This window comes from Maribacter thermophilus (assembly GCF_001020565.1).
Classification (GTDB): domain Bacteria; phylum Bacteroidota; class Bacteroidia; order Flavobacteriales; family Flavobacteriaceae; genus Maribacter; species Maribacter thermophilus.
The window spans coordinates 215745-273415 of the sequence record NZ_LDAS01000001.1 but is presented as its reverse complement, the minus strand read 5'-3'; the positions used below and the strand labels follow the sequence as shown (position 1 = coordinate 273415).

54 protein-coding genes and 1 other RNA gene (2 of these 55 cut by a window edge) are annotated in these 57671 nt (G+C 38.5%); 22 read left to right on the top strand and 33 right to left on the bottom strand.

All coding sequences use genetic code 11. From position 1 onward, the window contains the following. Window positions 1-623 carry the 5' end (the start) of a tetratricopeptide repeat protein gene (locus tag AB657_RS01245; protein ID WP_047244846.1) on the bottom strand. The gene continues 640 nt to the left of window position 1, outside the view, so only the first 623 of its 1263 coding nucleotides appear in the window; it begins with the start codon at window positions 621-623; its stop codon lies beyond the left edge, outside the window. A 24-nt stretch (window positions 624-647) separates the two neighbouring features. Further along, the gene (gene gyrA, locus AB657_RS01240; protein ID WP_047244845.1) at window positions 648-3188 is read right to left on the bottom strand and encodes a DNA gyrase subunit A; all 2541 of its coding nucleotides are present in this window, start codon (window positions 3186-3188) and stop codon (window positions 648-650) included. Between the two features lie 258 nt (window positions 3189-3446). Here gyrA and AB657_RS01235 point away from each other — a divergent pair, with 258 nt between their 5' ends. Next, complete coding sequence (locus tag AB657_RS01235) at window positions 3447-5999, top strand: ATP-dependent Clp protease ATP-binding subunit (protein WP_047244844.1); 2553 nt, start codon at window positions 3447-3449, stop codon at window positions 5997-5999. Window positions 6000-6203: 204 nt separating this feature from the next. Further along, window positions 6204-6605 carry a hypothetical protein gene (locus AB657_RS01230; protein WP_047244843.1) on the top strand — a complete coding sequence of 134 codons (402 nt, stop codon included), beginning with the start codon at window positions 6204-6206 and terminating at the stop codon, window positions 6603-6605. A 41-nt stretch (window positions 6606-6646) separates the two neighbouring features. Here the strand turns inward: AB657_RS01230 and AB657_RS01225 are convergent, their stop codons facing one another. Continuing rightward, a complete protein-coding gene (locus AB657_RS01225; protein ID WP_047244842.1) occupies window positions 6647-8197 on the bottom strand; it encodes a bifunctional ADP-dependent NAD(P)H-hydrate dehydratase/NAD(P)H-hydrate epimerase in 1551 nt (516 codons plus the stop codon). A gap of 269 nt (window positions 8198-8466) precedes the next feature. Between AB657_RS01225 and thrA the strand changes: the two genes are divergently transcribed. From thrA to thrC, 3 genes are read left to right on the top strand one after another with little or no spacing between them, the layout of a single operon-like run. Next, complete coding sequence (gene thrA / locus AB657_RS01220; RefSeq protein WP_047244841.1) at window positions 8467-10908, top strand: bifunctional aspartate kinase/homoserine dehydrogenase I; 2442 nt, start codon at window positions 8467-8469, stop codon at window positions 10906-10908. Window positions 10909-10910: 2 nt separating this feature from the next. After that, entirely contained in the window at window positions 10911-11831 is a 921-nt protein-coding gene (locus AB657_RS01215) for a homoserine kinase (protein WP_047244840.1), read from the top strand. A gap of 47 nt (window positions 11832-11878) precedes the next feature. Then, a complete protein-coding gene (gene thrC / locus AB657_RS01210; RefSeq protein WP_047244839.1) occupies window positions 11879-13174 on the top strand; it encodes a threonine synthase in 1296 nt (431 codons plus the stop codon). On the opposite strand, the gene AB657_RS01205 is transcribed toward thrC, so the two are convergent. Further along, window positions 13171-14781, bottom strand: a complete 1611-nt coding sequence (locus AB657_RS01205) for an aminopeptidase P family protein (protein ID WP_047244838.1) — start codon at window positions 14779-14781, stop codon at window positions 13171-13173. The genes thrC and AB657_RS01205 overlap by 4 nt on opposite strands. 133 nt (window positions 14782-14914) lie before the next feature. Between AB657_RS01205 and gcvT the strand changes: the two genes are divergently transcribed. The 5 genes from gcvT to AB657_RS01180 all read left to right on the top strand — a co-directional run bounded on the left by gcvT (window position 14915) and on the right by AB657_RS01180 (window position 18836). Then, entirely contained in the window at window positions 14915-16000 is a 1086-nt protein-coding gene (gene gcvT, locus AB657_RS01200; RefSeq protein WP_047244837.1) for a glycine cleavage system aminomethyltransferase GcvT, read from the top strand. Continuing rightward, window positions 16001-16915, top strand: coding sequence for a glutaminase (locus AB657_RS01195; protein ID WP_047244836.1), 915 nt, complete (start codon window positions 16001-16003; stop codon window positions 16913-16915). It abuts the gene before it with no gap. A 1-nt stretch (window position 16916) separates the two neighbouring features. Further along, window positions 16917-17738, top strand: coding sequence for a sugar nucleotide-binding protein (locus AB657_RS01190; protein WP_047244835.1), 822 nt, complete (start codon window positions 16917-16919; stop codon window positions 17736-17738). A gap of 21 nt (window positions 17739-17759) precedes the next feature. After that, window positions 17760-18047, top strand: coding sequence for a 4a-hydroxytetrahydrobiopterin dehydratase (locus AB657_RS01185; RefSeq protein ID WP_047244834.1), 288 nt, complete (start codon window positions 17760-17762; stop codon window positions 18045-18047). A 78-nt stretch (window positions 18048-18125) separates the two neighbouring features. Continuing rightward, the gene (locus AB657_RS01180) at window positions 18126-18836 is read left to right on the top strand and encodes a YebC/PmpR family DNA-binding transcriptional regulator (RefSeq protein WP_047244833.1); all 711 of its coding nucleotides are present in this window, start codon (window positions 18126-18128) and stop codon (window positions 18834-18836) included. Between the two features lie 101 nt (window positions 18837-18937). On the opposite strand, the gene AB657_RS01175 is transcribed toward AB657_RS01180, so the two are convergent. The 6 genes from AB657_RS01175 to AB657_RS01150 all read right to left on the bottom strand — a co-directional run bounded on the left by AB657_RS01175 (window position 18938) and on the right by AB657_RS01150 (window position 24189). Next, window positions 18938-19477, bottom strand: coding sequence for a 1-acyl-sn-glycerol-3-phosphate acyltransferase (locus tag AB657_RS01175; protein WP_047244832.1), 540 nt, complete (start codon window positions 19475-19477; stop codon window positions 18938-18940). Window positions 19478-19534: 57 nt separating this feature from the next. Continuing rightward, the gene (locus AB657_RS01170) at window positions 19535-20662 is read right to left on the bottom strand and encodes an iron-containing alcohol dehydrogenase family protein (RefSeq protein ID WP_047244831.1); all 1128 of its coding nucleotides are present in this window, start codon (window positions 20660-20662) and stop codon (window positions 19535-19537) included. 8 nt (window positions 20663-20670) lie between these two features. Then, on the bottom strand, window positions 20671-21369 hold the full coding sequence (locus AB657_RS01165) for an HAD family hydrolase (protein ID WP_047244830.1): 699 nt from the start codon (window positions 21367-21369) through the stop codon (window positions 20671-20673). Next, complete coding sequence (kdsB, locus tag AB657_RS01160) at window positions 21360-22073, bottom strand: 3-deoxy-manno-octulosonate cytidylyltransferase (RefSeq protein WP_198146917.1); 714 nt, start codon at window positions 22071-22073, stop codon at window positions 21360-21362. Before kdsB ends, AB657_RS01165 begins: the two co-directional genes overlap by 10 nt. A 25-nt stretch (window positions 22074-22098) precedes the next feature. Next, window positions 22099-22668, bottom strand: a complete 570-nt coding sequence (locus tag AB657_RS01155; protein WP_047244828.1) for a DUF4126 domain-containing protein — start codon at window positions 22666-22668, stop codon at window positions 22099-22101. A gap of 87 nt (window positions 22669-22755) precedes the next feature. After that, complete coding sequence (locus tag AB657_RS01150) at window positions 22756-24189, bottom strand: ATP-dependent DNA helicase (RefSeq protein WP_047244827.1); 1434 nt, start codon at window positions 24187-24189, stop codon at window positions 22756-22758. A 101-nt stretch (window positions 24190-24290) separates the two neighbouring features. Here AB657_RS01150 and AB657_RS01145 point away from each other — a divergent pair, with 101 nt between their 5' ends. Genes AB657_RS01145 through AB657_RS01135 form a run of 3 tightly spaced genes read left to right on the top strand, consistent with a single transcriptional unit; the run spans window position 24291 to window position 26291 of the window. Beyond that, a complete protein-coding gene (locus AB657_RS01145) occupies window positions 24291-24941 on the top strand; it encodes a hypothetical protein (protein ID WP_047244826.1) in 651 nt (216 codons plus the stop codon). Further along, window positions 24919-25755 (top strand): DUF3822 family protein, encoded by an 837-nt coding sequence (locus tag AB657_RS01140; protein WP_047244825.1) that lies wholly within the window; start codon window positions 24919-24921, stop codon window positions 25753-25755. The genes AB657_RS01145 and AB657_RS01140 overlap by 23 nt, the downstream gene beginning before the upstream one ends. Further along, complete coding sequence (locus tag AB657_RS01135; RefSeq protein WP_047244824.1) at window positions 25755-26291, top strand: RsmD family RNA methyltransferase; 537 nt, start codon at window positions 25755-25757, stop codon at window positions 26289-26291. Before AB657_RS01140 ends, AB657_RS01135 begins: the two co-directional genes overlap by 1 nt. Here the strand turns inward: AB657_RS01135 and rnpB are convergent. Continuing rightward, window positions 26288-26601, bottom strand: an RNA gene (rnpB, locus tag AB657_RS17765) — RNase P RNA component class A. The two genes, AB657_RS01135 and rnpB, sit on opposite strands and share 4 nt — an antisense overlap. 110 nt (window positions 26602-26711) lie before the next feature. Here rnpB and AB657_RS01130 point away from each other — a divergent pair. Then, the gene (locus AB657_RS01130) at window positions 26712-28574 is read left to right on the top strand and encodes a DNA polymerase III subunit gamma/tau (RefSeq protein WP_047244823.1); all 1863 of its coding nucleotides are present in this window, start codon (window positions 26712-26714) and stop codon (window positions 28572-28574) included. Here the strand turns inward: AB657_RS01130 and AB657_RS01125 are convergent. From AB657_RS01125 to AB657_RS01095, 7 genes are read right to left on the bottom strand one after another with little or no spacing between them, the layout of a single operon-like run. Continuing rightward, window positions 28563-28916, bottom strand: a complete 354-nt coding sequence (locus tag AB657_RS01125; protein ID WP_047244822.1) for a transmembrane 220 family protein — start codon at window positions 28914-28916, stop codon at window positions 28563-28565. The genes AB657_RS01130 and AB657_RS01125 overlap by 12 nt on opposite strands. A 6-nt stretch (window positions 28917-28922) precedes the next feature. Beyond that, window positions 28923-30296, bottom strand: coding sequence for an alkaline phosphatase family protein (locus tag AB657_RS01120; protein WP_047244821.1), 1374 nt, complete (start codon window positions 30294-30296; stop codon window positions 28923-28925). A 1-nt stretch (window position 30297) separates the two neighbouring features. After that, window positions 30298-31488, bottom strand: a complete 1191-nt coding sequence (gene eboE, locus AB657_RS01115; RefSeq protein ID WP_047244820.1) for a metabolite traffic protein EboE — start codon at window positions 31486-31488, stop codon at window positions 30298-30300. Between the two features lie 7 nt (window positions 31489-31495). Beyond that, complete coding sequence (locus AB657_RS01110; protein ID WP_047244819.1) at window positions 31496-32656, bottom strand: 3-dehydroquinate synthase; 1161 nt, start codon at window positions 32654-32656, stop codon at window positions 31496-31498. Window positions 32657-32660: 4 nt separating this feature from the next. Next, a complete protein-coding gene (gene eboC, locus AB657_RS01105) occupies window positions 32661-33560 on the bottom strand; it encodes a UbiA-like protein EboC (protein WP_047244818.1) in 900 nt (299 codons plus the stop codon). 4 nt (window positions 33561-33564) lie between these two features. After that, the gene (locus tag AB657_RS01100) at window positions 33565-34473 is read right to left on the bottom strand and encodes a TatD family hydrolase (protein ID WP_084696356.1); all 909 of its coding nucleotides are present in this window, start codon (window positions 34471-34473) and stop codon (window positions 33565-33567) included. Between the two features lie 3 nt (window positions 34474-34476). Continuing rightward, on the bottom strand, window positions 34477-35376 hold the full coding sequence (locus AB657_RS01095; protein ID WP_232304823.1) for an EboA domain-containing protein: 900 nt from the start codon (window positions 35374-35376) through the stop codon (window positions 34477-34479). 56 nt (window positions 35377-35432) lie between these two features. On the opposite strand from AB657_RS01095, the gene miaE reads away from it, so the two are divergent. Further along, complete coding sequence (gene miaE / locus AB657_RS01090; RefSeq protein WP_047247711.1) at window positions 35433-36014, top strand: tRNA-(ms[2]io[6]A)-hydroxylase; 582 nt, start codon at window positions 35433-35435, stop codon at window positions 36012-36014. Window positions 36015-36132: 118 nt separating this feature from the next. Here miaE and ppk1 read toward each other — a convergent pair whose 3' ends face one another. From ppk1 to AB657_RS01035, 11 genes are all read right to left on the bottom strand, one after another. After that, window positions 36133-38199, bottom strand: a complete 2067-nt coding sequence (gene ppk1 / locus AB657_RS01085; protein ID WP_047244817.1) for a polyphosphate kinase 1 — start codon at window positions 38197-38199, stop codon at window positions 36133-36135. 3 nt (window positions 38200-38202) lie between these two features. Then, window positions 38203-38688 carry a SixA phosphatase family protein gene (locus tag AB657_RS01080; RefSeq protein WP_047244816.1) on the bottom strand — a complete coding sequence of 162 codons (486 nt, stop codon included), beginning with the start codon at window positions 38686-38688 and terminating at the stop codon, window positions 38203-38205. A gap of 12 nt (window positions 38689-38700) precedes the next feature. Further along, window positions 38701-39348, bottom strand: coding sequence for a pyridoxamine 5'-phosphate oxidase (gene pdxH / locus AB657_RS01075; protein WP_047247710.1), 648 nt, complete (start codon window positions 39346-39348; stop codon window positions 38701-38703). A gap of 121 nt (window positions 39349-39469) precedes the next feature. Beyond that, window positions 39470-40375, bottom strand: a complete 906-nt coding sequence (locus tag AB657_RS01070; RefSeq protein WP_047244815.1) for a ribonuclease Z — start codon at window positions 40373-40375, stop codon at window positions 39470-39472. Further along, window positions 40372-40704, bottom strand: a complete 333-nt coding sequence (locus tag AB657_RS01065) for a hypothetical protein (RefSeq protein WP_047244814.1) — start codon at window positions 40702-40704, stop codon at window positions 40372-40374. Before AB657_RS01065 ends, AB657_RS01070 begins: the two co-directional genes overlap by 4 nt. A 4-nt stretch (window positions 40705-40708) precedes the next feature. Beyond that, the gene (locus tag AB657_RS01060; protein ID WP_047244813.1) at window positions 40709-41638 is read right to left on the bottom strand and encodes an aspartate carbamoyltransferase catalytic subunit; all 930 of its coding nucleotides are present in this window, start codon (window positions 41636-41638) and stop codon (window positions 40709-40711) included. Window positions 41639-41641: 3 nt separating this feature from the next. Beyond that, complete coding sequence (gene pyrR / locus AB657_RS01055) at window positions 41642-42181, bottom strand: bifunctional pyr operon transcriptional regulator/uracil phosphoribosyltransferase PyrR (RefSeq protein ID WP_047244812.1); 540 nt, start codon at window positions 42179-42181, stop codon at window positions 41642-41644. Window positions 42182-42288: 107 nt separating this feature from the next. Beyond that, window positions 42289-43017, bottom strand: coding sequence for a LytR/AlgR family response regulator transcription factor (locus tag AB657_RS01050; RefSeq protein ID WP_316933200.1), 729 nt, complete (start codon window positions 43015-43017; stop codon window positions 42289-42291). Continuing rightward, window positions 43014-43847, bottom strand: coding sequence for a sensor histidine kinase (locus AB657_RS01045; RefSeq protein ID WP_232304822.1), 834 nt, complete (start codon window positions 43845-43847; stop codon window positions 43014-43016). Before AB657_RS01045 ends, AB657_RS01050 begins: the two co-directional genes overlap by 4 nt. A gap of 253 nt (window positions 43848-44100) precedes the next feature. Beyond that, the gene (locus AB657_RS01040; protein ID WP_047244809.1) at window positions 44101-44463 is read right to left on the bottom strand and encodes a DUF4907 domain-containing protein; all 363 of its coding nucleotides are present in this window, start codon (window positions 44461-44463) and stop codon (window positions 44101-44103) included. Between the two features lie 84 nt (window positions 44464-44547). Continuing rightward, entirely contained in the window at window positions 44548-45537 is a 990-nt protein-coding gene (locus tag AB657_RS01035) for a Kelch repeat-containing protein (protein ID WP_047244808.1), read from the bottom strand. A 242-nt stretch (window positions 45538-45779) separates the two neighbouring features. Between AB657_RS01035 and AB657_RS01030 the strand changes: the two genes are divergently transcribed. Continuing rightward, window positions 45780-47132, top strand: coding sequence for a DUF4270 family protein (locus AB657_RS01030; protein ID WP_232304821.1), 1353 nt, complete (start codon window positions 45780-45782; stop codon window positions 47130-47132). Further along, window positions 47119-48372, top strand: a complete 1254-nt coding sequence (locus tag AB657_RS01025; protein ID WP_047244806.1) for an OmpP1/FadL family transporter — start codon at window positions 47119-47121, stop codon at window positions 48370-48372. Before AB657_RS01030 ends, AB657_RS01025 begins: the two co-directional genes overlap by 14 nt. 110 nt (window positions 48373-48482) lie before the next feature. Here the strand turns inward: AB657_RS01025 and rpsA are convergent, their stop codons facing one another. Beyond that, the gene (rpsA, locus tag AB657_RS01020; RefSeq protein ID WP_047244805.1) at window positions 48483-50324 is read right to left on the bottom strand and encodes a 30S ribosomal protein S1; all 1842 of its coding nucleotides are present in this window, start codon (window positions 50322-50324) and stop codon (window positions 48483-48485) included. A gap of 267 nt (window positions 50325-50591) precedes the next feature. Here rpsA and AB657_RS01015 point away from each other — a divergent pair, with 267 nt between their 5' ends. Next, window positions 50592-50972: a LysM peptidoglycan-binding domain-containing protein gene (locus AB657_RS01015; RefSeq protein WP_047244804.1), complete on the top strand. Its 381-nt coding sequence runs from the start codon at window positions 50592-50594 to the stop codon at window positions 50970-50972. Window positions 50973-51025: 53 nt separating this feature from the next. On the opposite strand, the gene cmk is transcribed toward AB657_RS01015, so the two are convergent. The 3 genes from cmk to AB657_RS01000 all read right to left on the bottom strand — a co-directional run bounded on the left by cmk (window position 51026) and on the right by AB657_RS01000 (window position 54996). Beyond that, entirely contained in the window at window positions 51026-51715 is a 690-nt protein-coding gene (cmk, locus tag AB657_RS01010; RefSeq protein ID WP_047244803.1) for a (d)CMP kinase, read from the bottom strand. Between the two features lie 27 nt (window positions 51716-51742). After that, window positions 51743-54193 carry an endopeptidase La gene (gene lon / locus AB657_RS01005; RefSeq protein WP_047247709.1) on the bottom strand — a complete coding sequence of 817 codons (2451 nt, stop codon included), beginning with the start codon at window positions 54191-54193 and terminating at the stop codon, window positions 51743-51745. 230 nt (window positions 54194-54423) lie between these two features. After that, window positions 54424-54996, bottom strand: a complete 573-nt coding sequence (locus tag AB657_RS01000; protein ID WP_047244802.1) for a sugar O-acetyltransferase — start codon at window positions 54994-54996, stop codon at window positions 54424-54426. 124 nt (window positions 54997-55120) lie between these two features. On the opposite strand from AB657_RS01000, the gene AB657_RS00995 reads away from it, so the two are divergent. The 4 genes in view from AB657_RS00995 to AB657_RS00980 are tightly spaced (at most 45 nt apart) and all read left to right on the top strand, a layout consistent with a single transcriptional unit that may run on beyond the window. Beyond that, window positions 55121-55675, top strand: a complete 555-nt coding sequence (locus AB657_RS00995) for an RNA polymerase sigma factor (RefSeq protein ID WP_047244801.1) — start codon at window positions 55121-55123, stop codon at window positions 55673-55675. Then, entirely contained in the window at window positions 55675-56238 is a 564-nt protein-coding gene (locus AB657_RS00990; RefSeq protein WP_047244800.1) for a hypothetical protein, read from the top strand. The genes AB657_RS00995 and AB657_RS00990 overlap by 1 nt, the downstream gene beginning before the upstream one ends. Beyond that, window positions 56219-57310, top strand: coding sequence for a DUF4097 family beta strand repeat-containing protein (locus AB657_RS00985; protein ID WP_047244799.1), 1092 nt, complete (start codon window positions 56219-56221; stop codon window positions 57308-57310). The genes AB657_RS00990 and AB657_RS00985 overlap by 20 nt, the downstream gene beginning before the upstream one ends. A gap of 45 nt (window positions 57311-57355) precedes the next feature. Further along, window positions 57356-57671, top strand: the beginning of a protein-coding gene (locus tag AB657_RS00980; RefSeq protein ID WP_047244798.1) for a head GIN domain-containing protein. The gene runs 410 nt beyond the window's last position; the window shows 316 of its 726 coding nt (coding positions 1-316); the start codon lies at window positions 57356-57358; the stop codon falls past the right edge of the window.

Genomic DNA, 57671 nt, shown 5'->3' with positions numbered 1-57671 from the left:
ATCAAATCTCTTTGTACCTTATCCATTGTTTCAACCTCTCCGGTAGCCACATTGGTCGCTTTATAGACAACCCCACTTCCATCATAACCGACCTCTTGAAGTTCGTTATAATACTTTAGGGCGTCTTCATAATGCCCACCGTTAACTGCACTACTTGCAGCGTAATAAAGGTAAGAAGTGTCTTTTGGGCTTATCTTATAGCTCATATACAACTTCTCAGAAGCTTCTTTAAAGTTCTTCTTTTCATTGTCCGCTACGGCAGAGTTTACCAAATCGGCAGTTAAACTGGCTATATATTCATTGGTCTCGCTAGAATACTTTTTCTTGCCCGTTTTTTCTTCAATATCCAAAACTTTTTTAAAAGAGGATACCGCCTCTTCAAAAGCACTATCATCTCCTTTTTTGGCCAAGTCGTTATATATTTTACCTCTTGTAAAATAGTATTGAGCCTGTAACTTTTCATCGGCACTTGATATTAAACCCGAAGCAGCTTCTAATGAGGTTTTTGCCGATGAGGCATCTCCTCCTTTTAGCGCCTTTTCCGCAGCCTTTATCTCATTTTTCTGCGAAAACCCCATCACAGTGAATGACAGCGCCGCTATTATCGAAATCTTAGTTTTCATTTTTTCTTGTTTATTTATTAGTGTTTATGATTCTGTTTCTTCTTCGTTGCTTCCATTATCAATACCCGTGCCATTATCTTCTGGCGTAACCTCAATATCGTTTATATCGGCCCCGTCCAAATTATCCTCATCTTTCATAACCTTGGCAACTGCGGCTATAGAGTCATTGCCCTTAATATTGATAAGTTTAACGCCTTGTGTAGCCCTTCCCATCACTCTAAGGTCCTCTACACTCATCCTAATAGCAATGCCCGATTTATTTATTATCATCAGGTCATCCGAATCGGTTACATTTTTAATGGCTACCAAATTCCCGGTCTTCTCGGTAATACTAATGGTCTTGACACCTTTACCGCCCCTATTGGTAATTCTGTAGTCATCTATACTAGATCTTTTACCATAACCATTTTCGGATACCACTAATAGTTCATCCTCAAAATTATGTACCGAAACCATTCCTATTACCTCATCTTCTTCATGTGCCAGAGTAATACCTCGCACACCAGAAGCGTTTCTACCCATAGGCCTTGTCTTACTTTCTTCGAACCTAATGGCTTTACCGGATTTTAGACCTAAGAAAATTTGACTTGTACCTGTGGTTAGTTTAGCCTCTAACAGCTCATCCCCTTCTTTGATCGTAATCGCATTTATACCATTCTGACGTGGTCTGGAATATTGTTCCAAAGAAGTCTTTTTAACTGTACCTTTTTTAGTGGCCATAATTACATAATGACTATTTACATAGTCCTCGTCCTTAAGATCCTGGGTACATATAAAGGCCTTGACCATATCATCTTGCTCTATATTGATAAGGTTTTGAATAGCCCTACCCTTAGAAGTTCTACTGCCTTCGGGTATTTCGTATACGCGCATCCAAAAACATTTTCCCTTTTGGGTAAAGAACAACATATATTGGTGGTTGGTACCTACGAACAAGTGCTCTAAGAAGTCCTCGTTACGGGTAGAAGATGCCTTTTGACCAACACCACCCCTATTTTGGGTCTTGTACTCGCTCAAAGGTGTTCTTTTGATATATCCGGCACGAGATATGGTTATGACCACCTGCTCATTAGGTATCATATCTTCCATACTTAAATCACCACCGGCAAAATTGATCTCTGATCGGCGCTCATCACCATACTTTTCTTTTACCTCAAGAAGCTCATCCTTAATAATTTCCATTCTACGCTCCTTTCTAGCAAGAATATCTTTAAGGTCGGCAATGGTCTTTATTACCTCATCGTACTCTGTACGTAATTTGTCTTGCTCCAGTCCGGTAAGCTGACGCAATCGCATTTCTACGATGGCCTTCGCCTGTATTTCGGTCAACTTAAACCGCTCCATTAAATTCTCACGTGCTTCATCTGCGTTTGAAGAAGCCCTTATTATAGCTATTACCTCATCAATATTATCGGAGGCAATTATAAGACCTTCAAGAATATGGGCTCGATCTTCTGCTTTTTTCAGCTCAAATTTCGTTCTTCTTACAACAACATCATGCCTATGCTCCACAAAATGATGAATCATTTCCTTTATGTTCAGCAACTCTGGCCTACCGTTTACCAAGGCGATATTGTTTACACTAAAAGAGGTCTGCAATGCCGTGTACTTGAACAAGGTGTTCAATACAATATTTGGAATAGCATCTCTTTTTAAGATGTATACGATACGCATACCATTACGGTCAGACTCGTCACGTATCGTAGAAATACCCTCTATCTTTTTATCGTTGATCAAGTCGGCCGTTTTCTTGATCATATCGGCCTTGTTCACTTGATAAGGAATTTCGGTAACAATAATACACTCGCGACCTTGAACTTCTTCAAAAGTAGCTTTTGCGCGCATTACTATTCTGCCTCTTCCAGTATGGAAAGCCTCTTTTACACCATCATAGCCGTATATGATTCCCCCGGTAGGAAAATCCGGCGCTTTGATGTGCGTCATCAGCTCATCTATCTCTATATCGTGGTTGTCTATATAAGCGACCGTACCATCGACCACCTCCGAAAGGTTATGTGGAGGCATATTGGTCGCCATACCCACCGCAATACCCGATGCCCCGTTCACCAAAAGATTGGGGATTCTTGTAGGCAATACGGTCGGTTCTTTCAAAGAATCATCAAAATTCAACTGATGATCTACGGTATCCTTTTCTATATCTGCCAACATATCGTCCGCAATCTTGCGCATACGCGCCTCGGTATAACGCATAGCCGCCGGGCTATCGCCATCTACAGAACCAAAGTTACCCTGACCATCTATAAGCATATACCGTAAACTCCACTCTTGAGCCATTCTTACCATGGTATCATAAACAGATGTATCTCCATGAGGGTGGTATTTACCCAAAACCTCACCCACGATACGGGCAGATTTCTTATGGGCACTATTGCTTCTAACCCCAAGTTCGTGCATTCCGTAGAGTACACGCCTATGCACAGGTTTTAATCCGTCGCGCACATCTGGCAGTGCTCGTGACACTATGACCGACATTGAATAATCAATGTAGGCAGATTTCATTTCTTCTTCTATGTTAATAGGAATCAATTTTTCACCTTCCGCCATTGTAAAATCTTAATTGTTTTTTATTAGTAAAAAAGCATGCCAATATACGCAAAATCGATGCCTTCAAAGAAAGATAAAACGTATTTATTCAATATTTTATTAACATACCCACAGGGTAAAATGGTTAACAATTATTCTTTCATTCTCTTTGATTTAGGCTACTTTTTTCGTCATTTAGAATAACTTTAACGAATATAGGTACGGTATTTGCCCATGATTGAAGGAGATTTAGTAATTTTATAGTTGATAATAGAGTATATGGATGATAATTTTTCACCTAGAGTAAAAGATGTAATTGCCTACAGCAAGGAGGAAGCATTAAGGCTTGGCCATGATTTTATTGGCACTGAGCACCTAATGCTTGGTCTTCTCAGGGATGGTAGTGGCAAAGCTATAAGTATTTTAGATGCCTTGGACGTAGATTTAGATCATTTACGAAGAAAGGTAGAAATTCTTAGTCCTTCCAACCCAAATGCAGGAGGCATACAAAAAGATAAGAAGAACCTACATTTGACGAGGCAAGCGGAAAGAGCGTTGAAAACTACATTTCTGGAAGCGAAGCTTTTTCAAAGTTCTTCTATAAACACAGCACATTTATTGTTGTGTATCTTACGAAACGAAAACGACCCTACTACTAAGTTGTTACATAAACTTAAAGTAGATTATGATGGCGTAAAGGAACAGTTTAAGTTTATGATCACTAGTGACGACGATATTGTAGATTCACCAACATCAGAATCTTTTCCTAGTGATTCTGACGATCCCAACGACGGAAAAGAAAGCACCTTCGGTTCTAGCCCAAGCCCAAAAGGAAATAAAAAATCAAAGACACCGGTCTTGGATAATTTTGGCAGGGACCTTACACAAATGGCAGAGGAAAACAAGTTGGACCCTGTTGTAGGCCGTGAAAAGGAAATTGAACGTGTGTCGCAGATATTAAGTAGAAGAAAAAAGAACAACCCCCTACTGATCGGGGAACCAGGTGTCGGCAAAAGTGCCATCGCCGAAGGTCTGGCACTACGTATCATCAACAAAAAAGTTTCCAGAATTCTTTATAACAAAAGAGTGGTTACCCTTGACTTGGCTTCATTGGTGGCAGGTACAAAATACCGAGGCCAGTTCGAAGAACGAATGAAAGCGGTAATGAACGAATTGGAAAAAAATGATGACGTTATCTTGTTCATCGATGAAATCCACACCATTGTCGGTGCAGGTGGAGCTACAGGAAGCCTAGACGCCTCCAACATGTTCAAACCTGCCTTGGCCAGGGGAGAGATCCAATGTATAGGAGCTACTACCTTGGACGAGTACCGACAGTATATCGAAAAAGACGGTGCTTTGGAAAGAAGGTTCCAAAAGGTCATCGTAGAACCCACAAGTGTAGAGGAAACGATAGAAATCTTACATAATATAAAAGGAAAGTACGAAGACCACCATAATGTAAGCTATACGGACGAAGCGATCGAAGCTTGTGTTAAGTTGACCAACCGTTACATGACCGATAGATTTTTGCCCGACAAGGCCATAGATGCCTTGGACGAGGCCGGATCAAGAGTACACATTGTAAATATGGACGTGCCTAAACAAATTCTAGAATTAGAGAAAAAGCTGGAAGATGTAAGGGAGTTAAAAAACAGTGTGGTCAAAAAACAAAAATACGAGGAGGCAGCCAAGCTCAGGGACGATGAAAAAAGTCTTGAAAAAGAATTGGCCATTGCCCAAGAAAGATGGGAAGATGAAAGCAAGCTTAACAAAGAAACGGTTACCGAAGACAATGTTGCCGACGTTGTTTCGATGATGAGCGGTATTCCCGTAAATAGAATCGCACAAACAGAAAGCAATAAGTTGGCCGAATTGCCAAACCTTATAAAAGCAAATGTAATAGGACAAGACGAAGCCGTAGCGAAAGTCTCAAAAGCCATACAAAGAAACAGGGCCGGTCTAAAAGACCCCAACAAACCCATTGGTTCCTTTATATTCTTGGGCCAAACCGGTGTTGGTAAAACACAGCTGGCCAAAGTAATGGCCAAAGAGCTTTTCGATTCTGAAGACGCCCTCATCCGTATAGACATGAGCGAGTATATGGAGAAATTTGCCATTTCTAGATTGGTAGGTGCCCCTCCAGGATATGTGGGATACGAAGAAGGTGGACAGTTAACAGAAAAAGTTCGCAGAAAGCCTTACTCTGTCATCTTGCTAGACGAAGTCGAGAAAGCCCACCCAGACGTCTTTAACATGTTGCTTCAAGTATTGGACGATGGCTATTTGACCGATAGTCTTGGTAGAAAAATTGATTTTAGAAACACTATCATTATCATGACCTCCAATATTGGGGCACGACAACTAAAAGACTTTGGACAAGGAGTTGGTTTTGGCACGGCAGCTAAAAAAGAACAGGCCAGCGCACACCAAAAAGGCGTTATAGAAAATGCCCTGAAAAAAGCGTTCGCCCCAGAATTCTTAAATAGGATCGATGATGTCATCGTGTTTAACGCCCTAGAAAGGGAACACATACACCAAATCATTGATATAGAACTATCTAAGCTATACAAGAGAATTAAGGGAATAGGTTACACCCTTAAACTTTCTGAAGATGCCAAAGACTATATTGCCGAAAAAGGTTTCGATAAGCAGTATGGAGCAAGACCTTTAAAAAGGGCCATTCAGAAATATATAGAAGATGCCTTGGCAGAGGAAATAGTAAATTCAAACCTTGAAGAAGGAGATACCATATCTATGGCTCTTGATAAAGAGAAAAACGAATTGACTATTAAAATCGAAAAATCAGAAGAATCCTCCAAAACAGAATAGATTCAAAGTTTATTAGATCGATAAAAAAGGGAGTCCGTATAAAGGCTCCCTTTTTTAATACAAATCATTTCTACGCGTAAGAATAGAAATACAAAGTTTTATTGCCAAACGCAGTATGAACGATATTTCCGCCTTTAATCTAAAAAGTTATCAAAAGGCAACCAATCCACCTACTTTCGCTACAGACACTATTATACAAATAAAATGAAGGTTGGATCTGTGAAGAAAAAAGTCATAGTACGAGAATATGAACTAGAGGTTGGAAAAATACAAGTTTTTGAAGATTACATGGTAGCTATCTTTGATGAAGGTGCCACGTTAACATTGGAAAGAGCATACCAAATAATAGGTATTTCGGAAATTCATTTCAGGAACAAGAATTTTGGTTATATAAGCCTAAGAAAAAATTCTTACGCCATAGACCCTACCATTTATACCTATCTCAAAGAATTAGACAATCTAAAAGCATATGCTATCGTTTCTATTAAAGAAATAGATATGCACAACTTTAAGATCGAAAAGCTTTTCTACAAAAAACCTATGAAGTTTTTCATAGAGTACGATAACGCCTTAAAATGGGTCAAACGCAGGGTAAAAACAAAATAACTCTTTACAATACCCTATAACACCCCGATACAAACATATATTTACTTATTGCCTGCATTATCTTCGGGTTCTTGTTGCACTTGTTCGGGAACCTTAAAAAGATCTAGATAAGCATTTCCCAGGCCTTCTATTATATCGGAGGCCAACAATGCTTGGTATCCTGTTCTTTCTACTGTCAGGTCGGCAGACCTACCATGAAGATAAACACCAAAAACAGCAGCGTCCAACGGATTATATCCTTGCGCCATCAATCCTGTAATTACCCCGGTAAGCACATCGCCACTGCCGGCCGTACCCATACCCGGGTTACCTGTTGTATTCACATATCCCCTATCGCCATAAACGGTAATGGTATGCGCCCCTTTTATAACTACAATACAATCATACTTTTTTGAAAACTCCTTTGTCTTTTTCAGCTTATCAAAGTCGTCTTCCCATTTCCCTATAAGCCTTTCCAATTCTTTAGGGTGGGGAGTTAGCACAGCTTGTTTGGGTAGCAATTCCATTAACTCCTTATTTTCAGAAATTATGTTCAAGGCATCTGCATCGATTACCAATGGCAACTGATTTTTCTTTAGAAAGTCTCCAAATGCCTGTGTTGTACTATCGGCCAAGCCCATACCCATGCCTATACCAATTACGTTTGGCGAAATATCGTACTCAATTTTTAAAAGAGAAGATTCACCACTTGTTAATACCATTGCCTCTGGCAAAGAAGTCTGCAAAATGTCATAGCCACACTTTGGCAACAAACAGGTAACCAGCCCGCTTCCCGATTTCAGGGCTGCCCTACCGGCCATGTTTACAGCTCCGACCTTTCCATAACTACCCCCGACCAATAAAGCATGTCCATAAGTTCCTTTGTGCGAAAATTTAGTTCTTGGATGATAAAGTGGCAAAACCTCATTCTTTGAAATAAGCTCGTACTCAGTTTCCGTTTGCATTAAAAACTCATTGTCGAGTCCTATATCCAACACTTCCCATTGCTCAATAAATATTCCTGTTTGAGGTAGAAAAAATACCAGTTTTGGAAATTGGAAACTTAAAACGTAATTAGACTGTATTACCGACTTTTCATTTTCCGGAACTTTATGTGTAAAAAGCCCAGAAGGTATATCTACCGAAAGAATGAACGCTCTTGAAGAATTTAAGTGTTCCACTAACTTAACAACCCAATTATCAGGCGTTCTATTCAATCCGATACCAAAAATAGCATCTACGATGATATCATCTTTGTCTATAGTGGGCAAATCACTTGCGGCCTCTAAAAAAGTAGGCCATATTTTTCTATCTTTTAACCGGTCAAGGTTTATTAGAAAGTCTTTTGAGCGCTTTTCGCTATAATTAACCACATAGACCTGTATATTGTAACCATGCTCCATCAAGTGCCTGGCAAGTGCCATGCCGTCACCCCCATTGTTTCCTATACCACAAAGTATATGGATCTTTACCGGAGCCCCCTGCATGCGTATATGCAACCAATTAAAAATTTGAACCGCAGCCCTCTCCATAAGTTCATCACTCGTAATTTGCTGCTTCTCAATTGTGAATTTATCAGCGGCATAAATTTGTTCGGCACTAAAAAGTTTCATTTTCTATGTAATTGTATTAAAAAGTAACGATTCTATAAAAATTTGTATAATCATTTGATTAGCACCTCAAATGTACTACTTTTGACCATCATCATTTTATTATGAACTGTATTAGTACTGACATAAAATTCGTAATCGATACCACAAGTAATTGTTTACCTACTATTACGGTATTGTTCACCCCAATGGGGTAATAGACTATGCACCTCCGTCCCCGTGTTCGTTAACACAACATATTTCTCGATAAGACAACATACAACAACATTAGAATGAAAGTTTTAAAATTCGGTGGCTCCTCAGTGGCCAGTCCAGAAAATATTAGCAAAATAAAAAATATATTATCGTCCTATAATGACAAGATAATACTTGTAGTTTCTGCCTTTGGTGGGGTAACGGACCAATTACTCAAAGCCGGGAGCTTGGCCGCCGGTCAGGACGATTCTTACAAAGATACATTTCAAGAAATTGAGACCCGTCACCTAGATACCATCAAGAAACTCATTCCTATCACCAACCAAAGTAAGGTCTTGAGCAAAGTAAAGAGTGAACTGAACGTGTTGGAAACACTTTTGGAAGGCGCTTTTTTTATAGGTGAAATAACCCCCAAACTATCCGATAAAATCGTAAGTTTCGGAGAGCTGCTTTCTTCATATATAATTAGTGAGTTCTTTATTTCCCAAGGTTTGGACTGTTCTTACAAGGACAGTAGAGAACTTATAAAAACACATAAAATCGGCGGAAAAAATACTGTTGATTTCAAACAGACGAACAGTAATTGTTCTTCATATTTTAAACCTGCCAAGGCCAAAATCATAGTTTGCCCCGGCTTTATTGCTTCGTCGGCAAATGGAGACATTACTACATTGGGCAGAGGAGGATCGGATTATACGGCGGCCATATATGCCGCCGCAGTAGATGCGGATATTTTAGAAATATGGACAGATGTAAGTGGTATGTACACTGCAAACCCCAAAATGGTAAAGCAAGCAAAGGCAATACCCCATATTTCATACGAAGAGGCTATGGAACTGTCCCATTTTGGTGCCAAGGTTCTATATCCCCCCACCATTCAACCTGTATTGGCAAAAGGCATATCCATCAACATCAAAAACACCTTTCAGCCCGAAGAACCAGGTACTTTGATAACAAAATCAAAAAATGAAAAAGGAAAAACGGTCAGAGGTATAAGCCATATCGGAAATATGGCCCTACTTTCTTTAGAAGGTCCGGGCATGGTCGGTATTCCTGGTATTTCCAAAAGGTTTTTTGAAGTACTTTCGCAAGCAGATATTAGTGTGGTACTTATTACCCAAGCTTCTTCGGAACACTCCATTTGTGTAGGTATTTCTGCCGATGATGTTGAAAAATCGGTAGAGGTAGTGAACGAGGCTTTTGCTTACGAAATGGAACGCGGTAGAATAAAACCCGTACACCCTGAAGAAAACCTTGCAATCGTAGCACTGGTAGGTGATAACATGAAGAGCCATCAAGGACTTAGTGGCAAAATGTTCAGCACATTGGGCAAAAACAATGTTAATATCAGAGTAATAGCCCAAGGAGCATCAGAGAGAAATATATCGTGCGTAATCAACGAAAAAGATGTAAAAAAAGCGTTGAACGCCCTGCACGAAGAATTCTTTGAAGAGAACATAAAACAACTGAACCTCTTTGTAATGGGGGTCGGAAACGTTGGAGCTAAATTCCTGAACCAAATTAAGTTACAGGATAAATACTTAAAGAAAAACTTAAAGCTGAAACTACGCGTCATCGGTATATCGAATTCGCGCAACATGTATTTTGATGAAAAGGGAATAGACCTTAATTCATGGAGCGATCAATTGGCTACAGGTGAAAAGGCGGACAAAGCCTCTTTCATCAAAAAGGTGAACGAAATGAATTATCGAAACAGTATATTCGTTGACAATACCGCCAGTCATGAAATAGCAGAAACATACAGCTCTTTTTTAAGTAACAGCATTTCTGTGGTTACCTGCAACAAAATAGCATGTTCTTCGGAATATGGCAATTACGCCCACCTGAAATCTTTGGCACGTACATACAATGCCCCTTTTCTATTTGAAACCAACGTTGGTGCCGGTCTGCCCATAATAGATACTCTTAAAAACCTTATCGCATCAGGCGATAAAATATTAAAGATACAAGCGGTACTGTCAGGAAGCTTAAACTTTGTTTTCAACAATTTTAATGACACCACTACTTTTCACGATATTGTAAAAAAAGCACAAGAAGAAGGATATACCGAGCCCGACCCTAAAATAGATCTTAGCGGTATCGATGTAATGAGAAAGATTTTGATTCTGGCCAGGGAAAGTGGTCATATTCTAGAAATAGAAGACATAAAAAACAAACCTTTTTTACCCAAAGAGAGTTTGGAAACAACGAACAATGAAGATTTTTTCAAGTCATTGACAAAATATGAGGACGACTTTCAAAAAATGTTCGGCGATGCCAAGAAAAAAAATAGCAAGTTAAAATATGTGGCGAAATTTGAGAATGGAGAGGCCAGTGTTGGCCTTGAACAAATTCCAAAGGGCCATGATTTCTACAATCTGGAGGAAAGCGACAATATTGTTTTGTTTTATACAGAAAGATACCCTAACCTACCAATGATTATTAAGGGTGCCGGAGCTGGAGCCGATGTTACCGCATCCGGAATTTTTGCCGACATTATTAGAATTGGTAATTTTTAGTTATGAACGAAGTTAAAGTATTTTGCCCCGCAACTATAGCCAATATCTCATGTGGCTTTGATGTTCTTGGTGTTGCCCTAGATGCGGTCGGAGATGAAATGGTGGTTCGAAAAACAAAAGAAAAAGGAATAAGAATTACCAAAATCGAAGGACAGGACCTGCCAATGCAAGCAGAAAAAAATGTTGCCGGCGTAGCCGGACTTGCATTTTTAGACGCTTCTGAGTATGAGGGTGGTTTTGAAATCGAAATCAATAAGAAAATAAAGCCCGGAAGTGGTATCGGTAGTAGTGCAGCAAGTTCGGCCGGCGCCGTATGGGCCATGAACCATTTATTAGGAAGCCCCTTTACACCGACAAAGCTTGTTACGTTTGCCATGGAAGGTGAAAGACTGGCCAGCGAAGTTGCCCATGCAGATAACGTGGCCCCTGCCCTATTTGGCAACTTTACCTTGATAAGAAGTTATACCCCTCTTGACATTGTGCCCATAACCGCTCCCCAAGAATTGTATGCTACGGTGATACATCCGCAAATAGAGGTAAAAACATCTGACTCTAGAAAAATACTCAGAACTACCATTTCTATGGAAACCGCCATTAAACAATGGGGTAATGTAGGAGGTCTTGTTGCCGGACTCTTAAAGGAAGATTACGAATTGATAGGCCGTTCTCTAGTGGACCATATTGTAGAACCTATCCGCTCCATTCTAATTCCAGGTTTTGACCAAGTAAAACAGGCTTCTATCAATGCAGGTGCATTGGGTTGCGGAATTTCAGGGTCGGGACCTTCTATTTTTGCATTCAGCAAAGGTGAAAAAACAGCTATCAATATTGGAAACGAAATGAAACGGGTCTACGAAACAATTGGAATAGATTACGACATACATGTTTCCAAAATTAACCAACAGGGAATCAAAATACTTTAAATTTAAGTTGGTGAAACAACCATTTAAAAACATAAAAAAATACTACATTGAATTTCTATAGCCTAAACAAACAAGCTCCCTCCGTCTCTTTCAAAAACGCGGTTATCAACGGTATAGCTCCGGACAAAGGGTTATATTTTCCAGAAAGGATAGAACCGCTGCCTAAAAGCTTTTTTGAAAAAATAGAAGATTTATCAAATTACGAAATAGCCTTTAATGCTATTCATCAATTTGTAAGCGATGAAATACCCAATGATACCTTACGAAAAATACTGGCCAATACACTAGACTTTGATTTCCCCGTAGTAGATATCGAGGAAAATGTTGCTACACTAGAGTTATTTCATGGTCCTACAATGGCGTTCAAAGATGTCGGAGCACGCTTTATGGCTCAATGCCTTGGTTATTTTTCTAAGGACGAAAACAGCGAAGTCACCGTTCTAGTTGCCACTTCTGGAGATACCGGTGGTGCTGTCGCCAATGGGTTTTTAGGGGTTAACGGTGTAAAAGTCGTAATACTCTACCCAAGTGGTAAAGTAAGTGATATACAAGAAAGGCAACTGACCACTTTAGGACAAAATATTACCGCCTTGGAGGTAGATGGTACTTTCGACGATTGCCAAGCCATGGTAAAAAATGCTTTTTTGGATGATGATCTGTTGAAAAAAATGAAGCTGACGTCGGCAAATTCCATTAATGTAGCCCGTTGGCTACCGCAAATGTTCTATTTTCTTTTTGCTTACAAACAGGCAAAAACCAAAGGAAAAGAAATCGTATTCTCGGTTCCTTCTGGCAATTTCGGCAATATATGTGCAGGAATGGTAGCCCAAAGATTGGGTATGCCCGTAAAACATTTTATTGCCGCTACCAATGTTAATGATACTGTACCAGAGTACATGACAACACAACAGTACAATCCCAAACCTTCCACTGCGACCATTTCAAACGCTATGGATGTGGGAGACCCTAGTAACTTTATTAGAATCAGACACCTGTTCGATGATGATTTCAACAAACTAAAATCAAATCTTTCTTCTTTCTCGTTTAACGACAAAGAAACCAAAGATGCCATACTACAGATATATAGTTCTAACGGATATTGTGCAGACCCCCATGGTGCCGTAGGTTATTTAGGGTTAAAAAAGTATCAAGCCGATCACCCGAACACCTATGGCATATTTTTAGAAACCGCCCATCCGGTTAAATTTCTTGATATTGTAGAAGAAACAATAGATGAACAATTGCCAATACCACCACAGATAAAAAAAGTTATGGACAAGGACAAAAAATCCGTTAACATAAAGACCTATTCGGACCTAAAGACTTTTTTACTAAACCGTTAATCTAGCTTAGGTAGTACAAAATCATCCAAAGGACTGAGCTGTTTCATCATTGTCTCAATGGCCTCTGTAGTTCTTGGCGCCATTGCCGATAAATTTACAGGACCGTCATCTGTAATAAGGATATCGTCCTCTATACGCACGGCAATACCCCACCATTTTTTATCGCAATTACTACCTTCTGGAATATAGATACCGGGTTCTACGGTTATTACCGTATTGCTCTTAAAGGGTGCATAGGTGCCTTGATCATGAACATCCAATCCCAAATAATGCGAGGTGCCGTGGGGAAAATAAGTTCTGGCCTCTTTTGCTTCCTTAATAATCCCCAGTCTCAACAGACCATTGGCCACTACCTCTGCCGCCGCCTTGCCAGGAGCCTGAAAAGGTGCCCCTACCACACTGGCCTTAATACCGGCTTCCTGCGCTTCATACACAATATCATAGATGGCCTTTTGCTCTGCCGTGAATTTTCCATTTGCGGGAATTGTACGGGTTACGTCCGCAGTATAACCGTGATATTCCGCTCCAAGGTCCATTAAAACAAGATCGTTACCTACTTTGGCCTTATTGTTCTCGATATAGTGTAAAATACAACCATTATTTCCACCACCCACGATAGAGGGGTACCCTTCATATTCTGCCCCATACTTTTTATAAACATACTCATGAACTCCTTGAATCTCAGTTTCCGACATATTCGGATGCATCGCTTTCATAACTTCAATCTGCCCTACCGATGAAATTTCTATCGCCTTTTTCAACAACTTCATCTCTTCGGCGGTCTTAGTTTCTCTCAACGTACTCATAATTTCCGAAATCATACTAGAATCAAGATTATTGGCCTCTAACTCCAACGAAACCTTTTGTTTTATTTCCAATCTTTTCTCGTTGTTGGGCGCATTAACAAATTCATAAAGAAATTCTTCGTTCCTTAAATCTTCATAGTAATCTAAATACCTACCAACTGTTTGGGCAACATTGGCACTATTCTCAATTTCCGTAGCCTGGATCATAGAGTACAACTGTTGCTTTTGGGGATTATAATCCGACGGATAATTAGCTTTTACCTTAAATGTTTGTATTAAATCGAAAAGGTCGGCATCACCTTGTTTATCGCGATAATCATTTTCAAAATCAAAAAAAGACACCTTATCAAAAGAAGTAAAGTCTACAGGTACCTTTTTGAACTCACTGCCATTATAGGCCATTTTAAACCCTAGTTTATCAACAACACCTTCAACTCCTAAGCGTTTACCGGTCCACTGTTCTTCTTTAGCATTCCTTTCTTGCACATAAATCAACTCATCAAACTCGTTTCCTTGAGCATCTTTCTGTGGCTCAGAAAAAATAAGCAATACGGCATTAGGTTCTCTATACCCTGTTAAATAGTAAAAATTAGGGTCTTGGTGGTACACATAATCAACGTCATTGGCTCTATTTCTTTCCGCATTTGCAAAAAATACCAGAACACTGTTACTGGACATTAATTTTCTAACCTCTTGTCTTCTCTCTTTATGAAACTCGGCGGATAAAAAATCTGTTGGCACTTCTTGCGCCCATATCATGGTCGAGACAAACAAAAACACCCTAAGCATACAGAATTTCATATATTAAATTTTAAATGGTCGATAGTCTAAAACAAATTACTAAAAGTAAGCCAAAAATTATGTAAAACATAAGAAGGGCTTCTCATGTTATCCTTATTTAATTCTATAAATTTGCACATTATAAAATAAATCTATGAAAAACACAGCACTTTCCTCTACCCATGAGGCCCTTGGAGCTAAAATGGTTCCTTTTGCAGGTTATAACATGCCCGTATCGTATGAAGGGGTAAATGCCGAACATGAAACCGTTCGTAACGGTGTAGGTGTCTTTGACGTATCGCATATGGGAGAGTTTTTAATAAGTGGCCCCAGTGCCTTGGACCTTATACAGAAAGTTACTTCCAACGATGCTTCAAAATTAACCATAGGCAGGGCCCAATATAGCTGTATGCCCAATGAAACCGGAGGCATCGTAGATGATCTTATTGTATATAAAATCAAGGAAGAGCAATATTTATTGGTAGTAAATGCTTCTAATATTGATAAGGACTGGAACCATATTTCTAAATACAACACCATCTTTAACGCAGAAATGCGCAATCTATCGGATGATTATTCACTACTCGCCATTCAAGGCCCCAAGGCAGTAGAGGCAATGCAATCGCTGACCTCCATCGACTTGTCGGCCATAAAGTTTTATCATTTTGAAGTAGCCGATTTTGCAGGCATAGATTCTGTCATTATTTCGGCAACAGGTTACACTGGATCAGGAGGCTTTGAAATATATTGTAAAAACGACGAGGTTAAACAAGTATGGGACAAAGTTTTTGAAGCCGGGGCGGATTTTGGAATCAAGCCTATAGGACTTGCCGCCAGAGATACACTAAGATTGGAAATGGGCTATTGTCTTTATGGCAACGATATTAACGACGAAACCTCACCCTTGGAAGCTGGCTTAGGATGGATTACCAAGTTTACCAAAGATTTTGTGAACAGTGAAGCGCTAGAAAAAGAAAAGCAACACGGTCCTGAAAAAAAATTGATAGCCTTTGAATTGGACGAGCGCGGAATTCCTAGACATGATTACGATATCGTAGATGGACAAGGAAAAAAAATAGGGGTAGTTACCTCTGGAACCATGTCCCCTTCTTTAGGAAAAGGAATAGGTCTTGGATATGTACCAACTGTTTTTTCTGAAACAGGGAGTAAAATCCACATTCAAATAAGAAAAAAAGCGGTTCCGGCTACCGTTGTAAAGCTTCCATTCTATAAAGGATAAATGCCAAATTTTCAAAAAATTATCGAATCCGTTTATAACGAAACATGCAACCTTCCCGATATCGGGAAGGTTGCTACTTATATTCCAGAACTTGCGGAAATAAGCAGTGAAAAATATGGAATCCATTTACTGGATATCGATAAAAATGAATTCTCTTTTGGCGATACCCAAGAACGTTTTTCTATTCAAAGTATTTCTAAAGTACTGACCCTATCCATGGCCATGAGCCTTATCGGAAAAGAGGTATGGCAACGTATCGATGTTGAACCCTCGGGCGACCCATTTAACCATTTATCTTTATTGGAACAAGAAAATGGCATCCCCAGAAATCCATTGATCAATGCCGGTGCCATCGTAATAGCCGATATTCTTGTTAGCCAATTAAAAAATCCTAAAGAAGAGTTTTTAGAGTTTGTAAGAAACCTTGCCGGCGACCAGACTATAAAGTATGATGAAAAAGTTGCTCTTTCGGAGAAACGGACAGGTTACAAAAATTATGCGGCAGCGAATCTTTTAAAATCTTACGGAAACCTTCAAAATGACGTTATAAAAGTATTGGATTTTTACTTCCATCAATGCTCACTGTCAATGAACTGTGCACAATTGTGCGATACTTTTTATTTGTTCATCAATGAAGGAAGGTGCAAGAACAATCACAAACATCTCGATAAAGGATTAATAAAACGTATAAATGCCCTAATGCTAACTTGTGGTTTTTATGATGAAGCAGGGGAATTTGCCTTTAGGGTAGGTTTACCCGGCAAAAGTGGCGTTGGCGGTGGCATAGTAGCTCTTCTGCCAAATAAATTTTGCGTAACCACTTGGTCTCCGGGCCTAAATAAAAAGGGGAATTCTACACGCGGTATGGCCGCTTTGGAAAAATTAACTTCAGAATCAGAATTGTCAATATTCTAATTTGGAAAACAAGAAAATCTTAATACTAGGGGGAAGCGGGTTTCTCGGAAATGCCATATACAAAGAACTTTGTAACTATTTTGACACCTATGGCACGTACTGCAACGCCGCAAGTAGCTTTGGTGACAACAAACAGTTCTTTCATTTTAATCTGGAAGAAGATGATATTTTTGAAATTCTAGAACAAGTGAAACCACAGATCATTATTTCTGCCCTACGCGGAAATTTTGCCGCTCAAATAATTACCCATCAACACATAGTAGAATACGTCTTACAAAACGACTGCAGGATCTATTTTCTTTCTTCTGCCAACGTCTTCGATGCATATAGTAAATACCCTTCTTACGAATACGACAAAACACTTTCAGAAAGTGTTTATGGCAGACTTAAAATTAAAATAGAAAATATGCTTTTACGTCTGCCAAAAGATAAAATGGGTATTCTAAGGATTCCGATGGTTTTTGGCAATAGCTCACCTAGGATAAAGGATATGAAAAATAAGATCTTGAACAATGAACCTGTTGAAGTTTTTCCAAATCTTATATTAAATGTTACGAACGACGATAAACTAACACAACAAATTCATTATCTTATCAATAGAAATAAAACCGGTATCTATCATCTTGGAAGTACCGACCTTACACATCATGAAGATTTTATAAAAGAAGTATTAGAACGTGTCGGAAGTTTTAATCCGATCATAAAAAGAGTTTACACCACAAATGAAGATCGCTATTTGGCCGTTTTACCAAAAACAAACATGTTACCAAAAAACTTAAGATATACCTATCAAGAAATTATAGACCATCATATTCTAAAATAATTTATTTAAAATAGAAAGACTATGGAAAAATTCACCGATGAACAGATATATGACTATTTAGGACAATTAGACGGTTGGGAGTATGTAGACGGAGCGATAGAAACCACTTTTGAATTCAAAGATTTCAAGGAAGCCTTTTCCGTAATGACCCGGATCGCTTTTGAATGTGAGGCACAAGGTCATCACCCCGACTGGAGCAATGTATACAAAACGGTAAACATTCGTTTGAGTACCCATGATGCCAACGGGGTGACCGAGAAAGATTTTGAACTGGCCAGAAGTATTGAGGAAATTGTAGAAAGTGAATAAAAACACTAGTAAAATATAGCATTCGCCCTTCAACCTTTCCGAATTTTGTTAAATTTGCAAGCATTAAAAAAATAAACCATGGGAAGAGCTTTTGAGTTTAGAAAAGCACGTAAAATGAAAAGATGGGCAGCAATGTCCAAAGCTTTTACACGAATTGGAAAAGATATTGTTATAGCGGTAAAAGAAGGAGGCCCTGATCCTGATTCGAATGCCCGATTAAGGGCGGTCATCCAGAATGCCAAGGCAGTTAATATGCCGAAAGACAATATCGAAAGAGCTATTAAAAGAGCTAGCGACAAAAGCTTAGGAGATTATAAAGAAGTTCTTTTTGAAGGTTACGCCCCACATGGAATCGCTGTATTAATCGAAACAGCCACCGATAACAACACGAGAACCGTAGCCAACATCAGAAGTTACTTCAATAAATGTAACGGGAGCTTAGGCACCTCTGGATCTGTAGAATTTATGTTCGACCATACCTGTAACTTCCGAATTCCGGCAGACGGCGTAGACCCTGAAGAATTAGAGCTTGAAATGATAGATTTTGGTGCGGAAGAGGTTTTTGTGGATGATGACGGTATCCTTATCTATGCACCTTTCGAGAGTTTTGGCGCTATACAGAAAGAATTGGAAAATAGAAATATTGAAATACTATCTTCTGGATTTGAGCGCATTCCACAAGTAACAAAAGCTTTAAGCGAAGAAGAAGCTGCGGATGTTGAAAAGCTATTGGAGAAAATAGAAGAAGACGATGATGTACAGAACGTATATCATACCATGCAAGAATAAAGTTATTATTTATCACAGACAAACAAAAATGAGGCCAATTGGCCTCATTTTTTTGGTATCGTTAAAATACTTATCTCTCAAAATTTCCATAGTTAGAAGATTCAGCTAAACTCTGCCACCTTTCCCTTTACCCCTTTAAAAAACGACCTATAATTTTCAAAATCCATTTCCTTGTCATCTGTGGGCGTATATGGTTTCGAAAATTTTATTTCCTTTTTACCATAATCGAAAGCGCATAGTACTATTGGCACATTTGCTTTTTTTGCAATATAGTAGAACCCGGTTTTCCATTTTTTTACTTTTTTTCTAGTACCTTCAGGAGAAAGAGCCAACCGGAATCTTTTTCGCTCATTAAAAATCTTTGCCGTAGCACTAACCGTATCACTACTTTTAGATCGATCAATAGGTGCCCCGCCTGTCCATCTGAAAAACCAACCTATCGGAGAATCGAAAAGACTTTTCTTTCCTATATAGTTGATTTCTTCATTCAATACCTTTCGTATTAATAATCCCAACAAAAAATCCCACCAACTGGTGTGCGGAACCACGATAATGACAAACTTGTCCAAATCAGAAGGAAACTCCCCCTTAACGGACCATCTTAATATCTTAAAATATATAAAACGGGCAAGGCTCTGCATTAATTATAATTATCCGTAAGATGACTCACCTTACACTTTTCTCTATAAAGTTATAAATCAGATTTTTTTATATATCGATTTTATTTTTTTTGGGGAGATGACAGATTTCCAATTTTCACCAAGGGCATTTTCCCATAAAGGTTCCATTTGCATAGCCACTGAAACCATCACATCAAAATCTTCATCTGACAAGTCTTTACATACCCCCGTAGGTAGCTCTATATTGTGTCTTTCTTTCATTTTATGAAAAAGGGCTACTCCTTCTGGATAAAATTCTTCCAAATATTGGAAAACCAAACAATTTCCTATCCCATGTTTTACTCCTAACCGATATCCCAATCCGTAACTTAAAGCATGGGCTACCCCTACTTGCGAATAGGCAATGCTCATTCCACCATGCCAAGAGGCCATCATTAACTTATCTCTTGAATCGGCATCGGACAGGTCCGTTAAAAAAACTTCTTTACAAAGATCCAATGCTTTTTCCCCATAGCTTTGGCTAAAGGCATTTAAATACGTTCCATTTAAGCTCTCTATACAATGAATATAACAATCCATTCCTGTATAAAACCATTGATCTTTGGCCACACCTTGTGTTAATTCGGGATCTAAGATTACTTGATCGAAAGTGGTATAATCAGAATTAATGCCCAGCTTTTTTTCGGGGCCCAATAAGACCGTGGTTCTAGAGACCTCAGCTCCGGTACCACTAATGGTAGGAACACCAACGTGGTATACCGCTTTTTTTTGTACCAAATCCCACCCCTGATAATTTTCGGCACTACCATTGTTCGTCAGTAATATCGCAACCGCCTTGGCCAAGTCCAACAGCGTTCCTCCGCCTATACCCACAACTCCCGATGGCAATTCTTGGTATTCTTCCTTTATCAGGTCTACCAAGGCATCTACCTGTTGTGTTTTAGGTTCTTCCTCTGCTGATACAAAGATGATCTGATCACAGAATATTTGCGGAATACGCGAAACAAGATCCGTGCCTTCAAAAACATCATCGACTAAAAAAATTACAGGAGCTTCTGAATGTTTTCTTTTTGAAAGAAGTATTTCTCCCAATTGGTCAAAACTTCCATTACCAAAAACTACTCTGGGAACCATCGGAAAATTTCTATATTTCTCCGAAGCTCTAGTAGGTATCTTTTTCAATGTTATTTCTTTTTTTATCTCCATTTATAATTTTAAAGGTACTGCAATACATCCGTCAGCTTTTGAACGGTCATATAACCAGTTTTTTCCCTTGGCTCTTCGACCTCTTCATGCTGCCATGTAGTGTGAAAAGGAACATGAACGGCTTTTGCACCGATATTGACTATGGGCAAAACATCCGATTTTAATGAATTGCCTATCATCAAAAATTCATCAACCCTTATTTCTAAGTGATCTAACAGGTCTTGATAATTTTTTTCCTTCTTATCGCTTAATACTTCTACATGGTGAAAATACCTAGATAGGTTAGATCTAACCAGTTTTCTTTCTTGATCAAGTAAATCGCCCTTGGTCAAAACTATCAATCTATATTTACCTTCCAAGCTTTTCAATACTTCCACTACACCATCCAATACTTCTACGGGATGAGAAATCATTCTTTTTCCTATATCTAAAATTTCGGCAAGTGTTTCCTGTGAAATTTCGTTATTGGACAGCTCCAATGCAGCTTCTATCATAGAGAGCATAAACCCCTTAATACCGTACCCATAAAGCTCTAGGTTTTTTATCTCCATTCGAAAGAGCTCTTGGTCTATCTTGTTCTTGGTTTCGTATTGCTCCAAAAGAGAAGCAAACTGCTCTTCGGCCTCTCTAAAATAGGTCTCGTTTACCCACAATGTATCATCGGCATCAAAACCGATTACCTTTATATTCTCAAAATTTATCTCCATGCAGCTTGCGCTTTCTCTAAATCTTCCGGAGTATCAATTTCAATACCCGTAACGGTCGTTTCTACCATTTTAATTTTTTTACCATATTCCAGATATCGTATGGCCTCTATTTTTTCGGTCGACTCCAATTGCAACATGGGCAAACGCTGAAAATCCATTAAGGCCCGTTTTCTAAAAGCATAAATACCTTTGTGCTTATAATACACGGTTTTATCATTTTTGGCCCTTGGATAAGGAATTGGCGATCTAGAGAAATATAGTGCAAAGCTTCTATTATCTACAATTACCTTGACCGTGTTCGGATTGTTTATTTCTTCCTCATCAGTGATCCGTACCATTAAAGAGGCCAAATCTATTTCTTTTTCGGTATCACTTTTAAATACCTCTATTACCTGTGCCAGACTCTCACGATCCGTAAAAGGTTCGTCTCCCTGAACATTTACTATTATGTCAACATCCATTTCGGTAACAGCTTCCGCAATGCGGTCACTTCCGCAATCATGTTCCTTTTTGCTCATGATCGCTTCACCGCCCTCCGCAATTATTGTATCGTATATGGTAGCACTATCGGTTACTACATACACCTTGTCAAAAAGGCCTGTTTTTACGGCTGCTTCATAGGTTCGGACAATTACAGGTTTCCCTGATAGGTCTTGCATTAATTTTGCAGGAAATCTTGAAGCCGCATAACGGGCCGGTATCATTGCAATTATTTTCACTTAATAGTTTTTATGTTTTTGATTTTGGCCTAAGGCTTCTATATATCCTAAAAATGACAATTAAAATAATAATCACCAATACTGCCGCAAGTATAGGAGCAAATATGGAGGCTACCGTTACAACCGTTGCCGTACCTGTTTCCACTGTTGCCAAAACAGGGTTGCCTATACCTCCCGTAGTAGCCGACGAGGCCAACCTTCCAGTTGCGCCGGCCCCCTTGATAGCAGTAGCGGTACCACCACCGGCAATTATGGCCAAAGACCATGTTACGACAGGATCAAGGTCCGCTATGGTGGAGACCATAACGGCCGTACCGGCAATAGCGGCCAATGGTATGGCAAAACTATCCAATAAATTATCTACCCAAGGAATAAAATAGGCGAAAATTTCAACTAATGTGGCCACACCCAATGTTATCAATGCAGCCAAACTTCCTATCCATTCCCAATCATCATTTAAGTCCCATACATTAAAATATGCGGCCAGACTTAGCGCAAACAAAGGCAAAAACACCCTAAACCCAACAGAGGCCGCTAGGCCTACGCCTAAAAATATACTAATAATGGTTTCCGATGTCATTGAAAATATGTTTACAGTTGATACCCTTATCAGGAGTTGAGCAAATCTATAGCGCCTTAGATTTAAAAGAACTAAATTAGTTTTTTCCTATTCAACAAAAAAATCGCTTTTAAAACCAATAAGGTACAATTTTTCTTTGGCCCTGGTTACTGCGGTATAAAGCCAACGAAGATATTCTTTATCTATTCCGTTTGGAAGATATGGCTGTTCCACAAAAACTGTGTTCCATTGTCCACCTTGTGACTTATGGCACGTTATAGCATAAGAAAACTTTACCTGTAAGCCATTAAAGTATTTATTGTTCTTTACTCCAAGAAACTTTTTGTATTTCGACTTTTCATGTGCATAATCTTTCATGACCTCTTGGTATAGACGATTACCGTCCTCGTATGAAAGAGAGGGAGATTCGGCTTTTATAGTATCCAATAACAATACGGTTTCAAAAGGCTTCATATTCGGATAATCCACCATTTTCACCTTTACCTCGGCAAATTTAAAGCCATAAAGATCTTTGAAAGCATATATTTCAAGAATCTCGATAATGTCACCGTTGGCAATAAAACCTGCTTCCGAATTTGGCTTTAACCAGAAATAATTATTTTTTACGACCATCATAAAGTCACCGGGGGCCAAATCGTTTTCTAAAAAAAGTATACGTTCCCTAATATTTAGATTATATAAATTGGCCCTTTTGTTGGATCTTACGATTATAGCGGTTTCTTCTTTGCCATTTTGCGAGTACGACTCATCGATCGCTTCTTGTATTTCGTGTCCATCTATTAAACGAACAATATCGGTAAAACCATGTAGATCAAACTGGAACCTGTCAAAATAATCTCCCTGTAATTGCTCACGAAGCATAGTCGCATTCACCAAAATGCCAGAATCTTCTGCCTGGCGAACAACTTCGTCCAATTCTATCCTTTCTACTTCTTTATTATAGTTTAATGATAGTTTATCAGCATCTAAAGCAGGACTCAACAACAAATGTACCGGTGGCAACTGTGCCGTATCGCCGATCAACAACAATTTACAGTTATGGCCAGAATATACGAACATCATTAAATCGTCCAACAAAGAACCATTCTCGAAAAGTTTTGAGTCTGCAGGTGTATCGGGTATCATAGAAGCCTCATCTATTATAAACAAGGTATCTCTATGCTTGTTTGGGGCCAATACGAACTGGACTCCTCCTCCACTTTGTTTTTTAGGAAAATAAATTTTTCTATGAATGGTAAAAGCTTGTGTATTGGAATAATTGGACATTACTTTTGCCGCCCTACCGGTTGGTGCCATTAAGACCGATTTCATCCGAGTCTTCCACAAACTGTTTACCAAAGTACCTATAAGTGTCGTTTTTCCCGTGCCCGCAAAGCCTTTTAAAAGAAAAACCTCGTCCTTATTTTTTGAAAGAATAAACCTTGATAATTTTTCTAGGGCTATCTCCTGTTTAAGCGTTGGTTTATGTGGAAACTTGGTTTCCAACTCTTTATAAAATTCTGTTGCTGTAAGTACTTTCATGTAACCCCAAATATAATAGGATTTTTAGGGCAAAAACTTTTGCGATTAAAAAAAAATTGTAGATTTGTGACAACCACTAAATTAAATTAACACTCTACGAAATGAAGACCGTAATACAGATTGTACTTTGGATTGCTTGCATTGGTTTGGGATATTTAATCTATAATTCCGTAACCGGGCCTATTAAATTTAACGAAGCCAAGCAAGAACGATTTGCAAAGGTAGTATCCAGATTAAAGGATATTAGAAATTCCCAAGAAGCATATAAAGCCGTAAACGGAAAATATGCCAACGATTTTCCAAGCTTGATAAAATTTATAGATACCGGAAAATATGTGATTACCCAGCAAAGGGACTCTTCTTTCATGGAGTTTGACAAAACATATCAAATCGATTTATTGAAAGAAGTAAAAATCATTGATACATTAGGCTTTGTTTCCGTACGTGACTCATTGTTCAAAAATGACAACAGGTACAAAGATTTGGCCCTTGTTCCAACAGCTCCAAATGGAGAGAAATTTACCATGAAGGCAGATATTATCGAAAAAAGTGGATATAAAGCTCCCGTATTCGAGGCCAAAGTTGCCAAAAGTGTCGTACTTTACGATCAGCCAAAAGATTTATTGACACGTGAAAATGCGCAGGTAAGTGTAGAAGAAATCAACGGATCGGAAATAAAAGTAGGTTCTTTAACAGAAGTTAGTACCAGTGGTAACTGGCCTCCAATTTATGACAAGAAAAACGACCAATAAGGGTTTAGACATAGCCGATAAAAATTTCAAAAAATTGTCCATTCAAGTTAGCTTGAATGGACTTTCTTTTTGTGTAGCGGATACTGTTTCTAACAAAGTAACCAAAGCGGACAGTAAGTTATTTCACGAAGAACACAACCCAATGACATTGCTAAAGGCATTGGAAAAGTTGTTTCATGAACACACCCTCGACCAAGGTACTTTTGACGAAGTTGTCGTAATACACAGCAATACACTTTTCGGGTTGGTGCCCAAACCGTTGTTCAACAAAGATGAACTTGCAAATTACCTTAAATTTAACACCAAGGTATTGGCCTCCGATGTTCTGGCCTATGATGAGCTGGAAAATCTGGACATCGTTAATGTTTACGTTCCATACATGAACATTAACAACTATATCTACGATATTTTTGGAGAGTTCACCTATATGCATAACGGCACGGTTCTTATTCAATCTTTGCTTAACAATTACGGCAACCATAAAGAAGCGGTCTGTTATGTCCACGTAGGCAAAAAACAAATGGACGTTACGGTTATAAAACAAAAAAAACTACTTCTGTACAATAGCTTTTTATACGAAACAAAAGAAGACTTTGTTTATTACCTACTGTTTGTTTTAGAGCAATTGGAACTTGACACCGATGCTGTTTCCGTTAAACTTTTCGGAACCATTGAAGAAGATGACGAAGTTTATCAACTTTGTTATTCTTACGTACAAAACCTATCTATTTTTGCCCCGTCGTCTCCTCATCATTTAGACCTAGGTGAGCCAGAAACCGAATCAATAGATTTTACCCTAATAAATGCTATTTAATGCGAATTATTTCAGGAAAACATAAAGGTCGAAACCTAATAGCTCCCAAAAAGTTACCCGTGCGCCCCACCAAAGACATGGCAAAGGAAGCCTTGTTCAATATTTTGAACAACTCTTATTATTTCCCGGACCTAAAGGTTCTGGACCTTTTTGCGGGTACCGGTAACATTAGCTACGAGTTTGCTTCTAGAGGGGTCGAAGATATATTGTCTGTTGATTCTGATATGGGTTGCATCGCGTACATAAACAAAACCTCCAATGAATTGGAAATGGGTATAAAAACCCTTAAAAGTGAGGTGTTCTCTTTTTTAGACCGAAACAAAGAACCTTTCGATATTATTTTTGCAGATCCTTTCTATAGTATGGAAATCGAGGATTTTGAAAACATTCCCAAAAAAGTTTTTGAAAACAACATGCTATTGGAAGACGGTGTTCTTATCATAGAACATTCTAAACAGACAGTTTTAGAGCATCTCCCCTATTTTGATAGCGCTAGAAAATACGGTAACAGTGTTTTTAGTTTCTTTAAAAAATAAAAAGCAGGCCATAAGCCGGATTCTGTTCCCGTAAAAACGGGCCCTTATCATTTATCTAGATCTAAGGTTGCCCAAAGATTCCAACCGCCTACCCTTCGGCTCGGGCGTGCAACCCTCAAACACCGATTTACATGACGTTTCACCGTATAGAGTTTACCTGATTTCACTACAGCCGAACTGTACTTGCTTTCTGTTGCACTTGTCCTCGTCTCTCGACGGACGGGCGTTACCCGCTATACTGCACTATGGTGTCCGGACTTTCCTCTGAACACTAAACTTGTTAGCATTAAGCGATAAGGTGGCCTGCTAAGCGCAAATGTACTGCAATTGTTGATAACTAAAGATGATATATGCTTTAAATACCTAGTCAAATTAACGGCTATTTTTATATTTGTATCTGCACTAAAAGCTATATAGATTTTGGAACCTTTTATTGTTTCGGCACGTAAATACAGACCCCAAACGTTTAAAGACGTTGTGGGTCAGCAAGCTATTACCAATACCCTCCAAAATGCAATAGACAACAACCATCTTGCCCAGGCCCTTTTATTCTGTGGTCCGAGAGGGGTAGGAAAAACAACTTGTGCACGTATACTGGCAAAGCAAATCAATACCGATGGTAGCGAAAGCGAAGATGAGGATTTTGCCTTTAATGTTTTTGAGCTGGATGCCGCTTCCAATAACTCTGTTGATGACATAAGAAACCTGATAGACCAGGTTCGTATTCCCCCACAGGTAGGTAAATACAAGGTATATATCATAGATGAGGTTCATATGCTCTCTTCATCGGCCTTTAACGCGTTTTTAAAGACTCTTGAAGAACCGCCCAAACATGCTATATTTATTTTAGCGACTACCGAAAAACACAAAATTATACCCACTATATTGTCTCGATGTCAAATTTTTGACTTTAAGAGAATTACGGTAAAAGATGCTGCCGAATACTTAAAGTATATAGCAGAAAGCCAAGGCGTTAATGCCGAGGAAGACGCACTTCATATAATTGCCCAAAAAGCGGACGGAGCTATGCGTGACGCCTTATCTATTTTTGATAGGGTCGTAAGTTTTTCGGGAAAGGAGCTTACCAGAAAAGCTGTTACCGAAAATCTGAATGTACTGGATTACGATACTTACTTTCAGGCAACAGACCTTATATTAGAGCATAACATACCGCAATTGTTGGTGTTGTTCAATAAAACATTGTCCCTTGGCTTTGACGGCCATCATTTTATAGCAGGCCTTGCTTCTCATTTCAGGGATCTAATGGTATGTCAGCACCAAGACACAATAGCACTTTTAGAAGTAGGGGAAAGTGCCCAAGAAAAATATAAACAGCAATCACAGAAAACCTCAAGAAGTTTTTTGCTGCAAGCTTTGAACCTGGCCAATGATTGTGATCTAAAATATAAGACCAGTAAGAACCAGCGACTCTTGGTAGAACTTACCTTAATGAAGCTTGCCTCTATCGATTTTGATGGAGAAAAAAAAAATCCTGAATCCGTAGCACTCCATAACAGTACTATTAATTTTATAGCTCCGGCGTCGTTTTATAGGAATTTCCCCAAAAAGCCCAAAGAAGCAAACGGACAAGAAGTTTCCGCATCCCCCGATGAAACAACCAAAACCATAGAGACGGCTCCGGCTACAGAAAATGTAGCGGATACTACGGAAAAGGAAAAAGATCCTACACCACCGCCATCTCATAAAGACAATAACAGCGTTAAAACAATTCATCAGGAAGAAAAAAAACCTGACGAAGCACATACTACAGTTAAAGAGAAAGAGCCCGTTGCCAAGAAATTGAACATTGCACCTCCGGCAAAACGCGTTTCAGCATTATCATTATCAAGCTTAAAAGCAAAAAAAGAACACGAGCTAAACAAAATAGAGGTTGTTGTAGACGAAGATGATCTACCAAGAGATCCTTTTACAGAAGAGGACCTTCAACGTCACTGGGCCGACTTTGTTGAACAAATAGACGCTAAGGGCCAAAAGATATTAGCTTCGAACCTTAATACCGATGTTCCGAAACTAAAAGACAATTTCACCATTAGCATAGAGCTTCCCAATAGCACAATGAAAAAAGAAATAGAAAGGGAAAGTTTTGAACTAATGGGCCATTTACGAAGCAAATTAAACAACCATTTTATTCAACTTGATATAAAAGTAAACGAATCCAGTGCCAAAAAATTTGCTTTTACCCCAGAAGAAAAGTACCAAAAATTAAGAGAGAAAAACCCGGCTATAGATTTATTGCGCCAAGAATTTGACTTAGACCTTTAGTTTTTTCCCTAGACGAAAACTATAGAAAAACATCACTATCGCAATTATCAAAAGACCAAAAGCCTCACGGCCCAATTCTACTGTCTTTATATCACCATCATCTAAATCAAAGCCTTGAAAATCGCACGGGTACAGGTACACAAACCCTATAAAACAAATCACCCCTAAAATTAGGGGGATTATATATTTTACCCTATCAAGGGCAAACAATAAAGAAACAATTGCCGCGATAGTATAAACGGTAATCCATAAAAAAGCATCGGGATCATTATATTGAACAATTGCTCCCCATGCAAAAAAGACCATAAATACAAAACCTATAATTTTATATAAAACATTCATTTGCAATCAATTTAAAACATGATCTTTAATTAGGTCGTAAACTTCAACCGCTTCCATTTTTTCCTTTTGCACCAAACTCCCCATATTACTAATAAAAATTGGGTAATCTTCGGTGTCCTCAGGTATTCTACCATGAGAACCTTTGATCAAATTAGCGTTCAACGGAATAATATCCATAACGGTCCTAAACCCAAGTTTCTTTTTTATCAACTTTGTCACAACCTTGGCCGTTACCAATTTATCTTTGGGATCTGTCAGCATTTCAACAGGATCATAGCCCGGTTTTTTATGAATATCAACCATTCTGGCATAGTCGGGTGCCACAGCGTCATCTAACCAAAAATAATAAGTAAACCATGAATCTTTATCGGCAACCACCACAAGGTCGCCACACCTTTCGTGTGTTAAATGTTCTTTTTCCAATTCGTTTTTAGACAATACCCGCTCAACACCCTGAACAGCACTTAAAAGCGCCTTGATTTGGTTTATATTCTCTTGCTTTTTTATATAAATATGCGCTATTTGATGATCTGCAACAGCAAAAGCTTCACTAGCACCTGCATCTAACAATTCTAACCCTCTTTCTACCCGAACATTTATGTACCCCTCATTACGAAGAATCCTATTTAAATGAACAGGTCTGTTTACATCTGTAATGCCATATTCCGACAACAGAACAATGTTGGCATTTGTTTTTTGGTAATGCATAACCAATTGTTTTACGACCGAGTCTATCTCATTTAAATCCTTCGAAATAACGTCAAAATTCAATCCATGACGTTGAAGGTTGTAATCTAAATGTGGAAGGTAGATAAATGTTAACGTAGGATCATGTTTTTCGTCTGTTCGAATAGCGGCATCCGCAATCCACTTTGAAGAGTTTATAGTAGTTCTTGGACCCCAAAATTCAAACAAAGGAAACGTACCCAAACTGGCCTGCATTTGATCCCGTAATTCTGCAGGGTACGAATATACATCCGGAATTTTTCTGCCATCTGCCAAATAATTTGGTCTAGGCGTTAGACTGTAATCAACATTGGAATACATATTATACCACCAAAAATGATTGGCACAGGTAAAATTGGAATCCATTTTTTTTAAGGTATCCCAAATTTTTGGCTGTTGCACCAGTTTATTGGATTGCCTCCAAAACTTAATCTCACACTCGTCCTTAAAATACCAACCGTTACCAACAATACCATGTTCAGAAGGCCATTTACCTGTTAAATAAGTAGATTGCGCCGAGCATGTTACGGCCGGTAAAACAGGTTTTATATATGCCAATTTACCTTGCTCTAAAAAAGAGGCCATAAAAGGTGTATGTTTACCAATAAGCCTTTTAGTTAGCCCCACTACATTTATGACAACTGTTTTTTGCATGTTACATACGATCTTTAAGCCATTTAATCTCTCTAATAATAGAGATAGTCAAATCTTCTTTAAGAGCTTTGGGAAGCACGTCCCATGTATACGTTTCTATCTCTAAATGTTCAGATATGGCATCGGTCTTCAGGTACTTCAAAGTCTTTAGAATATGATCCTGCGTAGAGTGCAGTGCCCCAAATTCCTCTAAAAATATGGGAACATGAAAATGGGCTCTCAATTCTTTAAAATCACCCTTTTTATCCAAAACTATGGGCAAATCATTATACGTCTTCACCGATGCACCAACTTTCTCCGTAACCTGATGCAAATACGTTGGCTCATTGAATTTTTCCAATAAGTGCCAAATGTCATTATTATTGGAACCATTGAACAATATCTTTAAAGCGGCACTCACCTGTATCTTTCCAACAACTATATTCGAGTTTTTAAACTTGGAGAACGTATCTTCCGGTTCCTCATATGCTAGCGAAAAATGACAGATATCGTAACATACGGTGATATACCTCTTTACAAGTTTTTCGATTTCTTTGTTGTTCAGCCCTATTTGATTCTGCAACACCTTCCCTGCCGGAACCAGATATTCTTCATAAAAAGATAATACCTCATCACTATTTTCCAGTAGACCATCTGGCTCGGGTTCAATATCCAAATGTAAATAAGTGCCGGTAGATTTTTCCAATTCAAAAAGCTGCTGGGCAACAAGTACCATATGCTCCGCCCCTTTTTTTAAAGCCTTATGCTTGTCTTGGTCCGTTTTATGCCAATATTTGTAACTAACGGGCGAAGTGGATATTCCCCCATTGATACCCGATGGTATTAGGGAGGCCAATTGCCTAAAAAGCCTTTTTGTATAAACAAGTCTTTCATTGGTCGTCCAATCGGGACTATGTACATCATCCTTAACACGCTCATCATGAAAATTACCATACGGAAAACCGTTCATAGTAAAAATATAGATATCGTTGGCTTTTAACCATGCTTTAAATTCGGTCATGGCAGGGCCTGCATCCAATTCTTCACTTGCTTTATTGGACAACCTAAGCCCAAGTCCAAATGAAAGGTCTGGCGACACTTCTTTCTTTATGCTAGGCACATACTCTTTAAGACTTTGAAAAGTACTGTCCCAATCTTGCCCAGGATGAATGTTCGTACAATAGGAAACGTGAAACTTTTTATCGATCAACATAAACTTACTATTTCAAGGCAAATTGATGATTTAATTGCTCTATTGCCCGCTCCATTACTTTCATATCTATTTCGTGCACATCGTGCTTTTTTCCTATTCCAGAAATAAGCGTAATGGTCAATTGTCCTCCAAGATGCTCACGAAACTCTTCTATACCTTCTAAAAGTTCTTGCACTTTACTTTGCGACTCCAATGGAAGAGTTAAATTAAACCCTATAGAGGTCATAGCTTCTAAAATAGCATTTAACTCGGCACTTGTAATAAGCCCCATTAACTTTGCATAGGTAACATCCAAGGCAATGCCCTTTGCGACAGCCTCCCCATGTCGCAATTCATAATTGGTCATATACTCCAATTTATGAGCGGCCCAGTGGCCAAAATCCAGAGGCCTGGAAGATCCAGATTCAAACGGATCTCCACCCTGCGAAATATGGTACATGTGCATTTCCGCACATTTATAAATTACATATTGCATTGGTTCCAGCTCCCTTTTTCTTAAAGCATTGGCATTGTCCGAAATATACTCAAAGAACGACCTATCTTTTATAAGAGCCACTTTTATGGCTTCGGCGATACCCGAAATCCAATCTCTTTGTTCTAATGTTGCAAGAAAATCACTATCGTTAATAATTGCATATGGTGGGGCAAACGTTCCTAAGAAGTTTTTTTTGTTAAATATGTTTACGCTGTTCTTAACACCGACGGCAGAATCGTTCTGCGACAACACCGTGGTTGGTATACGAATCAACTTTACCCCCCTATGGGCGATCGCTGCGGCATAACCGACCATATCTATAATCGCCCCTCCGCCCAAAGCTATCACGAATGAATGCCTACAAATGGCATTGTCATTAATGCCCTTAAGAACCATATCTATGTATTCCGCCTTATTCTTGGCCTGTTCTCCACCATCTATGACCAAACTATCGGTATACTTTAAATGAGCAGAATTCGAAGCACAATAATTCGATATTTTTTCAAGCAATTGTGGATGGCTACCAACCACGCCTTTATCTACTACAAATAATAGTTTTACAGGTTCGTAATCTTTATAGTTCTTAATTATATCAACAAAAAGAGGATTGCCCAAACCGAACAAATCTCTTGTGAAATGGAGTTGATAATCATACTGAACCGTGAAAGACTGTTTTATAGGTTTTAATATCATATAACTATGTAACGGCAAAAATTCTAGAAAGTATTAAAGATAATGGTAAAAGTAATAAAACGCCCAGTGCAATATACCAGTTGGAAAACCCAGCAACCCAACATGCATCCATCACCACCAAAGACAAGACACCTGCCATTACCGCTTTTTTAATATTGGCAGGTGAGTTCTCTTTATAAGCCTTTGATAAAGGACGAAATACCAAAAATGAAAATAAAATTATAAAAGGTAAGGAGCTGTATAAGTTATCGGAAAACATAATAATGGCACCCGTTATGGAAAGGATTACGATGGCATACATTAAGCCTGATATAAGAATATGTTTCTTATTGTTTCCATGTACTTCTCCCCTACTGATAAGAGTTATCGCAAAAATATACAACACCGGTACCAAGGCGACCCACCAAGGGTTTATCTGTGATAAAATGGACATACCCAGCAACAAATTTAGCCCTCGACATATACCCATGACCAAAGGCCCCCAAAAGGAATACCTCTTGGCCACACCGTCATATATAAGAATTGCAGCCACTAAAACAAGGGCTAGATTACCACTCAGTACATTTGTACCATATGCCATAAAAAGTCCGGAAACCATTAGCAAAACACCCCATAAAATTGCTTGAGGCACGCTAATTAAACCACTAGGGATAGCCCTCTCTGGACGTTCCACCGCGTCCAATTCCGCATCGAACACATCGTTAAAAACAACGCCCCCGGCGTACAGAAAAACAGATGAACACACCAATAAAAAAACCTCAAAGCGGCTTTCTACAAAAAAGGTAGCTGCTTCTGTGTTCAAAAAATATAATGATATAGTGATACCCGCCAAAATATCGGCAGCCGCCGTTGGCAGATTCGCAGGCCTTGCCAGTCTAGCAAAACCCATGATTTTCTTTATCATGTTATTAGGTGATTTGGTCGGAATCAATTCGAGGTGTTTGCCCCCTTAAAACGCTATTATCATTAAATAATTGTGATTGGTCTATACCTCCTGGATTTAACCAATGCTCCTCTTTCATCTTTCCATTTTTACTAAAGGCATCCAATGCATTTTGGTAACACGTTTTTACCACATCTTCTTTGGCTATTCCTCTTTTCAACATCAAAGAAGCTGTTTTTGGCACTGCCAATGGATCACTAACCCCCCAATCCGCAGAACTGTCTACGATAATATTGGTGCTACCGAATTTTCTGACCACCTCTACCATGCGCTCATTTCCCATTTTGGTTTTCGGGTATATGGTAAATGCCGCAATAAATCCACGGTCCAGAACTTCTTTTACCGTTTCTTCATTGTTATGGTCAATAATTACGTTCGATGGATCAAGACCATGCTCTAAACAAACCTCCATACTTTTAATGGTTCCCGCTTTTTTGTCTCTATGCGGTGTATGTACCTGTACGGTCATATTCAGTTCTTTGGCCAAATCTAACTGCATTCTAAAATATTTATCTTCTGCAGGTGTCTGATCATCATAACCAATTTCACCAATTGCGACGACATTTTCTTTATGCAAGTACAGGGGCAACAGCTCTACTACCTGCTCCGCCAAAGCTTCATTATTGGCTTCTTTTGAATTTAAACCAATAGTACAATAATGCTTTATACCAAATTGACTGGCCCTAAAAGGCTCCCAACCCACCAAACTGCTAAAGTAATCTTGGAAAGACCCCACTTGTGTTCTTGGCTGCCCCAGCCAAAAAGAAGGTTCTATTACGGCTACCACACCCGCCTTTTGCATCGCTTCATAATCATCAGTAGTTCTTGATGTCATATGAACGTGTGGATCAATTATCATCATCTTATCTTCCATTGTTTAATTCTTTAAGGTATTCCAAGTTAACTTGTTTATTTCTATTTCTTTCTTTAAATCTTCGTGTCCCTCCAATAAATTTAGTGCTTCTTTATTTTCCGAGTAATAACAGCTCAAGGCTCCCGCCCTGTTCTCATACAGATCTTCGCTACCCAATAAACGTCGCATGTCATTTAACAGGGTTTGGTTCAAAAACCTAGATACCGGTCTCCAGAACATAGGGTCTATTTTTCTTGAAGCCGCCCATCTTTCATGTGCATAATCAGATATAATACGCGCCAGATCGGCATTGGCCCTTTCATCTACTGATTGAATCTGCGAAAGATCCCTTTCCATAAAGGCCGCCTTTAAATACATTTGGTTCCATTGCTGGTCGTTAAAATATTTCGCAGGATATGGATTGTTTAACGTAATGGCATCAAAAATTACGGAAATATTGGTTCTAAGAGCCTCCACTGCCGTAGATTTATATGTTTCCGGTTTTGGCAAAAGCATCAAGAACTTTAAAAAGGTTTCTAGTTCGGTAGTATCGGCAACTTGAATAATATTAGCAACCTTGGGACCATAAAATTCATCATCGATCTCCAATACTTTTGCTAGAAGATAAATTCTGGCAGCCTCTAGTAAATTTGCATTATGGGAATCTAAATAGGACAACGCCCCACTTACCTCCCCCTTAAATTTTAACGGTATGTTTTTATCGAATTTGGATGCCAACAAACTGTAAGACATGTACAGGTCCCTTACGTTCTTATCCGTTTCCAATTTTGAAGTTTTCTCATCTAACCATAATATGGCATCCGCATTTGATTGGGACACCAAGGCCCCTTTGATCTGTTCGCTAACCTGCATTTGGGTATCTATTATATAATCTCCTTTCCAAAAATAATTATTAAAACCCACAAAGCCTTATTTTTACAACTTTAAACGAGAGTTAAAAAACAAAAGTTGTAATAATGATGCTAGGCCTAAAACTGCCAACAGACCCTAGATGGGTAAATATCGTAGAAAAGAACATTGATGAAATACTCACCGACCATGCCTATTGTGAACAAAAGGCGGCAAGTACTGCTATTTCACTGATTGTCTCATTTCCAGAATACACAGAACTTGTTGAAGAAATGATAGCACTTTCTCGAGAAGAAATGGGGCATTTTAAAATGGTGCACGACCTAATTATTGCCCGTGGCAATAAATTGGGCCGTGATCGCAAGGACGAATATGTATTGGAGCTCGTGAAATTTTTTCCAAAAGGAGGTAGCAGAACAACCCAACTGGTTCATAGGCTCTTGTACGCAGCCCTTATAGAAGCCAGAAGTTGCGAACGTTTTAGGTTGCTCTCAGAAGAGCTAACGGATAAAAAATTGGCTGAGTTTTACCATAAACTAATGATCAGCGAGGCTGGCCATTACACTATGTTCTTAAAATTCGCCAGACAATACGGCGACCGTGAAGAAGTGGACAAAAAATGGCAAGACCTACTTACGTATGAAGCAAAAATCATGGAAAACCTGAGCAAATCGGAAAAAGTACACGGTTAGTTTTATTGCCTTACCATACATTTACAAAAAGAAAAACCATGGATTCTTGCCTTAAAAAAGCATATAGATTCCATGGTTTTTTTATAAAATTGATTTCTGTTTTTATAGGGTTAACGGACTATGATTTTAGTTTTTTCAAATAATAATCATATGTCTCAAACTGTGACCTACATTCTGGTACGGTTGTTTTACGGTAGGCGTTGTCTTGTTTTTCTGTGAATACACGTGCTTTTAGGTTATCTCTCCAACAGATTTCAAAAGTGTCCATAAGCTCTTGTTTAATATCCTCATCATAAATTGGGCAACCTACTTCTACCCTATAATCAAGATTCCTGGTCATCCAATCGGCCGATGAGATATATACTTTAGGATCACCCCCGTTGGCAAATACGAATAGTCGGGTATGTTCTAAAAACTTATCTACCACACTAATAGCCTCAATGTTCTCGCTCATACCTTTTACACCCGGCACAAGACAACAGATACCTCGAATGATCAATTGGATCTTAACACCTGCCCTACTGGCCTTGTACAGTTTATCTACCATTTTATAAGAGGTAAAACTGTTCATTTTTATCTTTATATAGGCTTCTTTTCCAGCAATGGCATTTTTAATTTCATTATCTATCAGCTTAGAAAAAATACTCTTGGTATAGTGTGGAGACACGATAAGGTGCTTGTACTTATTAATTTTATACGTAGTCTCAAAAAAATCGAATACTTTGTTCAGCTCTTTTAAAATTGCTTCGTGTGCCGTAAACAAGGTGTAATCGGTATATATTCTGGCCGTGTCCTCATTAAAGTTACCGGTACTAATAAAACCATATCTTTTAAGACCTTGCTCTTCCTCCCTCTCTATCAAACAAATTTTGCTATGAACCTTTAACCCCGGCACCCCAAAAATCAATTTAACTCCTTCTGCCTGTAATTGCTCGGCATATTCAATATTCGCCTGCTCATCAAAACGCGCCTGTAGTTCTATCTGAACGGTCACCTGCTTCCCATTCTTTACGGCGTTTATCAAAGATGCCGCCACCTGAGAATTATTTGCCAACCTATATACCGTAATTTTAATAGTGCGCACCTTTGGATCCAAAGCGGCTTCTCTCAGAAATTTTAAAATGTATGTAAAGGTGTGGTATGGAGTATATTGCAAATAATCTTTTTTAGCGATACTTTCAAGAATACTACCTTCGATACTTAATCCCTTAACAGGTAATGGGGTAATTCTATCATACAATAAATCTTTTCTGTTAAGACTTGGAAAGCCCATATAATCCCTTTTGTTATGATATCTTCCTCCAGGTATTACACTATCGGTCTCCTCAATGTTCATCTTCTCCTTTAAAAATGCGAGGGTATCTTTACCTATACTCTTATCGTACACAAAACGTACGGGATCACTGATCTTTCTGTGCTCTACACTAGAAGAAATTTTTTCGATAAAACTTTTGCTCAAATCATTGTCAATGTCCAATTCCGCATCTCTGGTAATCTTTATCATATGCGCAGAGATGGACTCGTATTCGAACATGGTAAAAATACTATCCAGACAATACCTGATCACATCATCGAGAATTATAATATAATCTTTGTCCCCCTCTTTAGGCAACACCACAAAACGATCGATGCCTTTTGGAATTTCTATCAGCGCAAATCTTTTTTCTTTTTTAGCCTTATCGCTTTTAATGATCATCTTAATGGCCAAATAAGCCGCTGTATCCTTTAGGGTCGGAAAACGGGTAAGGTCGTTAAGGATTATCGTCATTAACTGCGGACTCACATTCTGAAGAAAATATCGCTTAACAAATTCCTTCTGATTATCATTAAGTTCGGTCTCCTTGATAATAAAAATATTCTGGTTTTCCAGCTCTTCCTCTATCCGCTTTAAAATGACCAAACTTTTGGCCTGTTGATTAATAACGATTTCTGTAATTTCCTCTAACAGATCTTTGGCCTTTTCCCCTCCCAAAACACTTTTGCCAGTTTTTCCGGCTTCTACGATTCTTTTTACGGTAGCATAACGTACTTTAAAAAATTCATCCAAGTTATTAGAGAAAATACCCAAAAACCTCAACCTTTCTATTAAGGGCACCTTGGTATCGGCACTCTCTTGCAACACACGCTCATTGAACCACAACCAACTTATTTCTCTATTTACGTACTGATTATTATACTTCACCATATTTTATTTTAACTGCTTTGGAAATATTGTTTTAATTGTAGAGCCTTGTGAAATATCTTTCCATGACCCTTCACTGAACTGTATATGTGCAAAACCGCTCGTGGGAAGATTATCTATGTGTCTGTCTCCCAAAGAATTTACCAAATAGGTAAATGCGTGGTTATGGCCAAACAGTAACACGGTATCAAAATCATCGTTTAGGCTTTTTATAAATCCCAATACTTTATTACCCGAAAAGTCATACAAATCTGGAACGATCTTTAATTTATCCAAAGGATATTTTAAACTCCTAAGACAAATTATTGCCGTATGAAACGCCCTATTCGCCGGGCTCGAAAACACAAAATCGATAGCCAGATCCTCTTCCGCTAATTTAGCGCCCACCAGATGGGCATCCAATACACCCCTTTGTTGCAAGGCCCTATCTTGGTCGCCGACATTGAGTTCCCAAGAAGATTTCCCGTGGCGCATAAACAATAAATTTTTCATACCTATCCAGTTTTACGGTGCCAAACGCTCCACTACCCAATCTAAACCATTTTCCAACCTGTAACGGATTCTATCGTGCAGTCTATTGGGTCTTCCTTGCCAAAACTCCATCGAAATAGGTTTTACTATATACCCTCCCCAATGTTTTGGCCTTTGCACTTCTTTTCCGTCATATTCTTTCTCTAATCTTGTTAATTCATCTTCCAGTTCGTCCCTGGAGGCAATAACACTACTTTGATTAGAAACCAAGGCACCAAGCTTACTGCCATGGGGTCTTGATTCAAAATACCCATCGGAAAGGTTTTCGGCTATTTTTTCCGCTTTTCCCTTGATAATTACCTGCCTTTCCAAATTGGGCCAAAAAAAAGACACGCAAACATTCGGGTTATTGGAAATAGCCCTTCCCTTTTCACTTTTATAGTTCGTGTAAAAAATAAATCCCTCGTGGGTATATTTCTTTAACAACACTACCCTGCTTTTTGGAAAACCGTCTAAACCAATCGTAGAAACCGTCATTGCGTTGGGCTCATCCACTCCATTAGATTGTTCCACCTCATAAAACCAAGTCTGAAAAAGTTGCATTGGGTTGTCGGAAATACTATTTTCCATCAACGCACTTTTTTCATATGATTTTCTGTAATCCCCTAGATCTTTCTGCATCATTAAAACTTAAAAAAACAATATACTCAAAGATCTTGAAAAGATCTCATTTTTTAAAGCAAGACTTGCTCTTTTGTTCGGCGGACCAAAGATTATTTTATCTATCTAAATTGAAACAAAGCTAAAATTCAAAACACTTGCCGTCATCGGCCAAAAGTACGTTGTCGAAAATTTCTTCTGCCTGCTCCTTAAACAAGGATATTGATTTGTAGCGTGTAGAATAGTGACCCAATATCAAAGTACCGGCGTTTGCTTTTTTTGCTATTTCCGCGGCTTCCTTTGCCGTAGCATGCTTTGTCTTTTCGGCCAGATGTTTTTCCGATTCCAAGAAGGTAGATTCGTGGTACAGGACGTCCACTTCTTTTATTTGGGCAATAATATCCGGCTTAAAAGCCGTATCACTGCAAAACGCATAAGACCTTGGTTTAACGGGATCAAAACTAAGCTCAGCATTTGCTATTATCTCTCCCATTTCCGTAACCACATCTTTCCCTTTTTTTATGTTCTGAAAGTAGGCCTTGTCTATTTCATGATATTTTACCGCATCAACATTTAGCTTGCGTTCGCCCAACTTTTCTTTGAACAAAAAACCATTGGTATAGACCCTATGGTTCAATGGTATGGTCTCGACGGTTACTTTTTCATCTTCATAAATCAATTCTTTTTCGGCCGATGTTAATTCATGAAAGTAGAGCTGATAATTGGTCCAAGAATCTCCTAGTTTTAGCAAAAGGGTTACGGCCTCCTTTATTCCTTTGGGGCCGTATATGTGCATTTCCTTATCCCTTCCCAGTAACCTAAAGGTCGAAACAAGACCGGGAAGGCCAAAAAAATGGTCTCCGTGCAGGTGCGAAATAAATATATGGTTTATTCTCGAAAACTTGATCTTATGCTTGCGCAACTGTACTTGTGTACCCTCTCCGCAATCTATCAAAAACATATGGTTTTTGATTTCCAATACTTGTGATGTCGGGTTCGTTAAGGTTCGTGGAGTGGCCGCATAACAACCAAGTATCGTTAATTTCACAAGCCGAGGTCCCTTTCTATTTCTTCCATTTCAACTATGTCTTTGGCCTCTTGTAGCGTAGGTACGACCATAATTTCTTCCGGAACTTCATCATAACTTACCTTATCGGTAACTATTACGAACGATTTTCCCGAATTTTTATGCTTATTGGAAATTTGAAGAAATTCCAGCACATCGCCCGCAGATAATTTTTCAAAGGAAAAAAGATTTAGAATCAAATTGTCATTTTTAACCTCTGAATAACGGTCTTCCAAATTTTTAAGAAAAGTAGTAATGACTTTTTTTTCTTGGTCTACAATGGTAGTGGTTCCTTGTTTATCAAAAATCATCTTCTTACTGTTTAATCTTTGAAGCTAATAAATAAATTACAGCCATACGAATTGCCACTCCGTTCTCTACCTGGTTCAAAATAATGGATTGTTTTGAATCGGCCACATCGCTCGTAATTTCTACGCCTCTGTTTATAGGCCCAGGGTGCATGATCACTATTTCTTTGGCCAGACTATCCAAAAGGGCTTTATTTACTCCAAATTGTTGTGTATACTCTCTTGTGGTCGGAAAATAACTAATATCCAACCGTTCATTCTGTATGCGTAGCATATTTGCCACATCGCACCATTCCAATGCCTTTCTTAAATTCATTTCCACCTGCACCCCTAAAGACTCTATGTATTTAGGAATTAATGTTTTAGGGCCGCAAACCTTTACGTTAGCCCCCTGTAATTTTAAGGCGAAAATATTGGAAAGAGCAACTCTTGAATGTAATATATCACCTACTATGACCACATTTTTACCTGCCACATCCCCTAATTTTTCTCTTATTGAATAAGAATCCAACAATGCCTGTGTAGGGTGTTCATGTGCCCCATCGCCGGCATTTACAATAGAAGCCTTCACATGTTTTGACAGAAATATTCCCGCCCCCGGATTGGGATGTCTCATCACCACCATATCTACTTTCATAGAGAGAATGTTGTTCACCGTGTCTATTAGTGTTTCTCCCTTTTTTACAGAAGATTGACTTGCAGAAAAGTTTAAAACATCTGCAGAAAGTCTTTTTTCCGCTAGTTCAAATGAAAGCTTGGTGCGGGTACTGTTTTCAAAAAATATGTTGGCTATGGTAATGTCTCTTAACGAAGGAACTTTTTTAATGGAGCGATTGATAACTTCTTTAAAATGATCTGCTGTTTCAAAAATGAGTTGAATATCCGACTCTTTTAAATATTTAATTCCTAGCAAGTGATTTACACTCAGTTCGCTCATTTTTTATCTATTAATCAAATAAATTATATCCTCGCCATCGTTTTCCTCCCACATTACTTTTACTTTCTCATTATTAATGGCATCTACTTGGCGCCCTCTATAATTGGGTTGTATTGGTAAATGTCGACTAAACCTTCTATCTATCAACGTTAAAAGTTCTACTTCTGAAGGCCGGCCAAAGGACTGTAAAGCCGTTAAGGCCGCATTGATACTGCGACCGGTATACAGTACATCGTCAATTAAAACAACTTTCTTGTCTTCTACCAAAAAGTTGATTTTTGTCTTTGTCGCTTCCAAAGGTTTATCTCCCCTTCTAAAATCGTCCCTATAAAAGGTAATATCCAGAAAACCTAGATCGATATGCTTTACCTTATATTCCTCCGTAAGAATTTTTGCCAATCTCTGTGCCACATAGATACCCCTAGGCTGTATGCCAATAAGTACGGTATTTTTAAAATCTTCGTGGTTTTCAAGAAGCTGACAAGCCAAACGATGTAGGATGATATTTATTTCCTTTGAAGAGAGTAAGACTTTTTGACCCATAGTATGTCATCCGTGCTTTTAGCTTCACAAAAATATGAAATTCAAAACAAAATACTCCATATTGAGCTTACAAGGCTTAAAAAAATTTGTACCGTAAACCAGAGATACTAAATACCCAAAATGGAGAAAAACGCCTCTTTATGGCTCTCCCCTATCGGTATGCGAAAGTCATTAATGACAATTCTATTGCGTTGTACCTTTTTTATGTGGTTCACGTTCACCACATAAGACTTATGTACCCGTAAAAATTGGTTCGGTGGTAATTTGCCCATTAGCTCCCTAAAACTCATCAATGTCAAAATTGCCTTGTTGGTATCCTGAACATGAATTTTAAGATAATCTTTTAGTCCTTGTATATATTCTATGGAGTCCAAATTAATCTTAACACTTTCGTATTCCGATTTTACAAAAACAAACTTTTGAGACTCATTGGTATCGCCATGACTAGAAAACACATTTCCGGTAGTAGGCGCATTCTTGTTGGATATTAGTTCTTGTGCCCTAGCTATGGCCCTGATAAACCTGTGATAAGGAATAGGCTTCACCAAATAATCTATGGCATTAAGGTTAAAGCCCTCAACTGCATATTGCGAATAGGCGGTGGTGAATATAAACAAAGGTCTATTGTCCAATGAATTTATAAAGTCTATACCATTTATTTGGGGCATCTCAATATCGCAAAAAATAAGATCTACACTTTTTTTGCGGATTTCGGTAATGGCATCCAAAGGGTTGCTATAGGTACCTACAACCTCTATAAAATCTAACTTAGAGCAATAGTCTACCAATATTTCTATTGCCAAAGGTTCATCATCTATAAATATACACTTCATCATGCGCTTTTTAAATTTTTTAATTCCAATTCTACCCTATAATTGATACCGTTGTTAAAGACACGTAGAGTATGCATGTTCGGGTATAAAAGATTTAATCTGTTTCTTACGTTTTCAAGACCAATTCCAGAGCTTTTTGCAGATTTCCTTATCACCCCGATCTTATTATCTATAAAAAAGCGAATAGACTCATTACTAATACATAGTTCTATTCTAATAGAGGTTTTACCATTGTAATCGGTTCCGTACTTGAATGCATTTTCTATAAACGAAATAAATATTAGTGGCGGTATGGCCCTACCCTTATCTTCTCCAGATATCTTAAGGGTTACATTTTCACTATCTGACAACCTTAAAAGCTGCAATTGCACATAGCTTTTTATATAATCCAATTCTTTTGTTAAAGGAACCATGTCCTTATCCGCTTCATAGATCATATACCGCATCAGTTCCGATAGATTAACTACGGCCTGGGAGGTATCCAACGATTTTTTTACCGAAAGGGCATAAATGGTATTTAGGGAGTTAAACAAAAAATGCGGATCCAGTTGATTTTTTAAAAGTTGTAGTTCTGATTTTATATTCTCTTTTTCTATCTCTTCGCGCAGATTATTATTTTTCTTCCATTCTAAATAAATACGTAATATAGAACTAATGGAATACGGGATACCCAAACGCACAAAAGAGGCAAAGAAAGGTCTAAACCTAAAATCTCCCCTTGGCATATCTATAAGCTCAACAGCCCTGGAACCAGAAGAAGAAAAAGGCCTATACCTTACTCCATTCCCGTTCAGCCCCATAGGCCCATTGATTAATGGAGGAGGTTGAGACAATAGAATATTTTCAAACAATACCACTAATGTGATACAGAGCAAAGAGAGAACCAAATAAAAAAGAACTCCTTTGTTAAGTAAAAATCTAGGTACAAAATAAAAATAGTTTATATAAAAAAGCAGAATTATAGAAACCATTCTGGGTAACATGAACAAGGGGAAAGACCCCCCTTCGGAAAGAAAAGGGTAGCTTAAAATACTATAAAATAAAATCCAAACGATTATATGGACGAATAGATTGGTATAGGTAGACCTATTCAACAACATTCGACGATTTGTTGCTACCCATCTCTATGCCCAATGCTTTAAGCTCCTCAAGAGTAACGGCGGGGTTAGCACCTTTTAACAATTTGCCCATTACACATTTTGCCACCTTGTCGGCATCATCATGGGTAAGAAAAGCGATTTCACCAACAAAACCAGGTATTGTTTCTTGTTGTATGATCAATTTCTCACCGTTAAAAATACGATAGCCGTAACCGGCTTCTTGATCTATTACTTCACTGTACAAATAATGAGGTGTTTTTCTCACTTGGTCCTTTTTATCATTGTTCAAGGCAAAGTACACTATACCCACAATACATATTCCTATAACAAAAGTTAAAAAACCCTTCATAATCTTAAACTTTTAAAAAGGATCAAGCAAAACTGCTTGATCCTTCCCCTTTAATCAACAACCAATGCACTAAATAAAGCTTTCTTAATCTTCGTCATCATACTCGTCCATCGGAAAGAACTCTTTTAGGTCGTCCAAATAAAGAGACCCTGTTCTTCCCATACCTATAAATGCCCGAGTTGAATTTGAAAACACAACGCCATCTTGTCTTGCGGCCCCTTCAAAAGGGGTTTTTTGTTCCCACTCATCTGTGGTGGGGTCATATTTCCATACACTGGTAAGTGCACCGCTAGATTCTCCACAGGCTATATAACCGTACCCGTTCATTTCAAAGCCCAAGGCACTGCTCCTGACAATGGTATAGTCATCTTCTTCATCCAAATCCAATTTCTCCGTCCATGTTTCCGTAGAAGGATCAAAGGCCCAGAAATCATCAAGGTATACCCCGTTAGAAATTCCGGTCCCCATGTACACAATTCCATTAACCGTAAACGTTGTGGCCGAACGTCTTTTGTTTCCACCAAAGCCCACTAATTCTGTCCATTGGTCCGTACTGGGATCATACTTCCAAAAGTCTTTCAGATCGTTCTCACCATCATACCCCGTACCAAAATACCCATAACCGTTCGCTGAAAAGGCCACCGCACTTCTTCTAACCACCGGAAGCGACGCTATTTGGCTCCATGTATTGGTACTTGGGTCGTACTTATAAAAATCACCCAATTCATCAACCCCATCATAACCAGATCCTACATAGCCTATACCATCAATCTGAAAACCTACGGCCGCATTACGGGCTACCCCTGGAAAATCTGCCTTCTGGCTCCAATAATCACCATCGATATTATATGACCAAAAAGAATTTAAATAGTCATCACCATCATAACCTAACCCCATGTAACCAGTGGAGCCTATAGTGAAATAGGCAACACTACTTCTGGCGCTACCATCAAAAACGGAACTATCTATCCAGTTTCCCAAATCCTCGTCATCATCACTAGAACAACTATAGGTCATTACCATAACCATACTTAATAATACCGCTGCTCTATACTTTAAAATCGTTTGTATCATTTTTAGAAAAATTCATGAAATTATTAGATAGACAAATCTAGAATCTTGTCTCCCCTACAGAAAATAGAATATATCTACAGTATGATTTAACATACGAACAGGGCATTTTAATCTATCAATATCGATATTGATTTTATCGTGACAATACCCCTCTTCATCCCTTAAGAAAACTGGTTCGTCTATTCCTATTTCTAAGCCTATATGTAGTATGTAGCTTCGCGAAACAATTAATTATCGATTATATGACCTTGACGAAAAAATACGCATGGCGATCCATGCCTTTCTTGTTTTTTTTGGTACTAGCATCTTTTCAATCTTGTACCGACGACAGTTTAAACTCATCGGACTTTGAGGCCGGAGAAGCTTTTACCAACAGCAATATCCGTGTTTATGAAATTGATACCGTCACCGTATCAACATCGACCATGAAGTTTGACAGTTTGGCAACTTCATCTGCTTCCAGAATGTTGATAGGGCAATATAACGACCCTGTTTTTGGTACCGTTAAAGCTTCTAGTTACGCACAGGTGCTCCCAACTTCTTATACTATTGATACCGACTCTGAATTCGACAGTATTGTACTCTACCTAAAACCGGACTCATATTACTATAATGACACACTGCTTACAAACAATATTAAAATTAGGCGAATTACACAAGATCTTAAACCAGATAATGGAGAAGATTATTTTTACAATACAAGTACGGTGGCATACGACGATACCGATTTAGGATCAATTAGCTTTACCCCAAGACCTATTACAGCAGATTCGTTAGAAATTAAACTATCGGATTCTTTTGGTATTGAAATATTCGAAAATCTTCAAGACCAATTAATCGTCAACGACGATGAATTTACAAATGCCCTTAAAGGTCTTGCCTTTATACCTGACGATAGCGATGATGGATCTATACTAGGTTACTCTTATGATACCGCATCTACCTATATACGGTTATACCATAGCATACCCGAATCGGACGAACGTGTACAATCTTATACAGATCTACAGATAAATATGCTGGACAGCCCTACCCCGTTCTTTCTCAGTATTACGGCCCAAAACCCCATAGAACCCCTACAGACCCTTACAGATAAGGAGATAGACCTTAAAAGTGAAGATTCTGGCGACTTAAGCTTTATTCAGTCCGGGGTTGGCATAGCCATGAAAATTTCATTCCCTTATATCAAACGGCTTTATGACATAAACGGATCGGGAACCATACTGGATGCCGTCTTAAAAATTAAGCCCGCAGAGCAATCTTACAACGATAATCTAATGCTAAGCGACAATCTATCGGTTTTCAAAGTTGACCAGAACAATGCCTTGACCGAACAACTGACAATTGACGGTGCAACCGTGGTATCCGCCACATTAAACACAGACAATCAAGAGTTTAACGAGATTTACTATGAAATTCCTTTAAGTACTTATATAGAAGAAATTTTAACTGAGAGCCCGGAAACGAACGAATCCCTAATTCTATTTCCAAGTGACTATATATCTGAGGTCAATCGATTTATCCTTCAAGGAAATAGTAAAGACTCATTTGAAACTGTTTTAGAAATTACTTATGCCATATATGATGAAGATTAACCTTACAAGAATACTTTTTACACTTACCGTCGTGGCAGGTACCACGGCCTATTCACAGTCTGAGGCCCTTACCAGTTCTCCATACTCACTATACGGGCTTGGTATCGTAAACCAAGCAAGTATCGGCAAATCAAACGGGTTGGGCTATAGTGGTATAGGTCTAAAAAATATTGGAAGTATCAATAATTTAAATCCGGCCACATTTTCATTGGTTCCAAGAAATTCATTTTTGTACGACGTGGGACTGAAAGGCCAATTCAACGAATATTCAAACAATTACGATTCTGAAAAAAAGACAAACTTTAACTTCTCGAATCTTGCGTTCGCCTTCCCTATAGGGCAAGGATTCGGAGCAGGTGTAAGTTTGGTCCCCTATAGCGAGGTCGGGTATTCCGTTGTTGGGATAGAGACAAATATAGAAGGCTCTACAGATACTTTTGAAAGCACCATTAGTGGCCTGGGGGGGCTTAGCGACCTTAAAATGAACCTAGGGTACCAAATAAACGATAATATCAGGTTTGGTATTTCTGGATCCTTTCTTTTTGGCAATATCGAAGAAAATGAAAGTTTTTATGTCTCGGGCAGCTACTTTGAATCCAGCGAAAAAACCAATTATTCAGGTTTTAGGGTATCTACAGGTTTGCAGTTTGACCTCTCGGACAAGATTACCATTGGTAGTACCATTCAATTTCCAACCAGCTTAAGCGGCAAGGTAACCAGAAACGTGATAAAAACACTGGATGGCGCCGAAGTAACCGTAGAGGATGAAACCGTTGAGTCTGTTGACGATTTCACCTTGCCCTTGGAAGTTGGTCTGGGAATAGGAGCCACTGTATTTAATTCTTGGACCATAAGTGCCGATTACAAGAAAAACTATTGGTCAGAAACCGACCAAGAAGAGGCAATAGGCCATTATGTGGATCAAAATGTGTACGCCATAGGATTGGAGTACCAAAAAAATGCGACAAGCTACAAGTATAAAGACAGGATCCAATATCGCCTAGGTTACAACTACGACGACGGAAACTTGTCTATCGGCAATAAAAAAATAGACGGATACAACATTACCGGAGGTATAGGCATACCGCTGCACAGCGGCAGAAGTTCTTTCCTAAATCTTTCCTATAGCTTTGGAAACAGAGGTAAGATCCAAAATGTAGTTATAAAAGAACAGTATCATTTACTTACCCTTAACCTGAGCCTTGAAGACGTATGGTTCGTTAAAAGGAAGATCAATTAAAGATATAATTATCTATAGAAGACAATTATTTATTGTTATTAGGTCACAAAAAAAGCCCGAACAAATAATTGTTCGGGCTTTTTGTATTATCAAGATACTAAATAAAAACCTTATTTCTTTTTAGAATCGGCTTCCATTTTATCTTTCAACGCTTGTAAGGCATCGTTGGCATCACCTAAAGTTGGCTTAGCTTCCTCAGATGCAGCGGCCTGTCTTTTAGCGGCAGCTTTTACGTTACGTTGCTCTTCTTCCCTAAAGATAGCCGTATGACTAGCTACAACACGTTTGAAGTCTTTATTGAACTCAATGATCTTGAATTCGGCCTCATCGCCTTTTCCTAGTTTTTTACCATCTTCTTTTTCCAAGTGGCGCTGTGGAATAAATGCAGTAATATCCTCGTTAAATTCAATAGTTGCACCTTTGTCCACTACATCTGATATAGTAGCAGTATGAACGGTTCCTACAGCAAACTCAGTCTCATATTTATCCCAAGGATTTTCTGTTGTTTGTTTGTGACCCAAGCTTAACTTACGTCCTTCAACATCCAACTCCAATACCTCAACCTCTAGTGTATCACCTACATTGGTGAATTCAGAAGGATGCTTGATTTTCTTGGTCCAAGAAAGATCTGAAATATAAATAAGACCATCGATACCTTCTTCCAACTCTACAAAAACACCGAAGTTTGTAAAGTTACGAACGATACCTTTGTGTCTAGATCCAACAGGGTATTTAGTAGTAATATCGGTCCATGGGTCTGGTGTCAATTGTTTGATACCTAAAGACATTTTACGATCTTCCCTATCCAAGGTCAATACTACTGCTTCTACCTCATCGCCAACTTTTACGAAATCTTGTGCAGAACGCAAGTGTGTAGACCATGACATTTCAGAAACGTGAATTAGTCCTTCAACACCTTCAACAACTTCTATAAACGCACCGTAATCAGCAATAACGACTACTTTACCTTTTACCTTGTCACCTACTTTGATATCATCGCTTAGTGCTTCCCAAGGATGTTTCTCCAATTGTTTAAGACCTAATTGAATTCTAGATTTATTTTCGTCAAAATCAAGAATTACAACATTCAGTTTTTGGTCTAGTTCAACAACCTCGTTCGGGTGGTTGATCCTGCTCCAAGAAAGGTCGGTAATATGTACAAGACCATCAACACCACCAAGGTCGATAAAGACACCGTAAGAAGTAATGTTCTTAACAACACCTTCCAATACTTGCCCTTTCTCCAACTGGCTAATGATCTCTTTTTTCTGCTCTTCGATATCCGCTTCGATCAATGCTTTGTGAGATACGACAACGTTTTTAAATTCATGGTTGATTTTCACCACCTTAAATTCCATTGTCTTGTTCACATACTGATCATAGTCACGAATTGGCTTCACGTCGATCTGAGAACCTGGCAAGAAAGCCTCTATTCCGAAAACATCAACGATCATACCTCCTTTGGTTCTACATTTAACAAAACCAGATACGATTTCTTCTTTGTCATGGGCAGCGTTTACACGATCCCAAGCCATAATGGTACGAGCTTTTCTATGAGACAACACTAACTGACCGCTCTTATCTTCGCGAATATCAATTAGAACCTCTACTTTATCGCCAACCTTCAAATTTGGGTTGTAACGAAACTCGTTCAATGAAATAACACCTTCAGACTTAGCATTTATATCAATAATTGCCTCTCTGTCCGTTAAATAAACTACCGTACCTTCGACTACTTCCTCATCGGCAGTATCAACGAAATTTTCGGCAACCAATTCTTCGAATTCCTTAAGCTTGGAATCATCGACTCTTTCGATTCCTTGCTCGTACTTTTCCCAATCAAAATTTTCTAAAAACTCTTGTGGGTCCTGCTTTGGGGTTTCCGTAGCAGCTTTTTGTGTAGTAGCTTCTGTAGTTTCTTCTACTTCAGCAGTTGTTTTTTCTTCAGCCATTTGCTGATTTAAAATTTGTATTTCATAACCTTATCAAGAATTAAGCAATAAGTATGAAAGCTATTATTATTATGATTTTAACTCCCCTAATTTCTCTTGATATGCTTGCGAAAAAAGGTGTGCAAAAATACAATTAAATTAATTAACACACAACTAGTTACCCCTACCATTATACGTGCCTTTGGTAATTTTCGGTTTTTTGCCCCAAAATAGACCAATTATTGTTACCTTACGGACTCAAATATTAACCATTAAATTAAATTTATCATGAGCGTAAAAGCGAAATATCAACCGGTATTGGATCTTGGTGAAAAATTAGGCATCAAAGACGGTAATGTTACCGTAGAGGGCAATACCCTAAAAGTAAAAGGCGAAGCCAATACCCCGTATGAAAAAGATATCTTATGGGACAAAATAAAGGAAATTGGAGGAGAGCATCCTTCTGATATAAAGGCCAATATTACGGTAAGCGATGATTCTGTTTATCACAGACACACCGTAAAAAGCGGCGAGTCTCTAAGTAAAATAGCCAAACATTACTATGGCGACCCTATGAAGTACAAAGAAATATTTTCTGCGAACACCAATATATTGAGCAATCCGGATGTTATTCATCCTGATCAGGTATTGGTAATACCAAAATTATAAGACAGTCTTAAAGCATAAAAAAAACCGTTAGTCTAACTAACGGTTTTTTTTATCTAGTTATTAATGATCCTTAGGGCATGCTCATATATTCTTTCAAATTGTTGCACCAACCCAAGATCACTATTGTCAAATTCTATAGCATCTTTTGCCTTGGTAAGCGGAGAAACCTCTCTATGAGAGTCTATATAGTCCCTTTTTTGTACATTCTCAAGAATGTCTTCATAGTTAACATCCTCTCCCCTATCCAACAGTTCCTTATACCTGCGCACTGCTCTTTTTTCAGGAGAAGCCGTCATAAAAACCTTAAGCTCGGCATCTGGAAAAACTACCGTTCCGATATCCCTACCGTCCATAACAATACCTTTCTCCTTTCCCATTTCTTGCTGAAGGGCAACCAACTTGGACCGCACCTCTCTCACTTCCGAGATAGGAGAAACATTTCTGGACACCTCTAAACTTCTTATCTGTTTTTCCACATTTTTACCGTTCAAATACATTTCGGCAAAACCAACATTCGGATTAAAAACAAATTTTAGTTCTATATCATCGAGTGCCGCAATCAACGCTTCTTTATCTATGCCCTTTTCGGTGACCATACCATTTTCCATAGCATACAACGTAACCGCCCTGTACATAGCGCCTGTATCTACATAAATATATTCAAGCTCTTTGGCCAATTGCTTGGCCAAAGTACTTTTTCCGGTAGACGAAAATCCGTCGATCGCTATAGTAATCTTTTTCATATTATAAAGGTAACAAGAAAACCATTGTTATAGCTTCTTTGCATTCTTAACATCTTGATCGGTCAAGGCAATATCTATCACCTCGTACATTTCTTTTACATAATGAAAGGTAAGGCCTTTTAAATATGATTCTTTAATCTCCTTAATATCCCTTTCATTATCGGCACATAGGATAATTTCTTTAATCCTTGCCCTTTTGGCCGCCAAAATCTTCTCTTTAATACCACCTACGGGCAACACTTTGCCCCTTAAGGTAATTTCCCCAGTCATGGCCAAACTTTTCTTTACCCTCTTTTGGGTAAACAATGACACCAAAGATGTTAACATGGTTATACCTGCACTCGGACCATCTTTCGGCGTTGCCCCCTCGGGCACGTGAATATGCACATTATACTTGTCAAAAACCTCTGGATCGATCCCAAATCTTTCGGCATTCGATTTTATATACTCCATTGCAATCGTGGCAGACTCTTTCATCACCTTGCCCAAGTTTCCGGTAATACTCAAATTACCTTTTCCTTTTGACAGTATAGACTCTATAAATAAAATGTCTCCCCCAACACTGGTCCAGGCCAAACCGGTTACCACGCCGGCAACTTCATTGTTTTCATATTTGGTACGTTCCATTTTTGGTGGCCCCAGTACCTTAATAATATCTTCGTTGCTGACCTTAACGTCATAATCTTCTTCGGTCGCAATGGATTTGGCCGCATAACGCACCATCTTTGCAATTTGTTTCTCCAAAGAACGAACACCGGATTCTCTCGTATAGCCTTCGACAATTTTCTCTAACTGCGGTTTACCAATCTTTAAATGCGAAGCATCCAAACCGTGTTCCGCCAATTGCTTTGGCAACAAATGCTTTTTGGCTATCTCCACTTTTTCTTCGATCGTATAACCATTTACATTTATAATTTCCATACGATCCCTCAATGCTGGCTGAATGTCTCCCAAATTATTGGCGGTAGCCACGAACATTACCTTAGAAAGGTCATAGCCCATTTCTAAAAAGTTATCGTAGAAATCGTTGTTCTGCTCTGGATCCAATACCTCTAACATTGCAGAAGATGGATCGCCTTGGCTACTGTTTGACAACTTGTCTATCTCATCCAAAATAAAAACAGGATTAGAGGTACCGGCTTTCTTGATGCTTTGAATAATTCTACCCGGCATGGCCCCTATATATGTTTTTCTATGACCACGAATTTCGGCTTCGTCCCGCAGACCACCTAAAGACATACGTACATACTCTCTACCCAAGGCCTCTGCAATGGATTTACCCAAAGAAGTCTTACCAACCCCTGGAGGTCCGTACAAACACAAAATAGGCGATTTCATGTCATTTCTTAATTTTAGAACGGCTAAATATTCTATTATTCGCTGCTTAACGTCCTCTAGACCATAATGATCACGGTCTAGAATGCGTTGCGCTCTTTTTAAATCGAACTTATCTTTGGAATATTCGTTCCAAGGCAGGTCTAGCAATAGGTCCAAATAGTTTCTTTGTATAGAATACTCGGCTACTTGAGGGTTCATGCGCTGCATTTTCGCAAGCTCCTTATCAAAATGCTCCTTGACCTTTTTACCCCATTTTTTCTTTTTGGCTCTTTCTCGCATTTCCTCAAACTCCTCATCGTAGGAAACACCGCCCAACTCTTCTTGTATGGTCTTCATTTGCTGATGAAGAAAATACTCTCGCTGTTGCTGGTCCAGGTCACTTCTTACCTTTGACTGTATATCGTTCTTGAGCTCCAGCTTTTGAAGCTCCACGTTCATATACTTTAATGTAGCCAAGGCTCTTTCTTGCAGATCGCCAATTTCTAAAAGTGCCTGTTTTTCTTTTACCCCAAGGTTTAGGTTCGAAGAAACAAAGTTGATCAAGAAAGAATCGCTCTGAATATTCTTGATGGCGAAAGACGCCTCGCTCGGTATATTCGGATTGTCTTTGATTATTTTTAAAGATAAATCCTTGATAGACTCTATTATGGCCAAAAACTCCTTATTGTTCCTGTCGGGCCTAACCTCTTCCGTCTCACGGATCGTTGCCGTCAAATACGGTTTTTTGGTAAGCACCTCGGCGATTTCAAATCGTTTTTTACCTTGAATGATCACCGTAGTATTACCATCGGGCATTTGTAATACCCTTAAAATTCTGGCCACCGTACCCAAGGTATTTATATCGTTTACATCAGGATTCTCGGTTTGCTCATCTTTTTGAGAAACTACTCCGATTACCTTACTGCCATTATTGGCATCCTTTATCAATTGAATAGACTTATCCCTTCCGGCTGTGATAGGTATTACAACCCCCGGAAACAATACAGTATTCCTTAAAGGCAAAATTGGCAGGGTCTCTGGCAACTGCTCACTGTTCATTTGCTCCTCGTCTTCTGCCGTAAGTAACGGTATTAACTCGGACTCCTCATCAATTCCTTGTAAGGACATATTGTCAAAATTTGAAAATTTAGAATCTCCCATACTCATATATCGGTCATTCTGTCATTAAACTAACAGAAACATTTAATTGTTAAATATTAAAAAACCCTAGAAAGACCTTGTCTACAGGGTTAAGCAAGATTTATCACCTTACCTCTACATGATTATTTCAATTCTTGTGCCATTCATTAAAAACGGCCTTAAATAGTTATTTTTCTCTTTCTTTCATACAAACTACTTGGCTTTGCTATAACAACACAACTCTATTACCTTTATATATTACGAACCACTTTACATGGGTTTCCCATGGCGAGCACATTGTCCGGCAGATCTTTGACCACCACACTACCTGACCCTATGGTAACATTATCGCCTATGGTAACACCCGGACAAATAATCGCATTGCCACCGATCCAAACATTATCACCTATAACAACAGGTTTGCTAGAGGTCAAATAAGCCGACCCACCGTCCTTTTCCACTATTCTTTCTGATGCCTTTAATGGATGCGATGCCGTATATATCTGTACATAAGGCGCAATAAGTCCATTTTTGCCAATAGTTATTCTATTATTGTCCAAAAACATACAATTGGTATTCACAAAGGTGTTTTCCCCTATATGGATATTTGTACCATAATCACAGAAAAAAGGAATTTCCACCCATACACCAGAACCTTTCTTACCAAAAAGATCCGACAGTATTCTTTCTCTTTCTTCGCCCTGATCAGAATCTAGATTATTGTACTCCTTTAACAACCTTCTGGCATTATGATACATTGCCAACAACTCCGTATCCCTAGAGTTGTAATACTCACCTCTTAACATTTTTTCTTTTTCCGTCACCTCCCTTTTGTTTTACTGTTCAGATTGATTTCCGTGTAATTATTAGCTGAATTTATAAAATCTTTTCTCCCAAACTGTAACAAAGCGTAAATTGAATCATCTATAAGACAAACCAATCACTTTTTTGAGCCAAAGAAAAGTACATATTGATGCATTATTGCAATCGTGCATGGAAGGTAAGCAAAGTGCGCAACTAGAGGTTTACAATAGGTACTACAAAGCTATGTACAACACGGCTTTGCGTATTGTAAAAGATAGTGCGGAAGCCGAAGACATTATGCAAGAATCGTTTTTAAACGCGTTTACGAAACTGCATACGTTCAAAGGTGAAGTAACTTTTGGCGCCTGGCTTAAGCGAATTGTAATAAACAACAGTATTTATCATTACAAAAAGCAACAGAAAAAAAACGAAGTTGCCCTAAATGATATAATGTACAAGGTCGAAGATAATGATGAAATTACTTCGGATCATGTGTTTACGGAACAAAAGGCTCAAAAAGTGATGGAAACCATGAAACGCTTAAAAGATAATTACAGAATTTCTTTGACCTTACATTTAATAGAAGGATACGACTATGAAGAAATATGTGCTATAATGAATATGAGTTATGCCAATTGCAGAACTACGATCTCTAGGGCAAAAGAAAGTTTAAGAAAACAATTGTTAACAGCTAATTGATGGAAAAGGACAATTTAGAAGAACTATTTAAAAACATGCAAGGTGCCTTTGATACGGAAGAACCTGCCGAAGGTCATCAAATGCGATTTATAGAAAAATTGAACGGCACAGGAGAAATGGCCAATACCGTAACAAAGAAAAAATCTTGGTTTTGGAAACCATTGTCCATTGCAGCTTCGATAACCATACTTCTTGGTTTGGCATATGGCCAACTGAACAAAAATACGAGCCTTGAAAACCAAGTAGCGCAGATTTCGCCCGAAGTTGCCCAAAGTCAATTCTATTTTGCAAGCTTAATAGAAGAACAGGTTAAGGAACTGGAAGCCGAAGAGACCCCGGAAACAAAAAAAATCATTTCCGATACCATGGTACAGTTGAAAACATTGGAGACAGACTATCAAAATTTAGAAAAAGAACTGATAAATGGTGGTAACAGTAAATTGATCTTAAGTGCAATGATCACCAACTTTCAAACAAGAATTGATTTATTAAATGATGTTTTGGGTCAAATCGAAACAATTAAGAATCTAAAGAATTATAATGATGAAAACTTTACTATTTAAATATAGCCTACTGATCCTATTACTAAGTCCGGGATTGATCTTGGCCCACGACGGCAAGCTTCGCGGCAAGTACACCAAAGAAAAAACGATCAAAAAAGAGTTTGATGTAAATTCGGATGCCCTTTTAAAAGTAAACAACAATTATGGGAATCTTACCATTACCTCATGGAACGAAAATAGAGTAATGATAGAGGTACATATAAAGACCAATGGCAACAACGAAGAAAAGGTACAACAAAAACTAGACGATATTTCAGTATCGTTCGAAGCCAGCAAAAGCATGGTTTCCGCCGAAACCATCTTCAACAACAGAAAAAGTGGCTGGGGCTGGAACTGGGGCAACAACAATAATGTAAACATGCAGATCAACTACACCATTAAACTACCCGTTAAGAACAGTATAAATCTAGACAATGACTATGGCAACATTATCTTGGACCGCATAGATGGGCACGCAAAAATAAGTTGCGATTATGGCAGATTAGAAATTGGCGAACTAAGAGGCCGTAACAATCAATTAAATTTCGATTATACCTCCAATTCCAGTATTGCTTACATAAATAGTGGAGAAATCAGGGCAGACTATTCTGGTTTTACCATAGAAAAAGCAGGAAACCTAATCATAAACTCTGATTATACCAATGCCCGAGTGGGAAAAATGGGGAACCTGGAGTACACTAGTGACTATGGCAAAATGGAAGTAGAAGAAGCAAACAATGTAAAAGGGAACGGAGATTACATTACGGTGAAAATGGGCACAATACACGGTAATGTGGACATTGTTTCCGATTATGGATCTATACGGATAAACGAATTGGCAGAAGATGCAGGAAATGTTTCTATCAGAACCGATTATACCGGCGTCAAAATCGGATACAACCCTAATTATCATTTCGATTTTGATATTACCACCAGCTATGCGGGAGTAAGTGGAAAAGATGATTTTGAAATAAATATAAGTATAGAAAAATCCTCCTCTAAACGCTACGAAGGATACTATGGAAGCACAGGAAGTGGAAATAGGGTTACGCTAAACAGCGACTATGGAGGCATAAGTTTCACCAAAAATTAATATCAATCAAAAGCTGAATGCCTTTCAGCATAAAATCAATATAAAATGAAAAAAGTCACAACACTATTATTTGTATTTACAATTACGGTATCATGTGCCGGACAATGGGGAAAATCGATAAAAGGAAACGGGGAAAAAGTTACGATCGATAGATCCACCGAAGATTACGATGCCATAGCGGTTTCGGGTTTTTTTGACGTAGACCTGGTAGATGGCAACGAAGGTAATATAACCCTAGAAGGGGAATCAAATCTTTTGGAATACATTATCACCGAGGTAAAAGACGACAAGTTGGTCATTAAAACCAAAAAGGGTGTCAATCTTAAACCATCCAATTGGAACAATGGCATACGTATTACCG

Bases quoted from the DNA above. Each gene is read 5' to 3' on its own strand.
- AB657_RS01110 (WP_047244819.1), bottom strand. From the start codon at position 32,656: ATGATATTAAAACCTATAAAACAGTCTTTCACGGTTCAGTATGATTAT.
- kdsB (WP_198146917.1), bottom strand. From the start codon at position 22,073: ATGATACCGGCCCGTTATGCGGCTTCAAGATTTCCTGCAAAATTAATG.
- pyrR (WP_047244812.1), bottom strand. From the start codon at position 42,181: ATGGGTCAAAAAGTCTTACTCTCTTCAAAGGAAATAAATATCATCCTA.
- AB657_RS01165 (WP_047244830.1), bottom strand. From the start codon at position 21,369: ATGGAGATAAATTTTGAGAATATAAAGGTAATCGGTTTTGATGCCGAT.
- pdxH (WP_047247710.1), bottom strand. From the start codon at position 39,348: ATGCAGAAAGATCTAGGGGATTACAGAAAATCATATGAAAAAAGTGCG.
- thrA (WP_047244841.1), top strand. From the start codon at position 8,467: ATGAAAGTTTTAAAATTCGGTGGCTCCTCAGTGGCCAGTCCAGAAAAT.
- AB657_RS01235 (WP_047244844.1), top strand. From the start codon at position 3,447: ATGGATGATAATTTTTCACCTAGAGTAAAAGATGTAATTGCCTACAGC.
- miaE (WP_047247711.1), top strand. From the start codon at position 35,433: ATGCTAGGCCTAAAACTGCCAACAGACCCTAGATGGGTAAATATCGTA.
- AB657_RS01215 (WP_047244840.1), top strand. From the start codon at position 10,911: ATGAACGAAGTTAAAGTATTTTGCCCCGCAACTATAGCCAATATCTCA.
- cmk (WP_047244803.1), bottom strand. From the start codon at position 51,715: ATGAAAAAGATTACTATAGCGATCGACGGATTTTCGTCTACCGGAAAA.
- AB657_RS01175 (WP_047244832.1), bottom strand. From the start codon at position 19,477: ATGCAGAGCCTTGCCCGTTTTATATATTTTAAGATATTAAGATGGTCC.
- AB657_RS01030 (WP_232304821.1), top strand. From the start codon at position 45,780: ATGACCTTGACGAAAAAATACGCATGGCGATCCATGCCTTTCTTGTTT.
- rpsA (WP_047244805.1), bottom strand. From the start codon at position 50,324: ATGGCTGAAGAAAAAACAACTGCTGAAGTAGAAGAAACTACAGAAGCT.
- eboC (WP_047244818.1), bottom strand. From the start codon at position 33,560: ATGATAAAGAAAATCATGGGTTTTGCTAGACTGGCAAGGCCTGCGAAT.
- AB657_RS00985 (WP_047244799.1), top strand. From the start codon at position 56,219: ATGAAAACTTTACTATTTAAATATAGCCTACTGATCCTATTACTAAGT.
- AB657_RS01015 (WP_047244804.1), top strand. From the start codon at position 50,592: ATGAGCGTAAAAGCGAAATATCAACCGGTATTGGATCTTGGTGAAAAA.
- lon (WP_047247709.1), bottom strand. From the start codon at position 54,193: ATGGGAGATTCTAAATTTTCAAATTTTGACAATATGTCCTTACAAGGA.
- ppk1 (WP_047244817.1), bottom strand. From the start codon at position 38,199: ATGGTGAAGTATAATAATCAGTACGTAAATAGAGAAATAAGTTGGTTG.
- AB657_RS01035 (WP_047244808.1), bottom strand. From the start codon at position 45,537: ATGATACAAACGATTTTAAAGTATAGAGCAGCGGTATTATTAAGTATG.
- AB657_RS01230 (WP_047244843.1), top strand. From the start codon at position 6,204: ATGAAGGTTGGATCTGTGAAGAAAAAAGTCATAGTACGAGAATATGAA.
- AB657_RS01125 (WP_047244822.1), bottom strand. From the start codon at position 28,916: ATGAATGTTTTATATAAAATTATAGGTTTTGTATTTATGGTCTTTTTT.
- AB657_RS01135 (WP_047244824.1), top strand. From the start codon at position 25,755: ATGCGAATTATTTCAGGAAAACATAAAGGTCGAAACCTAATAGCTCCC.
- AB657_RS01150 (WP_047244827.1), bottom strand. From the start codon at position 24,189: ATGAAAGTACTTACAGCAACAGAATTTTATAAAGAGTTGGAAACCAAG.
- AB657_RS01100 (WP_084696356.1), bottom strand. From the start codon at position 34,473: ATGGAAGATAAGATGATGATAATTGATCCACACGTTCATATGACATCA.
- AB657_RS01195 (WP_047244836.1), top strand. From the start codon at position 16,001: ATGCCAAATTTTCAAAAAATTATCGAATCCGTTTATAACGAAACATGC.
- AB657_RS01025 (WP_047244806.1), top strand. From the start codon at position 47,119: ATGATGAAGATTAACCTTACAAGAATACTTTTTACACTTACCGTCGTG.
- AB657_RS01170 (WP_047244831.1), bottom strand. From the start codon at position 20,662: ATGGAGATAAAAAAAGAAATAACATTGAAAAAGATACCTACTAGAGCT.
- AB657_RS01040 (WP_047244809.1), bottom strand. From the start codon at position 44,463: ATGAAGGGTTTTTTAACTTTTGTTATAGGAATATGTATTGTGGGTATA.
- AB657_RS01180 (WP_047244833.1), top strand. From the start codon at position 18,126: ATGGGAAGAGCTTTTGAGTTTAGAAAAGCACGTAAAATGAAAAGATGG.
- AB657_RS01140 (WP_047244825.1), top strand. From the start codon at position 24,919: ATGACAAGAAAAACGACCAATAAGGGTTTAGACATAGCCGATAAAAAT.
- AB657_RS01225 (WP_047244842.1), bottom strand. From the start codon at position 8,197: ATGAAACTTTTTAGTGCCGAACAAATTTATGCCGCTGATAAATTCACA.
- AB657_RS01080 (WP_047244816.1), bottom strand. From the start codon at position 38,688: ATGAAAAATTTATTGTTTATGCGCCACGGGAAATCTTCTTGGGAACTC.
- AB657_RS01065 (WP_047244814.1), bottom strand. From the start codon at position 40,704: ATGATTTTTGATAAACAAGGAACCACTACCATTGTAGACCAAGAAAAA.
- AB657_RS01145 (WP_047244826.1), top strand. From the start codon at position 24,291: ATGAAGACCGTAATACAGATTGTACTTTGGATTGCTTGCATTGGTTTG.
- AB657_RS00990 (WP_047244800.1), top strand. From the start codon at position 55,675: ATGGAAAAGGACAATTTAGAAGAACTATTTAAAAACATGCAAGGTGCC.
- gcvT (WP_047244837.1), top strand. From the start codon at position 14,915: ATGAAAAACACAGCACTTTCCTCTACCCATGAGGCCCTTGGAGCTAAA.
- AB657_RS01205 (WP_047244838.1), bottom strand. From the start codon at position 14,781: ATGAAATTCTGTATGCTTAGGGTGTTTTTGTTTGTCTCGACCATGATA.
- AB657_RS01050 (WP_316933200.1), bottom strand. From the start codon at position 43,017: ATGATGAAGTGTATATTTATAGATGATGAACCTTTGGCAATAGAAATA.
- AB657_RS01185 (WP_047244834.1), top strand. From the start codon at position 17,760: ATGGAAAAATTCACCGATGAACAGATATATGACTATTTAGGACAATTA.
- eboE (WP_047244820.1), bottom strand. From the start codon at position 31,488: ATGTTGATCGATAAAAAGTTTCACGTTTCCTATTGTACGAACATTCAT.
- gyrA (WP_047244845.1), bottom strand. From the start codon at position 3,188: ATGGCGGAAGGTGAAAAATTGATTCCTATTAACATAGAAGAAGAAATG.
- AB657_RS01060 (WP_047244813.1), bottom strand. From the start codon at position 41,638: ATGAGCGAACTGAGTGTAAATCACTTGCTAGGAATTAAATATTTAAAA.
- AB657_RS01120 (WP_047244821.1), bottom strand. From the start codon at position 30,296: ATGCAAAAAACAGTTGTCATAAATGTAGTGGGGCTAACTAAAAGGCTT.
- AB657_RS01155 (WP_047244828.1), bottom strand. From the start codon at position 22,668: ATGACATCGGAAACCATTATTAGTATATTTTTAGGCGTAGGCCTAGCG.